The organism is Salinimicrobium profundisediminis (assembly GCF_026241755.1).
Taxonomy (GTDB): Bacteria; Bacteroidota; Bacteroidia; order Flavobacteriales; family Flavobacteriaceae; genus Salinimicrobium; species Salinimicrobium profundisediminis.
In genome coordinates this window covers 103,410-149,806 of the sequence record NZ_JAPJDA010000006.1, presented here as the reverse complement: position 1 = coordinate 149,806, position 46,397 = coordinate 103,410, and the positions used below count along the sequence as shown (strand labels likewise).

The 46,397-nt window shown below is 42.0% G+C and carries 41 protein-coding genes; 18 read left to right on the top strand and 23 right to left on the bottom strand.

The features are described 5' to 3' along the window. Window positions 1-819: 819 nt before the first annotated feature. The 5 genes from OQ279_RS05255 to OQ279_RS05235 all read right to left on the bottom strand — a co-directional run bounded on the left by OQ279_RS05255 (window position 820) and on the right by OQ279_RS05235 (window position 5,249). A complete protein-coding gene (locus tag OQ279_RS05255) occupies window positions 820-2,079 on the bottom strand; it encodes a competence/damage-inducible protein A (protein WP_266068791.1) in 1,260 nt (419 codons plus the stop codon). Continuing rightward, window positions 2,079-2,417 (bottom strand): Hpt domain-containing protein, encoded by a 339-nt coding sequence (locus OQ279_RS05250; protein ID WP_266068790.1) that lies wholly within the window; start codon window positions 2,415-2,417, stop codon window positions 2,079-2,081. The genes OQ279_RS05255 and OQ279_RS05250 overlap by 1 nt, the downstream gene beginning before the upstream one ends. Then, complete coding sequence (locus tag OQ279_RS05245) at window positions 2,414-3,028, bottom strand: fumarylacetoacetate hydrolase family protein (RefSeq protein ID WP_266068789.1); 615 nt, start codon at window positions 3,026-3,028, stop codon at window positions 2,414-2,416. The genes OQ279_RS05250 and OQ279_RS05245 overlap by 4 nt, the downstream gene beginning before the upstream one ends. 12 nt (window positions 3,029-3,040) lie before the next feature. Further along, window positions 3,041-3,820 (bottom strand): 3'-5' exonuclease, encoded by a 780-nt coding sequence (locus tag OQ279_RS05240; RefSeq protein WP_266068788.1) that lies wholly within the window; start codon window positions 3,818-3,820, stop codon window positions 3,041-3,043. 112 nt (window positions 3,821-3,932) lie between these two features. Then, window positions 3,933-5,249 carry a dihydrolipoamide acetyltransferase family protein gene (locus OQ279_RS05235; protein ID WP_266068787.1) on the bottom strand — a complete coding sequence of 439 codons (1,317 nt, stop codon included), beginning with the start codon at window positions 5,247-5,249 and terminating at the stop codon, window positions 3,933-3,935. A gap of 396 nt (window positions 5,250-5,645) precedes the next feature. Between OQ279_RS05235 and OQ279_RS05230 the strand changes: the two genes are divergently transcribed. Beyond that, the gene (locus tag OQ279_RS05230; RefSeq protein WP_266068786.1) at window positions 5,646-6,563 is read left to right on the top strand and encodes an SDR family NAD(P)-dependent oxidoreductase; all 918 of its coding nucleotides are present in this window, start codon (window positions 5,646-5,648) and stop codon (window positions 6,561-6,563) included. Window positions 6,564-6,630: 67 nt separating this feature from the next. On the opposite strand, the gene recR is transcribed toward OQ279_RS05230, so the two are convergent. After that, complete coding sequence (gene recR, locus OQ279_RS05225) at window positions 6,631-7,248, bottom strand: recombination mediator RecR (RefSeq protein ID WP_266068784.1); 618 nt, start codon at window positions 7,246-7,248, stop codon at window positions 6,631-6,633. Between the two features lie 99 nt (window positions 7,249-7,347). On the opposite strand from recR, the gene OQ279_RS05220 reads away from it, so the two are divergent. After that, on the top strand, window positions 7,348-8,805 hold the full coding sequence (locus OQ279_RS05220) for a sodium:solute symporter (RefSeq protein ID WP_266068782.1): 1,458 nt from the start codon (window positions 7,348-7,350) through the stop codon (window positions 8,803-8,805). Here the strand turns inward: OQ279_RS05220 and OQ279_RS05215 are convergent. Then, on the bottom strand, window positions 8,782-9,144 hold the full coding sequence (locus OQ279_RS05215; protein WP_266068781.1) for a CoA-binding protein: 363 nt from the start codon (window positions 9,142-9,144) through the stop codon (window positions 8,782-8,784). The genes OQ279_RS05220 and OQ279_RS05215 overlap by 24 nt on opposite strands. A gap of 324 nt (window positions 9,145-9,468) precedes the next feature. Here OQ279_RS05215 and OQ279_RS05210 point away from each other — a divergent pair, with 324 nt between their 5' ends. After that, complete coding sequence (locus OQ279_RS05210; protein ID WP_266068780.1) at window positions 9,469-11,835, top strand: TonB-dependent receptor; 2,367 nt, start codon at window positions 9,469-9,471, stop codon at window positions 11,833-11,835. Between the two features lie 107 nt (window positions 11,836-11,942). On the opposite strand, the gene OQ279_RS05205 is transcribed toward OQ279_RS05210, so the two are convergent. Then, complete coding sequence (locus OQ279_RS05205; RefSeq protein ID WP_266068779.1) at window positions 11,943-12,953, bottom strand: 3-oxoacyl-ACP synthase III family protein; 1,011 nt, start codon at window positions 12,951-12,953, stop codon at window positions 11,943-11,945. A 130-nt stretch (window positions 12,954-13,083) separates the two neighbouring features. Between OQ279_RS05205 and OQ279_RS05200 the strand changes: the two genes are divergently transcribed. After that, window positions 13,084-13,338, top strand: a complete 255-nt coding sequence (locus tag OQ279_RS05200; RefSeq protein WP_266068778.1) for a hypothetical protein — start codon at window positions 13,084-13,086, stop codon at window positions 13,336-13,338. A gap of 181 nt (window positions 13,339-13,519) precedes the next feature. Here the strand turns inward: OQ279_RS05200 and OQ279_RS05195 are convergent, their stop codons facing one another. From OQ279_RS05195 to OQ279_RS05185, 3 genes are all read right to left on the bottom strand, one after another. Further along, complete coding sequence (locus OQ279_RS05195; protein WP_266068777.1) at window positions 13,520-14,044, bottom strand: EF-hand domain-containing protein; 525 nt, start codon at window positions 14,042-14,044, stop codon at window positions 13,520-13,522. 179 nt (window positions 14,045-14,223) lie between these two features. Beyond that, window positions 14,224-15,531, bottom strand: a complete 1,308-nt coding sequence (locus tag OQ279_RS05190) for an ABC1 kinase family protein (protein ID WP_266068776.1) — start codon at window positions 15,529-15,531, stop codon at window positions 14,224-14,226. A 78-nt stretch (window positions 15,532-15,609) separates the two neighbouring features. Then, on the bottom strand, window positions 15,610-16,284 hold the full coding sequence (locus OQ279_RS05185; protein WP_266068775.1) for a TetR/AcrR family transcriptional regulator: 675 nt from the start codon (window positions 16,282-16,284) through the stop codon (window positions 15,610-15,612). Between the two features lie 222 nt (window positions 16,285-16,506). Here OQ279_RS05185 and htpG point away from each other — a divergent pair, with 222 nt between their 5' ends. Next, on the top strand, window positions 16,507-18,393 hold the full coding sequence (gene htpG, locus OQ279_RS05180) for a molecular chaperone HtpG (RefSeq protein ID WP_266068774.1): 1,887 nt from the start codon (window positions 16,507-16,509) through the stop codon (window positions 18,391-18,393). Between the two features lie 128 nt (window positions 18,394-18,521). Here the strand turns inward: htpG and OQ279_RS05175 are convergent, their stop codons facing one another. Both OQ279_RS05175 and OQ279_RS05170 read right to left on the bottom strand, forming a co-directional pair. After that, window positions 18,522-20,729 carry a response regulator gene (locus OQ279_RS05175; protein WP_266068773.1) on the bottom strand — a complete coding sequence of 736 codons (2,208 nt, stop codon included), beginning with the start codon at window positions 20,727-20,729 and terminating at the stop codon, window positions 18,522-18,524. A 278-nt stretch (window positions 20,730-21,007) separates the two neighbouring features. Then, complete coding sequence (locus OQ279_RS05170; RefSeq protein ID WP_266068772.1) at window positions 21,008-21,787, bottom strand: S1/P1 nuclease; 780 nt, start codon at window positions 21,785-21,787, stop codon at window positions 21,008-21,010. Window positions 21,788-21,962: 175 nt separating this feature from the next. On the opposite strand from OQ279_RS05170, the gene OQ279_RS05165 reads away from it, so the two are divergent. From OQ279_RS05165 to OQ279_RS05155, 3 genes are read left to right on the top strand one after another with little or no spacing between them, the layout of a single operon-like run. Next, a complete protein-coding gene (locus OQ279_RS05165; protein WP_266068771.1) occupies window positions 21,963-22,775 on the top strand; it encodes an HAD family hydrolase in 813 nt (270 codons plus the stop codon). Window positions 22,776-22,826: 51 nt separating this feature from the next. Further along, on the top strand, window positions 22,827-24,092 hold the full coding sequence (locus OQ279_RS05160; protein ID WP_266068770.1) for a DUF819 family protein: 1,266 nt from the start codon (window positions 22,827-22,829) through the stop codon (window positions 24,090-24,092). A 54-nt stretch (window positions 24,093-24,146) separates the two neighbouring features. Beyond that, window positions 24,147-24,884, top strand: coding sequence for a DUF4369 domain-containing protein (locus OQ279_RS05155; protein ID WP_266068769.1), 738 nt, complete (start codon window positions 24,147-24,149; stop codon window positions 24,882-24,884). 407 nt (window positions 24,885-25,291) lie between these two features. On the opposite strand, the gene yajC is transcribed toward OQ279_RS05155, so the two are convergent. The 4 genes from yajC to OQ279_RS05135 form a co-directional block, all read right to left on the bottom strand. Next, a complete protein-coding gene (gene yajC / locus OQ279_RS05150) occupies window positions 25,292-25,585 on the bottom strand; it encodes a preprotein translocase subunit YajC (RefSeq protein WP_266068768.1) in 294 nt (97 codons plus the stop codon). Window positions 25,586-25,613: 28 nt separating this feature from the next. Further along, window positions 25,614-26,066 (bottom strand): DUF1573 domain-containing protein, encoded by a 453-nt coding sequence (locus OQ279_RS05145; protein ID WP_266068767.1) that lies wholly within the window; start codon window positions 26,064-26,066, stop codon window positions 25,614-25,616. 49 nt (window positions 26,067-26,115) lie between these two features. Further along, window positions 26,116-27,054, bottom strand: coding sequence for a transcription antitermination protein NusB (locus OQ279_RS05140; RefSeq protein ID WP_266068766.1), 939 nt, complete (start codon window positions 27,052-27,054; stop codon window positions 26,116-26,118). 87 nt (window positions 27,055-27,141) lie between these two features. Then, complete coding sequence (locus OQ279_RS05135; protein WP_266068765.1) at window positions 27,142-28,239, bottom strand: Glu/Leu/Phe/Val family dehydrogenase; 1,098 nt, start codon at window positions 28,237-28,239, stop codon at window positions 27,142-27,144. 127 nt (window positions 28,240-28,366) lie between these two features. Here OQ279_RS05135 and OQ279_RS05130 point away from each other — a divergent pair, with 127 nt between their 5' ends. The 3 genes from OQ279_RS05130 to OQ279_RS05120 all read left to right on the top strand — a co-directional run bounded on the left by OQ279_RS05130 (window position 28,367) and on the right by OQ279_RS05120 (window position 33,182). Continuing rightward, entirely contained in the window at window positions 28,367-30,124 is a 1,758-nt protein-coding gene (locus tag OQ279_RS05130; protein ID WP_266068764.1) for an ABC transporter ATP-binding protein, read from the top strand. Window positions 30,125-30,199: 75 nt separating this feature from the next. After that, window positions 30,200-30,589, top strand: a complete 390-nt coding sequence (locus tag OQ279_RS05125) for a PUR family DNA/RNA-binding protein (RefSeq protein WP_266068763.1) — start codon at window positions 30,200-30,202, stop codon at window positions 30,587-30,589. Between the two features lie 79 nt (window positions 30,590-30,668). Beyond that, complete coding sequence (locus OQ279_RS05120) at window positions 30,669-33,182, top strand: M14 family zinc carboxypeptidase (protein ID WP_266068762.1); 2,514 nt, start codon at window positions 30,669-30,671, stop codon at window positions 33,180-33,182. A gap of 265 nt (window positions 33,183-33,447) precedes the next feature. On the opposite strand, the gene OQ279_RS05115 is transcribed toward OQ279_RS05120, so the two are convergent. Continuing rightward, window positions 33,448-34,092 (bottom strand): cation efflux transmembrane domain-containing protein, encoded by a 645-nt coding sequence (locus OQ279_RS05115; protein ID WP_266068761.1) that lies wholly within the window; start codon window positions 34,090-34,092, stop codon window positions 33,448-33,450. Between the two features lie 66 nt (window positions 34,093-34,158). Here OQ279_RS05115 and OQ279_RS05110 point away from each other — a divergent pair, with 66 nt between their 5' ends. After that, on the top strand, window positions 34,159-34,347 hold the full coding sequence (locus OQ279_RS05110) for a hypothetical protein (protein ID WP_266068760.1): 189 nt from the start codon (window positions 34,159-34,161) through the stop codon (window positions 34,345-34,347). Here OQ279_RS05110 and OQ279_RS05105 read toward each other — a convergent pair. The 3 genes from OQ279_RS05105 to OQ279_RS05095 form a co-directional block, all read right to left on the bottom strand. Next, window positions 34,337-36,520 (bottom strand): TonB-dependent receptor, encoded by a 2,184-nt coding sequence (locus OQ279_RS05105; protein ID WP_266068759.1) that lies wholly within the window; start codon window positions 36,518-36,520, stop codon window positions 34,337-34,339. The genes OQ279_RS05110 and OQ279_RS05105 overlap by 11 nt on opposite strands. Window positions 36,521-36,902: 382 nt before the next feature. After that, the gene (locus OQ279_RS05100) at window positions 36,903-37,274 is read right to left on the bottom strand and encodes a tRNA-binding protein (protein ID WP_266068758.1); all 372 of its coding nucleotides are present in this window, start codon (window positions 37,272-37,274) and stop codon (window positions 36,903-36,905) included. A gap of 95 nt (window positions 37,275-37,369) precedes the next feature. Continuing rightward, entirely contained in the window at window positions 37,370-37,828 is a 459-nt protein-coding gene (locus OQ279_RS05095; RefSeq protein ID WP_266068757.1) for an Mpo1 family 2-hydroxy fatty acid dioxygenase, read from the bottom strand. A gap of 89 nt (window positions 37,829-37,917) precedes the next feature. On the opposite strand from OQ279_RS05095, the gene OQ279_RS05090 reads away from it, so the two are divergent. Further along, window positions 37,918-38,487 (top strand): thioredoxin family protein, encoded by a 570-nt coding sequence (locus tag OQ279_RS05090; protein WP_266068803.1) that lies wholly within the window; start codon window positions 37,918-37,920, stop codon window positions 38,485-38,487. Window positions 38,488-38,680: 193 nt separating this feature from the next. Then, window positions 38,681-39,316, top strand: coding sequence for a peroxiredoxin (locus OQ279_RS05085; RefSeq protein ID WP_266068755.1), 636 nt, complete (start codon window positions 38,681-38,683; stop codon window positions 39,314-39,316). Between the two features lie 104 nt (window positions 39,317-39,420). On the opposite strand, the gene OQ279_RS05080 is transcribed toward OQ279_RS05085, so the two are convergent. Then, window positions 39,421-40,353, bottom strand: a complete 933-nt coding sequence (locus OQ279_RS05080; protein ID WP_266068754.1) for a peptidylprolyl isomerase — start codon at window positions 40,351-40,353, stop codon at window positions 39,421-39,423. Between the two features lie 230 nt (window positions 40,354-40,583). After that, window positions 40,584-42,785, bottom strand: coding sequence for a RecQ family ATP-dependent DNA helicase (locus OQ279_RS05075; protein WP_266068753.1), 2,202 nt, complete (start codon window positions 42,783-42,785; stop codon window positions 40,584-40,586). A gap of 84 nt (window positions 42,786-42,869) precedes the next feature. Here OQ279_RS05075 and OQ279_RS05070 point away from each other — a divergent pair, with 84 nt between their 5' ends. The 4 genes from OQ279_RS05070 to lptB all read left to right on the top strand — a co-directional run bounded on the left by OQ279_RS05070 (window position 42,870) and on the right by lptB (window position 45,887). Next, on the top strand, window positions 42,870-43,835 hold the full coding sequence (locus OQ279_RS05070) for a KpsF/GutQ family sugar-phosphate isomerase (protein WP_266068752.1): 966 nt from the start codon (window positions 42,870-42,872) through the stop codon (window positions 43,833-43,835). A gap of 1 nt (window position 43,836) precedes the next feature. Further along, the gene (gene tatC, locus OQ279_RS05065; RefSeq protein ID WP_266068751.1) at window positions 43,837-44,670 is read left to right on the top strand and encodes a twin-arginine translocase subunit TatC; all 834 of its coding nucleotides are present in this window, start codon (window positions 43,837-43,839) and stop codon (window positions 44,668-44,670) included. Continuing rightward, window positions 44,667-45,020 (top strand): carboxymuconolactone decarboxylase family protein, encoded by a 354-nt coding sequence (locus OQ279_RS05060; protein ID WP_266068750.1) that lies wholly within the window; start codon window positions 44,667-44,669, stop codon window positions 45,018-45,020. The genes tatC and OQ279_RS05060 overlap by 4 nt, the downstream gene beginning before the upstream one ends. 126 nt (window positions 45,021-45,146) lie before the next feature. Continuing rightward, window positions 45,147-45,887, top strand: a complete 741-nt coding sequence (gene lptB / locus OQ279_RS05055; protein WP_266068749.1) for an LPS export ABC transporter ATP-binding protein — start codon at window positions 45,147-45,149, stop codon at window positions 45,885-45,887. Window positions 45,888-46,397 lie beyond the last annotated feature (510 nt).

Sequence of the window (46,397 nt, the reverse complement as noted above, 5' to 3'; positions counted from 1 at the left end):
AAAAGACCTTGCAGGTTAGCATCGTATTTAATCTAGAAAACAAGAAACTATTTGTGTATTCGTGGCAGTTTTAGAATTATGATGGCGCGGATTTGTAATCCGTGCCGAGCAACTGTGATCAAAATGATCTTTGAACACTAAAGGATATAATTACTTAACACAAAACCTAAAAGGTCAAAAAAAGACCTTGCAGGTTAGCATCGTATTTAATCTAGAAAACAAGAAACTATTTGTGTATTCGTGGCAGTTTTAGAATCATGATGGTACGGATTTGTAATCTGTGACGAGAAAAAGTTCTGCATCTATGGCAGCTTTTTCAATTACCAATGATCAATAAACAGAAAAGGGTTTTGGATGAAAGCAGTAAGAGGATTTAAAAAAACTATTCGTGTATTCGTGGCAGCTTTAGAATCATGATGGCGCGGATTTGTAATCCGTGACTAATCTAAATCAATTATAATCAAAATGATTTTAGAGCACTAAAAGACATTATAGACTGAAACAAAACCTACAAGGTCAAAAAAGACCTTGCAGGTTAGCATCGTATTTAATCCAGAAAAACAAGAAACTATTCGTGTATTCGTGGCAGGTTTAAAATCATGATGGCGCGGATTTGTAATCCGTGACGAGCAACTGTGATCAAAATGATCTTTGAACACTAAAGGATATAATTACTTAAAACAAAACCTACAAGGTCAAAAAAGACCTTGCAGGTTAGCATCGTATTTAATCCAGAAAAACAAGAAAACTATTCGTGAATTCGTGGCGCAAAAAAAGACCATCTGCGATTTTCTAAACCCTACTTCGTAAGTCAACATTCTAATTTCTAACTTCTCCTGTGATTTCCTTCAGGATCATTTCATAGGCTTTCTGTACGGTTTGCTTTACCACCTGGTCTCTACTGTTCCCGAAAATGAACTTCTTGGAATACACTTTTTCGGGGGTTGCGAGCCCTATATAAACAGTGCCGACTTCGGCATCGCTGTCGCCCTTGGTGGGGCCGGCATTTCCGGTGGTAGATATGGCGTAATCGGTTTTGAACATCTTTTTGGCGTTCCTGGCCATAGCCTCAGCCACCTCGGCACTCACTACACTATATTTCTCGATAAGTTCCCCGCGGACGTGTAGCACCTCACTCTTTGCCTGTGTAGCATAAGAGACTATACCGCCTTTAAAACAGGACGACGCGCCGGGATGGGTGGTGAATTCGGCTGCAAGGGCGCCGCCGGTACAACTTTCGGCTGCCGACAGGAATTTCTTTTGAGCTGTAAGCAGTTTGCTTATTTGAACCGCTATCTTTTCATCCTCTTCCTGCTCGTCGGCAATAATATCGCCCAGCAGCTCATAAAGGCCTTCCACTTCTTTTTCTACGGAATAGATCAGCTCTTCTTCATGATCTCCCTTTCCCGAAAGCCTGAGCCGCACACTGCCAAGATCGGGCAGGTAAGCCAGCTTGATATGCTTTGGAAGGCGATCTTCCCAGGCTGCAAGTTTATTTGCTATAGCACTTTCGCCCTCTCCCCTGGTAAGTATGGTTTTGTGATAAATAAAAGGACGGTGAAACTTTTCTCTTAAGCGCGGAATCACCTCAACCTCCATAAGGTTTTTCATCTCATAGGGCACTCCGGGAAGAGAGATATAGACTATTTTATCCTTTTCCATCCACATGCCTGCTGCCGTGCCGTACTTGTTGTGCAGGGCAATACTTTTTGAAGGCAGTAATGCCTGCTCCCGGTTAAGGTCGGAAATAGGAGTTTTCTTGTACTTTGAAAAAAGTTCTTCGATATGGGCAAGTACTTTCTCATTGAGTACCAGCTCATCATCAAAATAATTTGCAAAAGTGTATTTGGTGACATCATCTTTGGTAGGCCCCAGCCCACCGGTAAGGATCACCACATTTGCCCTTTTTGAAGCATCTTGCAGGGCAGCAAGTATATGCTCCTGCTCATCCTGCACAGAGGTGATCTGGCACACCGAAATCCCGATAAGATTGAGTTCCCGGGCTATAAAAGCGGAATTGGAATCCACAATTTGCCCAATAAGGATCTCATCTCCTATAGTGATAATCTCTGCAGTCATTAAAAATCAAAATCTTCCTTGAGTTCTGCTTCGGCTTTTTTGTATTTGGCTGTGATGATACGGGCAGCCTCATGCACCTCCTCCTTGTTCTCACCGGCTTTTGCCCAGCTCTCCAAAATCTTGATCTGCGGCATTAAGCCAAGCCCGAACATCTGGAAGTTTGGTTTCATCTTATGAGCGTACTGATAAGCCTGCTGCGGATTATCTTGCGTCACCGCCTGATTCATCCCTTCAAGATCTGGCGGAATTTCTTCCAGAAAAGTCTGCACAACCACCTTGACGAAATCCTGGTCGCCATCGGCCATTTCTTCTACACTCTCTAAATTGTAGTTCCTCATTTTACCTGTATTGAGAATATTTGTTGGTCTTCAATAAATCCGCTCAACTCATCATTAATTTCTACCCGTCCTACCCCTGCAGGAGTTCCGGTAAAGATCACATCGCCTATCTTGAGCGTAAAATACTGTGAAATATATTCAATTATTTCGTCAATTTTCCACAACATATGGGAAGTTCTTCCCTGTTGTACGATTTCGCCGTTTTTCTGAAGCCCAAAACCTACATCATCAATATTCTCAAAATGGGACTTCGGAATCCATTTCTCCCCTATAACTGCCGATCCGTCAAAGCCTTTGGCCTTTTCCCACGGCAATCCTTTTTCCTTTAATTTCTTCTGAAGATCTCTGGCTGTAAAATCTATACCCAGCCCAACTTCATCATAATATTTGTGGGCAAATTTCTTCTGAATATGCTTTCCGATCTTATTTATTCTCACCAGCAGCTCCACTTCGTAATGGATATCATCTGAAAACGGCGGAATAAAAAATGGCTGCTTTTTAAGAAGCACAGCCGAATCGGGTTTTAGAAAGATTACCGGTTCAGTAGGCCTTTCATTCTGAAGTTCGGCAATATGATCGGTATAATTTCGGCCTATACAGATGATCTTCATAAGACTAAAGAATTACTTAAGCTTGGTATTTAGTTTTCGCAATTTGATTGCAGTAAGTACTTTCTTGGTGTACAACGGGAAATCGGCATTTTGAAACCACCCGAAATAGCCCGGTTCCTGGTCAAGAATATCTTCAACAGACTTTCCTTTGTGCTTTCCGAAGCTAAACACCTCGCGGCCTTTCTTGTCAAAAACAATGAGGCCGGCAATATCTGCACACTCTTTTCTGGAGGTGAACGATGAAAGCCACTTTACATCATTCTGCAATTCATCCTCATATTTATCAAGCTGAGATTTAAGGACTTCATAGGTCGCCATGGTATCAACTTCGGCCCCGTGAGCGCCTTCAAGCTCTTTTCCACAGTAAAATTTATAGGCAGCAGAAAGCGTGCGTTGTTCCATTTTATGAAAGATGGTCTGCACATCTACAGACAGGGCGTTCTTCATATCAAAATCAACCCCGGCCCGCAGCATTTCTTCAGCCAAAAGCGGGATATCGTAACGGTTTGAGTTGTAACCTGCAAGGTCACAGCCTTTAATCATTTCATAAACAACGGGGGCAAGTTCTTTAAAAGTGGGTTCGTTGGCCACTTTCTCATTGGTAATACCGTGCACGGCCACCACATCTTTTGAGATTGGTACAGTGGGGTTTACCAGCCAGGTTTTGCTTTCGCGGTTTCCGTTTGGAAAGATCTTTAAAATTGAAATTTCCACAATCCTGTCTTTGGCAACATTGGTACCCGTGGCTTCAAGATCAAAAAAACACAGAGGCTTATTCAGCTTCAACTCCATAGTTTGTAGTTTTGGTAAAGATAATATTTCCCGAAACTTTAGCGGGAAACAATAAAAAAAAGAAAGCCACAACCCGAAAGGCTATGGCTTTTTATCATTTTAGACACCTGTGTTACAGGTCTCTGTTCTTGTCAAATTTTTCAAGGTACTGGGCCACTCTTTGTACAAACTGGCCACCCAAAGCCCCGTTCACCACGCGGTGGTCGTAACTGTGTGAAAGGAACATCTTGTAACGAATCCCAATAAAATCTCCTTCGGGGGTTTCTATCACTGCCGGTACTTTTCTAATAGCCCCCAGTGCGAGGATAGCCACCTGCGGCTGATTAATAATTGGAGTACCCATTACACTTCCAAAGGTACCCACGTTTGTTACGGTATAAGTACCTCCCTGGATATCATCTGGCTTCAGTTTGTTAAGACGGGCACGGTTAGCAAGGTCATTTACGGTCCTGGCCATTCCCACCAGGTTAAGCTGATCGGCATTTTTGATCACCGGCACAATCAGGTTACCATCGGGAAGTGCTGCTGCCATCCCCAGGTTGATATTTTTGCGTTTAATGATCTTGTCTCCGTCAACAGATATATTGATCAACGGGAAATCTTTAATCGCTTTGGCTACGGCTTCCATAAAAATTGGGGTAAAGGTGAGTTTCTCGCCTTCCCTCTTTTCAAAAGCATCTTTATTTTTCTTTCTCCAGTTCCAGATGTTGGTCACATCTACCTCAATAAAAGACTGCACGTGAGCAGAAGTCTGCACACTTTCTACCATGTGGTGCGCAATCATTTTACCCATACGTGACATCTCGATGATCTCGTCTTCACCATTCACGCTCACCGGAGTTTTGGCCGGTTGCGGCGCAGCTGCCTGCTGTGGTTTTTGCTGCCCTTGCTGCGGTTGTGCAGCGGGTTGGGAAGAACGATTTTCAAGGTAGTCTAAAATGTCATTTTTAGTGACCCTTCCTTCTTTACCGCTTCCTGGAATTTTTTCCAGTTCGTCAAAAGAGATCCCTTCTTCTTTCGCAATATTCTTTACCAGCGGAGAGTAGAACCTGTTACTATCGGCATAATCTGAGGTAGTAATATTTTTTGCCTCTTCCACTCTGCCTTCGGCTTCGGCAACGGCTTCTTCAATCTCGGGTGAAGGCACTTCCTGGTCAGCCACCGGGGTGGTCTCTGCCGCTTCTTCTCCTTCAGTCTCAATAATAGCAATGGTTTGCCCTACCTGTACCACATCATCTTCGTTGAATAACTTTTCAACCAACACGCCGTCTACTTCACTCGGCACCTCACTATCAACCTTATCTGTGGCAATTTCCAGAACCGCCTCATCGGCTTCAATGGTCTCTCCAACTTCTTTTAACCAATTCGTAATGGTTGCTTCCGCAACACTCTCCCCCATCTTGGGTAATTTTAGTTCAAATTTTGCCATATTCTTATCTCGAAGATATTTTACTTAAAATTGACTGCGAAATTACTAAAAATTTACCTCAATTAATAATAATTATTCAGCAGCGAGAATTTACAGGCTTCTTTTTGCTTCTGAAAAATGGCCTGTTTCCTCAGTAAAATTACAATTTTCACTACTTAGTTTCGAAAAAGATACGCTTGTTTTTTAAAGTAGTCTAAACCGGAAGTTTCAGAAGTAAGAAAAAATCTGCCAGGCTGAAGGTTCCAAAAATGGCAAAATCAAACCTCTTTTTTGAAAAAATATCCGCACAGAGTAAGACATAAGCCACGCTACCTTCACTTTTTATTGGGTACATTTTAGGTTTTTCTTATTAACTCCTTCCCTTTCAAATCTCTACTTTAAATAAAAAGTATAGCAATGAGCGTAAACAGAGAAGAATTAAGAGGAAAAACAATAGTGATCACCGGCGTTTCAAGCGGATTTGGTCGCGGTGCAGCCATAGAATTGGCAAAATTAGGCGCCAATGTTGTAGGAGCGGCAAGAAGAACCGAAGTTCTGAAAAGCCTTGAAGAAGAGGTTATGAACGAGGGCGGAAAACTCAAGACCGTTACCTGTGATGTTAGTAATGTAAACGATATTAAGAAGCTACGCGATACTGCCCTCGAGAAATCTGGCAGTATTGATATCTGGATAAATAATGTAGGAGTAGGTGCGCTGGGTTATTTTTGGGACATCCCGATTGAGGATCACGCCCGGCTGATAGATGTGAACCTCAAAGGCCTGGTGTACGGTGCCCATGTGGCCATGGAACATTTTGTGGAACGGGACCGGGGGATTCTCATCAATGTTGGGTCTATAGACAGTGAGGTACCACTGGCACTTCAAAATACCTACGCCGCAACAAAATCGGCTGTGCTAAGCCTTGGTCGCTCCCTTACGGAGGAACTCAATTTGAGCGGCAAAAAAAATATTAAAATTGCCACTATAATGCCCTGGGCTGTAGATACGCCGTGGTGGAAACACGCCGCCAATTACACCGGACACAAACCCCGAATGGCTGCGATGGATGAACCTCAACCTGTGATAGATAAAATTATTGAAGCCTGTGTAAACCCTAAAATAAAAATGCCTGTAGGGCCTATTGCCGGCGCTTCAAATTTCTTTCACCAGATATTTCCTGAATGGACGGAACGGGCTTCGGCTAAAATCGCCGAATACGAAGTTGAAAAAGCTGCCCCTATGCCCTCCACTACAGGAAGTATTTATGAACCTATGAAAGAAGGCACAAGGGTGGAAGGAAACATTAAAGAACGAATGAAAAAAGAAGACAGCTAAATGCCATTTTTGACACTCCTGCAATTTTAGCAGGTCATTCAGAAGCCGATAAATAACTGATCAGGTTTTATTGCTTCAGGGAATTTTCGAACGGAATGCGGTTGGTGATGCTGCGCCCCAGGGTGACCTCATCGGCGTATTCCAGTTCATCTCCCACCGAAATTCCGCGGGCAATAGTGCTCGTTTGGATTTCCAGCCCTTCAAGCTGTTTAAAAATGTAAAAATTGGTAGTATCTCCCTCAAGAGTACTGCTAAGGGCAAAGATCACTTCTTTAATTTCCCCTTTCCTGGCTTTCTCCACTAAAGATTTTATGGTGAGCTGTGAAGGTCCAACTCCTTCCATCGGATTAATTTTACCACCCAAAACATGGTAGAGTCCGCGATACTGGCTGGTGTTCTCAATCGCCATTACATCCCTAATATCTTCTACCACACAAACCACCTCACGCTGGCGGCTCTTGTTTGCACAAATCTCACAGAGTTCGGTATCGCTAATATTATGGCAGTTTGCACAAAATTTTACTTCAGTCTTAAGGTCTACCAGTGCCTTGCTCAATGCAACCGTTTGAGATTCGGGTTGTTTAAGAAGGTGCAATACGAGCCGCAGGGCCGTACGCCTGCCAATGCCGGGAAGCTGAGACATTTCATTCACAGCCCCTTCCAGTAATTTTGAAGAAAATTCCATGTTGCAAAACTACAATTTTTGAGGAGAGAAGTTTAAACAATTTTTATAGTTTAGCAGACATTAATAAGGCTAACATAATTGCTCCGAATCAAATCCTGAATGGAACCTATCACAATCCTATTGATAATCGCCGCATATTTTGGGGTACTGCTTCTTATTTCCTACTTCACCGGAAAAAACGCAACTAACGAAACCTTTTTCAAGGCCAACAAAGAATCCCCCTGGTATATAGTAGCTTTTGGGATGGTGGGTGCGTCACTTTCGGGCGTCACTTTTATTTCGGTGCCGGGCTGGGTGGGCGATTCGCAGTTTAGTTACATGCAGGTGGTGCTGGGATATCTTGCCGGTTACCTTGTCATCACATTTATCCTTTTGCCCATATATTACAGGCTCAATGTTACTTCTATTTATCAATACCTCCAACAGCGTTTTGGAAATGTAAGTTATCGCACAGGAGCTTTTTTCTTCTTTATATCAAGGGTTTTAGGAGCTTCTTTCAGGTTGTTTTTAGTGGCTACAGTACTTCAGTATTTTGTTTTTGATGCCTGGGATGTACCGTTCTTTGTCACGGTTACCCTCTCAATCTTACTGATCTGGCTCTACACCGCACGCGCAGGAATAAAAACCATTGTGTGGACAGACACCCTGCAAACTTTTTTTATGCTTGGCTCTGTAGCTGTAGCTATTTATTTTGTTTCTGAAGAACTCAACTGGCAGTTTGCCGATTTCTTTACTGCCCCCAGACTGGAGCCTTACACCAAAACCTTTTTCTTTGAAAGTATCCTGGACCGGAACTACTTCTGGAAAGCCTTTTTTGGAGGAATGTTCATCACTATTTGTATGACGGGACTTGACCAGGACATGATGCAGAAAAACCTCACCTGCCGGAATTTAAGGGATGCACAAAAGAACATGCTTTCGTACAGTTTTGTGTTCGTTCCGGTTAACCTGTTATTCCTCTTTCTTGGTGCTTTGCTCTTTATCTATGCGGGAGAAAACAATATTGCCGTACCCGTAATGGACGGCAGCGCAAAAACCGACCTGCTTTTTCCTGAAATTGCCCTTAGCGGCAGTATGGGAATGGCCCTGCCCGTGATCTTTATCCTGGGGCTTATTGCCGCGGCATATTCGAGCGCCGACAGTGCCCTTACCTCTCTCACCACAAGTTTTTGCGTAGATTTTCTCGATATTGAAAAGAAAGAACTTTCTAAGCAAAAGGGATTGCGCCAGTGGGTACATGTTGGTATTAGCGCTTTAATGATTGCAGTGATCATTGCCTTTAAATATTTGCTTGACAGCAATGTTATTGACCTGCTGCTTACAGCTGCAACCTATACCTATGGTCCTTTATTAGGACTTTTTACCTTCGGAATTTTTACAAAAATGCAGGTGAAAGACCAATGGGTTTGGCTCGTGTCCATTCTCTCGGTGGTCATCACTTTTATTATTGGCAATCTACCCTCAGAATATTTGGGCGGCTATGTGTTCAACTATGAACTCCTTATTGTGAATGGCGCTTTTACATTCCTTGGGTTAGTACTGCTTCGTAGAAAGTAAAATAAGGGTACAGGCCACTTCTACTTCAATGCCGTTCTTTTGAAGAATTCTGAAGAACTCGGGGTTTTCGGTGCCGGGATTAAAGATCACCCTTTCAGGCTGAAGCGAGACGATATATTCGTAATACTCTTCCTGCCTTGGCGGGCCCAGGTATAAAGTGACAGTATGTATATCTTCAAAAGGTACTTTTTCAGTTTCAATAGGCACTCCGGCCACCGTTCCCTGCCGCAATCCAATGGCTACAGTGGGAACCTGATTCTGCGTGAGCCTGTTAATTGCAATATTGGCATACCTCGCCGGGTTGGTGGTTGCACCAAGTACAAGCGTTTTCTTCTTCATATTTTCATGCTATTTTTTACTGTAACAATACTAAAATTTAGTAGTCTTTAAAGTAAGAAATATTTCCCGCATTGAAGGCATTTATAAAACATTGATGGTTAGTGTCTAAATGCCCCGGTGCCAAGCCCGTGCATTTTTTTATGCACGGGCTTTTTCATTTTCAGCAAAAGCTTCAGAAAAAAAATTCAGCAGTCTTTGTAACAAACCGTTTTTTGAGCAGTCTTTATAATAGAGCCGAATACTTTTTCAGGAAAACATTTGTTTTTACATTATGTTATACAAGGTATTAGGCTAAATAATAACCATCATCAAATCAATCAAACAATGAAACAGTTAATCGCTATTTTAATTTTTAGCTTCGGAAGCCTTTCCGCAGAAGCAAGCTCCGATCCTACAGACCTTGGTACCATCATTGGGCAGGTAATGGACCAGGAATTTAAAGAACCCATCCCCTATGCTACCATTAGTGTGACCACGCCCGAAGGAGAAATGGTTACCGGAGCAGTGACTTCTACCGATGGAACTTTTGAAATTGAAAAGCTGAAAGACGGCACTTATCTCTTCAAGATCCAGTATATGGGTTTTAAAGCCTTTAGCCGCGAGGTGAACGTGAACAGCGGGAAGCGGCAATTTAACCTCGGAACCATTTACCTGGAACCCGAAGTGGCCCAACTCGACTCTGTAGAAGTGGTGGCTGAAAGGTCTACTATTGAACAGCGCATAGACCGCAAGGTGGTAAATGTTGGAAAAGACCTCACCACAGCAGGAGCTTCGGCCAGCGAGATCATGAACAACATTCCCAGTCTTGCTGTAGACCAGGACGGGAATATCTCTATGCGTGGCAACGACAATGTAAAGATACTTGTTGACGGAAAACCCACTAACATTCCCGCCGCGCAGCTTTTAAAACAAATACCAAGTACCTCCATCAAAAGCATTGAGTTGATCACCAACCCTTCAGCAAAATATAATCCTGAAGGCATGAGTGGGATCATCAATATCATTCTGCATAAAAATTCCAATCTCGGATTTAACGGAAACCTCAACACCGGCATCACCCAGGGCGAGTACACCCGCTATACAGGTTCGCTCAACATGAACTACCGCACCGGGAAAGTAAATTTTTTCACCAATCTTGGTACCAATGGCGGCGAAAGCCAGAACAACGGAAGACTGGAAAATTTCACCCAGAATTATACCGAAAATATTAGCTTTTTGAACGACAGGAAATCCTATCTCATCAAATTTGGGATGGATTACTACATGGATGACCGCAATACTTTTTCTGTGTACACCAATCAGAATATCTACAACGGCTCTCCTGTAGGTACCGTGAGGTTAGATTATGGGTTAAACGATGAAAGGAACCTGTTGCAGGAATTTCTTTTTGACGGGGAAAACCACACCCAGACCTACAATTTTGTGTTTAACCATGATTTTAATGCTGAAGGCCATAAGCTCATCCTGGAAGCCGATCACAGCATCACCGATGAAACTGATGTTGCCAAATATATGTACAGTGGTACAGGAGCAGGTGATTTTGACTCTTACCGGGACAACACCGAGGAAGAGCTGTCTAATTCAACTTTTAACCTGGATTATGAGAATCCGTTTTCAGAGACCTCAAAAATTGAACTTGGAGCTGAAGCAAGGTTTAGAAGGACCAGGAATGATTATCGCACTACCAGCCCTAATCTTGAGAACACACTGTACGATTACGACAACAACATACTCTCTACTTACGCCACCTTTGGCCAAACCTTCAAAAAATGGTCTTACCAGTTGGGAGCAAGGCTGGAACAGTATGAAGTAGAAGCGGTACTCAACGGCGATTTGATCTACGAAACCGATTATTTGACCCTGTACCCTTCAGCATTTGCCTCTTATAATTTTGACGAGATGAAAACGCTGCAGCTTAGTTATTCAAGACGTGTAGACAGACCTGGGCTTAATCAGGTAAACCCGGTGAGGGAATTTGCCACACCAAGGCTCTCGCAGGTTGGAAACCCCGAGCTTGACCCGCAGTTCACAAATTCCGTAGAAATGAATTATACCCACAACTTCAAAAAAGGGAGTTTAACTGCAGGAGTTTTTTACCGGCTTATTGAAGATGAGATCAACCAGGCACTGTTAATTGATCCGCAAGACCCCTCGCGATTACTGCTTACCTATGAAAACTGGGAAGACAACACTGCCTACGGTTTTGAACTTAGCGGCAGGTACAAACCCTTTAACTGGTGGAGCATTAACCCCAGCTTTGAACTGTACAGCAGTACCGAAAAAGGCGTTGTGGGAACCGATTACAGGGAGATAAAAAGCAGCATGTACAGCCTGCGCATAAGCCAGAGCTTTGATGTTACCAAAAAGCTGAGCCTGCAAACCTTCGGAATGTACCGCAGCAGCACCGAATTGCTACAAATAAACCCCAAAGAATTCTGGTTTGTAAACGCCGGCGCCCGATATAATGTTTTAAACGATAAAGGCACTATAAGCCTTAACATAAATGACATTTTTGACACCCAGGAATTCGGTTTTCAATCTGATGTGCCTTACTCTCAGGAAGGAACTTTCTGGAATGATTCTCAAACGGTATACTTAGGCTTTTCGTACCGGTTTGGAGGTGGAAAAAACAAAGCCCTTGACAGAAAACAAAGAGACGACAACACCAGCAGTGGTGGTGGAATTTTTTAATGTCTTGTTTAATTAGCCAAAAAAAATCCGCACCTGAAAAGCTGCGGATTTTTGACATTTTTGACACCTGTAAAAAAGTACTGGTTTTGCCTCTTGGTTCTTCAGTCTTACCACTTGATCACTGCACTGGCCCAGGTAAAGCCACTACCAAAAGCGGCAAGCACAACGGTATCACCTTCTTTAATTTTTCCTTCTTCCCAGGCTTCGGTCAAAGCAATAGGTATAGATGCAGCCGTGGTATTTCCGTAGCGTTGAATGTTGTTGTGTACCTGCTCATCGCTAAGCTTAAACTTCTGCTGAACGAATTGCGAAATACGCAAATTAGCCTGGTGCGGAATAAGCATGTCTATATCTTTAACCTCAAGGCCATTTGCCTGCAATCCTTCCTGAATTACTTCAGAAAAACGCACTACAGCATTTTTGAAAACAAACTGCCCATTCATGTAAGGATAGTAAATGATATCATCGCCCTGCGGATTCTCTTCAATGATCTGCGGAACCCAATGCATGGTACTTGGCCCTTTCAAAGAAAGTTCGAGGGCGTGTTTACCTTCAGAATGTAAATGCGTAGACAGCACTCCCTGGCCGTTATGGTCGCTTCGGGTAAGCACTGCGGCTCCTGCCCCATCGCCAAATATCACCGATACGCCACGCCCGCGGGTAGAAAAATCGAGCCCGCCACTGTGGTTCTCACTCCCTATAAGCAGTACATTTTTGTACATCCCGGTTTTGATGTATTGATCGGCTACTGAAAGTCCGTAGATGAATCCGCTACACTGGTTTCTCACATCCAGGGCCGGGCAGGTGTCTATATCCAACATTTCCTGGATTTGCACCCCACCACCTGGAAAATAATAATCTGGACTTAGGGTAGCAAACACGATGAGCTCAATGTCATCTTTTGAGATCCCGGAACGTTCTATGGCAATTTTGGCAGCTTTGGCTCCCATCACGGCAGTAGAATTGCCATCCCCTTTCTTTATATGCCGCCGCTCTTTAATCCCCGTACGCTCCTGTATCCACTCATCATTGGTGTCCATCATTTTGGACAAATCATCGTTAGTTACCACATTTTCGGGCACATAGAATCCAAGACCCGCTATTTTAGACTGATACATGTATATATTTTTAGGCTTTAATAATTTATTTCTATTAAATTTAGCAATTAATAAAAAGTTGCTGCGCAATATAAGAAAGATTAACATTATGACAGTGCAGTGATCTTCAACCTAAATTCAATTTATTACCATGAAAAGATTTATTTTGAACTTCATTGCCATCATTTGCTTTACGGGAGCAACCCTGGCGCAAGAGAACCTCACCTATCAAAAACCGCCACAGGAGATCCTGGAACTTGTAGATGTACCACTGGCTCCTTCTACCCTCATAGACAGTGAGGCTAAAAGAATTGTTTTCCTGTATCGCGATCAATTAAAATCTATAGCCGAGCTTAGTGAAGAAGAAATGCGCCTTAGCAGGATCAATGTCTTGAAAAATACGTAAAGAACAAAGACCAACTGGAAGGGAAGATTGAGCAGCAATCTCCAGTTTTACAGAATTAATTCCCGGGAATTAACACCATAGAAAAGGCTGTCTTGAAATCCTGACTGTCCTCCTGAACAAATTCAGAGGGGTCAAAAAGGGGGTTTTTAGACAGCCTTTTTCTGTTTATTTATTTATAGCATTATCTCCTATTGAAGGCGTCATAATCGTTGAATTCGGTTTCATCTACAAATCCGTCATCATTGACATCCCAATCGTCAAAAGAAGAGATGCTCCACTCATCATTATCTATCAGCTCGTCTTCATTTGTGTCATACCTCTCAAACCAGGTATTATCGTTCATCCCTTCATTCCACTCATCGGCATCCAGCATTCCGTCTCTATTTGTGTCAAAAACCTCATAATCATATTCTCCAAAAGACGCTCCTATTCCGGTATTGAGACTTTCATCCCATTCATTCTCATCAATAAAATCATCGCTATTGAGATCAAAACTCTGGTAAGCCCTTTCAGAAAATTCGGTGTCGTCAATGCTGCCATCCATGTTGGCATCCCAATCATTGTAAGTTTCACTGCTTCGTTCTGTAAATTCGGTTTGATTTATCCTTCCATCGTAATCTGCATCAAAAGAACTAAAATCCTGGGCGTAAACTGCTGTTCCAAAAATGGTGCACATTGCTAAAAGAATTCCTTTTATCGTCTTCATATTCATTGTTTTAAATTAAACTTCTTTTTCTTTTAAAGCTCAATTTAAGGTGCAAACCAACTGATTTAAAGCACTTTAATCTTTTTAACAGAGAAATGAAGGAATTTAAATTAACAATAACAGGAAAAAAAAAGCCGAAAACTTTAGGTTTCCGGCCCAGTAAAAAGAATATTATTTAATCAGGAGTATTTTTTGAAGTTGTTAATGCTAACCGTTGCTCCCAAATCGTGTAATAAATTGTAGAGCCCAAAAAATGTGCGGTTGATATACAGGAAATGCTTGCTCCCTCTATTACCATTCATTTTTCTTAATTCCTGATCTTTACTGTATTTCTCGCTTAGGCTGGTTACTGATGTCCAGAATCCTTCATCGGAAAAATCAAATTCTTCCTTCTGAAAAGGTGCGGTAAAAAGGCTTAACATCTGGTAGAACAATTCTGAAAAGAACTCAATTTCGCGGGAAGAATCTTCTTTCCGAAGAATTTCCAACTCAAAAAGCTTAGCGTTGAAGAATTCAGGATCATTGATCTTCTGCTTATCGGCAAGTTCAAAATACGGTTTGTAGAAATCTTCGGGCACCCGCTTAATGCAACCAAAGTCGATCGCAATGAGGTTATCTTCTTTATCGACCAGGAAATTCCCGGGGTGCGGATCGGCATGTACGGCTTTTAAGATATGCATCTGGTACATATAAAAATCCCAAAGGGCCTGCCCCAGTTTATTTGCTGTTTCCTTATTGGTGTTCTGTTTAGCAAATTCGCTTAAATGCATCCCATTCATCCAGTCCATCGTAATGATCTTCTCACTGGAAAGGTCTTCATAATACTTTGGAAACCTGAGGTGAGGGATGTTCTTACAGGCTTCAGACATTTCGATGCTCTGTTGCACTTCCAAAACATAATCTGTCTCCTCAAGCAGTTTCTCTTCCACCTCTTTAAAATACCTTTCTGAGCCCTTGCCCTGCAGGTTAAACATCTTTGTAGCTATGGGCTTTACCAGTGCCAGGTCTGAACTTATACTCTCGGCCACGCCGGGATACTGGATCTTTACGGCCAGGTCTTTCCCGTCTTTAGTGGCCCTGTGCACCTGCCCAATACTGGCGGCATTTACCGAGTCAAGAGAAAAAGTGTCAAAAAGTTCATCAGGGTACTGCCCGTGATATTTCTTGAAAGTCTTTCTCACCAGTGGCGCCGAAAGTGGCGGCACACTAAACTGGGCAAGGCTAAACTTTTCTACATAGGCATTGGGAAGAAGGCTCTTTTCCATAGAGAGCATCTGGGCTACTTCAAGGGCGCTACCCTTCAGGCTCTTTAGCCCATCGTAAATATCCTCGGCATTGCTTTGGTCGAGCTGGTCTCTGGAAAGATCAGCATTTAATGCCTTTTTTGAGTAGTATTTAAGGTAATTTCCACCCAGCTTAATACCGGTTTGTACCATCTTACCGGTACGACTTATCTTTCCGGTGGGTATTTTATCTATTGTTTTCATATATCTATATTAAAAACCCAACGACAGGCATAGTAGGGTTATCCCTGCCGAGGGTAAACGCCCAATGAACTCTTATGCTCATCGTGACATTTTTTCTTTCCAAAGAAATTTTCCGAAGTCAAGCGCTCTTTCCAGAGGAGTGTTCTCAAACAGGTCAAATGCTGTATTAACCGATTTTTCAATAGCTACATCGGTGCTTTCAAATTGAGGTGAGTTGTCATCCATCCAAAACTTCAGCAGAAATACAAGCTGTACCCAGGCAGCTTCAGAAAAAACAGCTTCCGATCTTTTCAAAATTCCGGAACGCTGTTCCTGGTTGCCTTCGCGAATTAGTTCAGCTGTATAATTTTTCAGCTCCCGCCGCAAACCTTTAAGTTGTCCGGCATTCTTGAGGATTGAATCTTCATGTTTTAAAGTGAAAAGCACGTAGCTGCGGTTGGCAGTGAGCATTTCAAAAAATGTATAATAGAGGGTAAGCATTTTTTCCCTGTTACTAAAGGAGTCATACTCCCTGCTCTTTTGCATCACCTGGAGGGTATGCTCAAAAAAGCGTTCCCAAATTCCCCTTTTTAAGCCCTCAAAGCTTCCGAAGAAATCATAGAATTCTGCTTCAGAGATTTCATGATCTTTAGAGAACTTGTAAACTGTATCAGGCTCTTTTCCATTTTCGAGCACGTAGTTCATATACCATTCAATAATACGGTCTTGAGTTACTGCCTTTTCCTGTTCCTTTATTTGTTTTGTCTTTGCCATCTTGCTCTAATTAACTTATTCAAAAGTAGTTATTCTGTTTAAATTTAATATTATTTTTTTAAACAAAACTCTGTTAAATATATTTTTCTGAATTATACTGACGTAATTTTAGTCGGAAGACAAGCGGAAAAATTACTCTGCTGCCAGTTTGTCAGCGAAGTTGAGTTGGGTACTTTTTTTGACCTCTCTGGGAGAATCTAAAAATTAAATAAACCAAAATATATGGCAACCGGAAACATTAATGTATCTGTAGAAAACATCTTTCCTTTAATTAAGAAGTTTCTATACAGTGATCATGAGATCTTTTTACGCGAATTGATCTCTAACGCCACAGATGCCACTCTCAAGTTAAAGCATCTTACAGCTATTGGAGAGGCTAAGGTTGAATATGGCAACCCTGTTATTGAAGTAAAGATAGACAAGGAAAAAAAGCAACTCATTATTAGCGACCAGGGAGTTGGGATGACCAAAGAAGAGGTCGAAAAATACATCAACCAGGTAGCTTTTTCAGGTGCCGAAGAATTCCTTGAAAAATATAAGGACAGCGCAAAAGACAGTGGCATCATTGGTCACTTTGGGCTTGGGTTCTATTCGGCCTTTATGGTGGCCAATAAGGTAGAGATCGTCACCAAGTCTTACAAAGATGAGCCTGCAGCGCACTGGGTATGCGAAGGTACTACTGAGTTCACCCTCGAAGAAACCGAAAAGAAAGAACACGGTACAGATATTATTCTTCATATTAATGAAGATGACAAAGAGTTTCTTGAGAAGAACAGGATTGAAGAGCTGCTTGTGAAGTACAACAAGTTCATGCCAATCCCAATTAAATTTGGAACCCGCGAAGAAACGCTTGATCTTCCCGAAGATGCGCCTGAAGATGCAAAACCCGAAACCAGGACAGTAGATAATATTATCAATAATACTAATCCTGCCTGGACCAAGCAGCCAACAGATCTTGAGGATAAAGACTACAAAGATTTTTACCGCGAACTGTATCCTATGCAGTTTGAGGAGCCTTTGTTCCATATTCACCTCAATGTTGATTACCCTTTCAACCTTACCGGAATTCTGTATTTCCCAAAAATGTCACAAGACATGAACATACAGAAGGACAAAATTCAGCTTTACCAAAACCAGGTATTTGTAACCGATAATGTTGAAGGTATTGTTCCTGAATTCCTGACAATGCTTCGCGGGGTTATTGATTCTCCTGATATTCCACTGAACGTTTCCCGTTCATACTTACAGGCCGATGGTGCCGTTAAGAAGATCTCCAGCTACATTACCCGTAAGGTTGCAGATAAGCTGAAGTCTCTGTTCAACAACAATAGAGAAGATTTTGAGAAAAAATGGAATGATATCAAGATCGTCATTGAATACGGAATGCTTTCAGAAGATAAATTCTTTGAAAAAGCCAAAGATTTTGCTCTTTACCCAACTGTAGACGACAAATATTTCACTTTTGAAGAATTCATTGAGAAGATCAAAGACAACCAAACCGACAAGGATGGTAACAAGGTAATTCTCTATGCTTCAAACCAGGATGCACAGCACAGTTACATTGAAACAGCCAAAGAGAAAGGTTACGAGGTACTGTTGTTAGATTCTCCAATTGTATCTCACCTGCTACAAAAGCTGGAAATGGGAGATGAAAAAGTATCTTTTGTTCGTGTAGATTCCGATCATATTGACAACCTCATCAAAAAAGATGAAGAGAAGATCTCCAAATTAAACGAAGAAGAAAAAGAAAAGCTAAAAGCCGATTTTGAGAAGGTAGTTCCAAAAGAGAAGTACACGGTACAACTTGAGGCCCTAGACAGCAATGCAGCTCCGCTTATCATCACCCAGCCGGAATTTATGCGACGCATGAAAGAAATGCAGCAAACAGGTGGCGGCGGAATGTTTGGAATGGGAAATATGCCCGAGATGTATAATCTCGTGGTAAACACCAACCACTCTCTTATTGGAGAAATTCTGAACACGAAAACTGAGAAGAAACAAGAGCGATTGATCAAACAATCCCTCGATTTGGCCAGACTTTCACAAAACCTCCTGAAAGGGGAAGAATTGACTTCCTTTATTAAGCGCAGCTTTGATATGATCAAATAAAGCTAATAAGCTTACAAATCAAAAACCGCTTTCCTGGTGACAGGGAAGTGGTTTTTTTATTTAGTACCAGCACCAAAAATGTTACTCAAAAATGACATTTTTGAGACTCCGGGATAATAGATTATTAATTATTCCTCATCAGCGTTTACTGCAACCTTCAGGTTTCTATAGATTGTGCTGAAGAAGGTAGGAATATCATAGGGCTTTACAATAATGTCGCTCATTCCGGAATTCAGGATTTCTTCCCGCATCTCCTGTATTTCTACTGCTGTTAAAGCAATAACAGGAACTTCGGGATTAAATTTCCGAATAAGCCTGGTGGTTTCCATCCCGCTTAGGCCCGGCATATTGACATCCATCAAGACCAATCCAAAATCTTCTTGCTTTAAAAGCGCTATTGCCTCATAACCATCTCCCGCAACTTTACATTCAAAATTCCGTTTTTCAAGAATCCTCCTGGTAACCACCTGATTAATGCGGTTATCATCTACAATAAGTGCCTTTTTTAGCACACTTTCTTCAGATATTTCCAAATCGCCGGGTTGTGTAACAGCTTCCTCTGTTTCAGATTTTTCAAAAAGTATCTCAAAACTAAAGACAGAGCCTTTACCTTCCTCACTTTTAAGATGAATCTCAGAATTGAACAATTTTAGCAGGTTTCTTACAATAGGAAGCCCCAACCCTGTTCCCTGATAGTTATAGTTATTTGCTTTTAATTGAGAGAATTCTTCAAATATTTCCTGTTGTTTATTTTTAGGAATTCCCATTCCCGTATCACCCACTTCAAAATAAATAAGACATTTTCCATTTTCGCAGCTTATACAGTTTGCTTTTATCCAAACCTTACCGCGTTCAGTAAATTTAACTGCATTGCCAACAAGGTTCATGATGATTTGGGAAAGACGCACCGAGTCACCAATTAGCGTACGCGGAATATTATCACTAATCTGTAATTCTACAGTATTGGAATTCTGATGCCGCGTAAACTCAAAGGATTTCACAATCCCCTTCATCAAACCATGAATGTTGAAAGGCGTATTCTCCAGGGAAACCAGGCGGGATTCCATCTTGTTCATCTGCAAGACATCATTAATTAATGCCAGCAGGTAATCGGCAGAAAATTTGAGAGACTTAAGGTCACCCTCGAGTTTTTTATTGTTGTTATCTTCCAGTAAGAGAGATGTTAGGCCCACCACTCCATAAAGTGGCGTTCTAAGTTCATGGCTCACAGTAGAGAAAAACCTGCTTTTTAAATGGGATAAATGTTCAGCCTTTTCTTTTGCTGAAAGCAGTTCTTTATTGTTTTCTTTTAGCTGATGAATCAGCTTCTTCCTTGACTTGTTATTTCTGATAAGGAGTAGAATAAACAGAAGCATTAGGGTAAGGGAAATGAGCATAATTGCAGAAATCTGTTCAGATTTCTCAATTACCTGATCCTTATAGAGCTGTTCTCTTTCAGCAGTTTCCAGGTTCTCGCGGTATTGCTGAGTTTCAAAACGAGCCTGGGAGGCTTCCATTTGCTTCAGTTTTTCCTTTTCGTACAGCAATGCATCATATTCCACATATTTTTCAAGTGCCCTGTAAGCCTCTTCATATTCGCCATTTTTGAAGAGAACTTTGGCGAACCCGTCATAAGCAGTGACAGCATCAAGAATAAGAGAATCTTTCTCGGCTATCTTTATAGCCTCCTCAAAGTACTTCCTGGATTTTTCATAATTATTTTTACCGGAATGGTAAATACCAAAAAGCGAGGCTAATTGTGTATGAATGAAAGGGTCTTTAAAATCTTTAATGATCTTTTCTACCTTCAACAGGTACGGGTATGCCTCATCATACCTCTTAAGGTCGAGATACGTCCAGCCCTTGTTGAGTAAAGGCGTAGCCCTGCTATCGGGGTCATTGAGGTGTGAAGCGGCTTCTATGGCTTTATCATAATAGGCAAACCCCTGCTCGATCGTTTCCTTATTGGAAGTGAAAATATTACCCAGGTTATTATAGGCCCACCATAAAAGAGTATCGTTATTAACGAGCTCGGCATACCCTAAAGCTTTTTCATAGCTCTTGCGGGCCCGAATGGTGTCCAGCAACTCATCATAAGTGATCCCGAGGTTGTTGTAACCGTGATAAAGGTTGTAGTAGTCTTCTTTTTTCTCTGCCAGCTGTATTAAACGAAGAGAGTAATCAATGGCTTTGCTATACTCGTATTCATACATAGCCCCGGTAGACATATCCAGTAATTTCCGGATACTGTCACCCGAAATCTCTTCTTCAGTTTGAGCAAGGCTTAAGGCCGACACCCATACTGCGAAACAAAGAGAAACGAATTTTGAGTTCAATGCTGCGACATGTTAAGTTCTATAAAATGGGGAAAGCCAAATTATTTATTTTTAGCATCTTATGCAATAAATTTTAAAGTTTTATTAAAACTTATAAAAATATTGTTAATGCTTCTCAAAAGTAAATACTGATAATCAAAAAAACTGCCTTAAAAGCCAACTTCTTTCAACGTTTGTAACGTGTTCACATCAGCATTTATCAGAGTTTTTAAACTCAGAATGATCCTGATGCATCGAAATAGCTTTTAAGGCAGTTTCCCTTTTACGGTGGCAAAGTATTATTTATATATCTCGTTCAGGATTGCTGCAAGTCTAATTCCGCCTTTTTGAACCTGATCATGAACTACAGGGAACCACTCATACATATACTTATATCCAAGTTTTTCGCCTACTTCAACCGAGTCGTAAACTCTATTGGCAAGTTGTTTTGATTCATACATCCAGTCAAGCACAGAACCTTTCTGGATCTTTTGGATTTCTTCTTTGGAAAGCTTATCTGTATTGTGGGCAAGTTCGGTATAGCTCATATCAAAGTCGTTGATCATTTCGCTATCCCATACCCGGTGAAGGTTTGAACCGCTTCCAAACCATCTTACCTGTATATCGTTTCCGCCTTTATCTTCACCACGCCCGGCATGCATAGGCTGATGTAAATCACCTAACCAATGTACAAGCAACTTCAGGTGGAATTCCTTTTCTTCCTTAGAGGCATTCTTATCTTTTAAAACTGAAATAGCAGTATTTATTCCATGTACCAGGTCACCATCTGGATTCGCTTTTTCTTCAGAATATGCTGTCTCACCGGGTTCAAGATTTACATAATGCCACGGACTGTATTTGCGGTAAGCCGGATCACTCTTAATATCATCACCAAAAGTAGATACAAAAGCCAGGTTCATACCATCAAGGAGCTCCCGCACCTTAGCCTTCGCTTTTTTGGATAAATGTTGTTCAGCTACTTCACCCGTAGCTCTGTGCCCCGTTCTGCCCCAATCACTATCGGACGCAAAAGTAAAACTGGTAAAAAGAAAGGCTGTAACAAGTAAATAAATTTTCATATAAAGTTGAATTTTTGGGTGCGTAAATATAGAAAAAGGTGGCCCATTATTTGGAGCATCTTCAAAAATCCTGCCTCGATTTGCCATTTTTGAACAGGCTTGTAAAGAAAAGCCCGAAATGCTACCTTTACCGAAGGTACACCTTTGGCTTTATGCCCCTCTTTCAATCTACAAAATGAAGTATAAAATTATATTTTCAGATATTGACGGTACGCTTCTAAATAAAGACCGGCAACTATCACAGCTCACCTTAGAAGTCTTTGGTCAACTCCCTAAAGAGCTGCCCGTAGTGCTTATTTCTTCCAGAATGCCCCAGGCAATGACACACCTTCAGGAAGAGCTAAATATTTCTCACCAACCGCTTATTTGCTATAACGGAGCTTTGATGTATATAGAAGGGCAACCTGTGCAGTCTAAAGAAATTCCGTGGAGCATTATAAATGACCTGCATCACTTCAACAGCAGTTTAAATTGTCATCTCAGCCTCTACAATGACAAAGACTGGTATGTACCGCAAATGGATGAATGGGCCAAAAGAGAAGAAAACAATACCCGCGTAACTCCGCAGGTTAAACCCACACACGAGGTACTTCAAGATTGGAAACCCAGCGAAACAGGGGCTCATAAAATTATGTGTATGGGCACAGCAGAAAAAATAAATGCTGTTGAAAAGCACCTTTTTGAGAGGTATAAGGATCAATTACACCTGTACCGTTCTAAAGACACTTATCTGGAAGTGACAAACAATGAAGTTTCTAAACTTACGGCTGTAAAATATCTGCTGAAGCATCATTTTCATTACGAAATGGAAGAAACCATCGCTTTTGGTGATAATTATAATGATTTTGACATGCTTGAGGCTGCAGGAATGGGAATTGCAGTAGGAAATGCAAGGCCCGAAATTTTAAAAATTGCCAGGCAGGTAACTCACCACAATACTGAAGATGGGGTAGCCAAAAGTTTACAACAGCTCTTTAAGCTTAACTAATTTTTAAGACACTTCTAAATGTCGTATTTTGCCGCTTTTTAAAGGCAATTTATGGACAATCTTCCCCTTTTTACCAATGATGCTATTGTGTTAGGACTACTAATGCTGGCCCTTGGTTTTGTATTCTTCACTTCTTCCAAAAAAGAAGGTTTCTGGTATAAATTCTACAAAGTAGTACCGGCGTTGTTGATGTGTTACCTCATTCCGGCAATCCTAAACTCGCTGAACATAATTTCTGACGAGACTTCAAACCTGTACTTTGTAGCCAGTCGCTATTTGCTACCGGCTTCCCTGGTATTAATGACCTTGAGTATAGATCTTAAAGCCATATTCAACCTGGGGCCAAAAGCGCTCATCATGTTTTTCACAGGAACCATTGGGATCATTATTGGCGGACCTATTGCTATTCTTATCATCTCTACCTTCTCGCCCGAAACTGTGGGAGGTGTGGGCCCCGATGCAGTTTGGAGAGGACTCTCAACCCTTGCAGGAAGCTGGATTGGTGGTGGTGCCAACCAGGCTGCCATGCTCGAGATCTTTGAGTACAACCCCGATCTTTACGGCGGAATGGTGCTGGTAGACATCGTAGTTGCCAATCTATGGATGGCGATTCTCCTCATGGGAATTGGTAAAAGTGACAGGATTGATGAATGGCTTCGTGCAGATAATTCGGCTATACAAGACCTGAAGAAAAAAGTTACCGCTTATGCCGAAAGTGTTACCCGCAACCCATCACTCGCAGATCTTATGATCATGCTCGCCCTCGCTTTTGGTGCTGTTGGGTTTGCTCACTGGAGTGCCGATGGTATTTCGGCTTTTCTTTCTTCTAATTTTGAAGCTTTCCGGGATAATAAATCGGCATTATCTTCTTTTGCATCTTCCTTTTTCTGGATGATCTCTATTGCAACTGCAGTAGGAATCTTTCTTTCTTTTACAAGGGCGAAAGAATATGAAGGTGCCGGGGCCAGTAAGCTGGGAAGTGTTTTTATATATTTTCTCGTAGCTACCATTGGTATGAAAATGGACCTCACCATGGTCTTTGATAACCCAGGACTTATTGGGATAGGACTTATCTGGATGGGGATTCATGCCGGTTTACTTATTCTTGTGGCCAAACTCATTAAAGCCCCCTACTTCTTCCTTGCTGTGGGAAGCCAGGCAAACGTGGGCGGGGCGGCATCTGCACCGGTTGTTGCTGCAGCCTTTCATCCTTCACTGGCCACTGTTGGGGTATTGCTGGCTGTGTTTGGATATGTAGTGGGAACTTACGGCGCTATATTGAGTACAATTTTAATGCAGATTGCTGCCGGAAGCTAAGATTAAAAAGATTTTTTTAGGATATTTACGCACACTTTTTTACACATAATTTAAATGAAAAAAACGGCATTATTAGTGCTCGCCACCCTTCTATTGGCGGCCTGTTCTTCTGAAGAAAAAAACCTTAAGATTACAGGAAAAGTTCAGGGACTTAAGAAAGGAACCCTCTATTTGCAAAAAGTTGAAGACACCAGTCTTGTAAACATTGACTCTGTAGTTGTAAAGGGAAATGAGACTTTCTCTTTTGAAGCCTCTATTGAAAGTCCGCAAATCCTGTACCTCTACCTCAATAAAAAAGATAACAATATTTATGATGACCGGGTGATGTTTTTTGCTGAACCGGGAGAAATGATCATCAATACCACGCTTAAGCAGTTTGAAAAGGATGCTATAGTGGAAGGATCTGAGAATCAAAAGAAACTTATGGAGTACCAATCTATGATGAACAGGTTCAACACGCGCAACCTTGAACTTATCCAGCAAAGTATAACAGCCCAACAGGAAGAGAACGCCCAGTCACTCGACTCGGCCAACGCTGAATATGATAAGCTGCTAAGAAGGAGATATCTTTTTACCGTGAACTTTGCCCTAAACAATAAAGACCTTGAAATAGCACCTTATCTTGCTATTTCTGAAGTCTATGATGCCAACATAAAATACCTGGACACTATTTATAAATCTCTTACTCCTGAAGTAAAAGGATCTCTCTACGGAAAAAGCCTGGAGGAATTTCTGGAAGAACGTAAAGCACAGGAAAAAGCTACCAGTGAAGACACGGCCTCGCAGGCATAGTACTTTTTAATCAATATATAAGGCTGTCTTAAAACACTATTTTTCGTTAAGCTGAATTTCATTCACAATAACGTTGCGTAGTTTTTAAGACAGCCTTTTTTGTTCCTGCCACTTTCGGAATATTTTATCTTCAGCACCTCCTGAAGGCTCCTGTTTATCCTGAAAATGTTACCCGCCATCTATTTCCAAAATAACCAGTGAGAATGGCATTTTTGGAAGGTGAGATCTATCCGGTATAAACTACAACACAGTTCTTTTCTCCACCCTGGCTCCACGCGTTCTCTTAAGTAAGCTCTTCGAGACCAGCTATTTGAGGACGAAGGACAAGGTTCAATTGATGAGTTTGTTCCAACAAAAAGGTCCTGCGCAGCTGCGCAGGACCTTTTTTAATTAATTCCTTAAAGGAACTATTTTGTTTCCTTCACCGGTTCGTTTAACTTCTGGCTCATTTCCATTGAAATGGAAGATCTGTCAAAAGTGATTTTTCCGGCTCCGGTTTCTATAATTACTGCATTGAGTTTATCGCTAAAATCAACTATTTTACCGTGCATTCCGCTTTTGGTAACAATCCTGTCCCCTCTTTTAATTTCGGAGGAGAATTGTTTTTCTTTCTTGGCACGGTTCATTTGAGGGCGTATCATAAAAAAATACACCACGATAAACATTAAAATAATTGGGGCAAACTGGGCTAATTGATCCATAGGGTGGTATTGTTGCTCTTATTTTTGCTTAAGACTGGGCCTTAGGCTCTACAAAAGCTTTAATTTTAATTTGCTCTTTCCCGGTTTCGGTATTAGCTGTAATATTTACTGTTTTGGTAACCTGGTTTTGTCCGCTACCGTTAAACTTCACTACCATTTCTCCTGTTTCTCCCGGAGCAATAGGTTCTTTTGTCCAGGTAGGCACTGTACATCCACAAGAGCTGGAAGCATTAGTGATAACAAGTGGGGCTTTCCCGGTGTTGGTAAATGTAAAGGTATGCTCAACATTAGTACCCTGTGCAATAGTTCCAAAATCGTGTTCTGTATTTTCGAAACTAAGTTTAGGATAGACTACATCCTGTGAATCACGTAGTGCTGCTTCTTCTACGTTCTCTGCCTGTACCTTTTCGGCTGCATTGTCTTTACAGGAAGTAAAATTAAACGCAGCAATCAATGCCAGTAATAAAATTCCTTTTTTCATGATTTACAATTTATGGTTAAAGTGGATAAAATTAAGAAAATTTGAAAGACTACATAAGGCCTCTCCCCATTTTATTAAGCTTGTTATTATCACTGTACTCTTTAGAGAGTTTGTCAAGTACCCCGTTAATAAAAATACTGCTTTTAGGGGTACTGTATTCTTTAGCTACTTCTAAATATTCGTTAATAGTAACCTTAACAGGAATAGATGGAAATTTCAGAAATTCACAGATCGCCATTTTGATGAGAATGGTATCTAAATCTGCAATCCTTTCCTTGTCCCAGTTGGGGGTTTTTCCCTCCATTTCCTGAGCCAGGCTGCTATCATTAAGCAAAGTTTTTCTAAAAAGCTCTACGGCATAGTCCTTATCATCTGAACTTTTAAAAAGTCTCGTTAAGGCCTGGTCTTTACCTTCTGATGCCTTCTGTAACATCTTTACAATGGCTGTGTTCACCAGTGGTAAATCATCTACCCACGTGATCTTCTTATCTTCGAGGTAATCGTAAAGTTTTTCGTTGGGAGCAATGATCTCTCTAAAGATGGCAATTACAAATTCTTTGTCTTCCCTGAAACTTGAAGTACGGGTAGTCATGTACTCTCTGTAGCGATCACTGTTTCTAATCTCGGCCCACAGAATTTCTACGTACTCATCATCATTCTTCCAGTTATTGAGTTTGCGGGTTTCCAGCTCTATGTTCAGCGACCTGTTTTGCTTAAGCTGCGCGATCAACTCATTGTTGACAAACTTGCGGTTGGGATCTACATCTTCTTCAGAAGGCAAATGTTTTTGCTGGGATTTTTCAAGGTAATCCTCAGCATGATCTTTAATTTCAACGATTAAATCTAGTAGTAAAAGATATAGATCATACATCTCATCCATACTCTTGAGCAGGAATTTCTCCTCTGCCTTCAGGTTATCATTTTCACTCTGGGAATAGGCGTACAGAGACTGCATTACTTTAACCCTGATATGTCTTCTGGTCAACATAGCTGTAAAAGAACTTTAAAAAATTAGGGCGAAAGGTTTTTCCCTTTCGCCCGGCAAAAATACTATTAAATTAAAAAATCCCGTGGCTTATTTGCGATTTTTTCTGTCGGTGATTCTTTGTTGTGCCACCTTAAGGGCAGCTTCATGGGTAGATATTCCTTCAGCTTCAGCCGCATTAAGGATCTCAAGCGTGGTATTGTAGATGTTCTGCGTCTTCTCCATGATCTCTTTTCTTCCGTAGCCTTCCAGTTCAGCATAAACATTGATGATCCCACCGGCATTGATAAGAAAATCGGGCGCATATACAATCCCTTTTTCCCTAAGAATATGCCCGTGCTTTACATCACTAGCCAATTGGTTATTAGCAGCTCCTGCAATAATTGAGGCTTTGAACCTGTCAATAGTCTGGTCATTTATTGTAGCTCCCAGGGCACAGGGGGCGTAGATATCAACGTCTGCACCATACACATCATCACCACCATAGATGGTTGCATTATAGCGATCCCGAACTTCAGTTAATTTTTGCTGATTAATATCACTTATAACCACATTTGCACCTTCTTTAGCCAGATAATCAACCAAGGCTTCACCTACATGGCCTATCCCCTGTACAAGAACAGATCTTCCCTGTAAATCATCGCTTCCATATCTAAATTTTGCCGCGGCTTTCATCCCCATGTAAACGCCATAAGCTGTTACAGGAGAAGGATTACCTGCACCACCTTTAGCTTCAGAAATACCTGTAACATAAGGGGTCACCTCGCGTACGGTATCCATGTCGGCAGTTTCCATACCCACATCTTCGGCAGTGATGTATTTTCCGCCTAAAGAATTTACAAATTCTCCAAACTTCCGCATCAACTCGGGAGTTTTCTCTGTTTTAGCATCTCCAATAATTACAGCTTTACCGCCACCAAGGTTTAACCCGGTAACCGCACTTTTAAAGGTCATGCCTCGTGAAAGACGAAGTACATCATTAAGAGCTTCCCATTCACTGCTGTAATTCCACATACGGGTACCACCAAGAGCAGGGCCCAAAACTGTATTGTGAATTCCAATTATTGCCTTTAAACCTGTATCTTTGTCGTTGCAAAAAACCACTTGTTCATGGTCATCAAAGGAAAGCTGCCCAAAGACCGGAGCGGCTTTTTTAAGTTCATTTGCCTTTAGAACATCCACTTTCATTAGTTTAGTAATTTAGAATGAATTTCATTATTCGAAATATTTCGCAGCAAAAATAAATAATATTTCATTTTAGCAACCTTGTTCTTCAACAAAAATGTAAAAATGAAAATTCAGCCGGTGCAACCCTATGAAAGAACTGAAACATTTAAATAAATACTTTTACAAATACAAATGGCACCTCATCGTTGGGATCTTTATTACCATCCTGGCGCGCGTCTTTGCTATTCTCACCCCCCGCTTTATTGGGGAATCTACTACTGCCATTGAAGAATATGTGAATGGCGATATTACTTCGGAAGCTGTATTGCGTACCGAGCTCATGAACAACATTCTTCTTATTCTGGGGGCAACCTTAATGGCAGCGCTGTTCACTTTTCTTATGAGGCAGGCCATTATTGTGGTTTCCAGGCATATTGAATACGACCTGAAGAATGAGGTGTACAGAAAGTACCAGGACCTTTCCCTTAATTTTTACAAAAAGAATCGCACAGGAGACCTAATGAACAGGATAAGTGAAGACGTCTCCAAGGTGAGAATGTATGCCGGCCCTGCATTTATGTACAGCGTGCAAACCGGGATCCTTTTTATTGTGGTGATCCCGTACATGTTCCTACAGGCCCCAGAGCTTACCCTTTACGTGATCACTCCCCTGCCCATACTTTCTTTTGCCATCTATAAGCTAAGTGTTGCCATTAACAAACGCAGCACCATTGTACAGCAGTATTTATCAAAGCTCAACACCTTTACGCAGGAAAGTTTCAGCGGAATTTCAGTAATAAAATCCTACGGACTCGAACCTCAAACCAACAGCTCATTTGTCACCCTCTCAAATGAGAATAAAGAAAAGAATATTGACCTGGTAAAAGTGCAGGCCTTCTTCTTTCCCCTCATGGTTCTTCTTATAGGCGCCAGTAATATCCTGGTGATCTATATAGGTGGGAAAAAATTCATCAATGGTGAAATTGAAGAGCTGGGAGTGATCGTAGAATTTCTGCTTTACGTGAATATGCTTACCTGGCCCGTTGCCACCGTAGGGTGGGTCACCTCTATTGTGCAACAGGCCGCAGCTTCTCAAAAAAGGATCAACGAGTTCTTGAACGAGGAACCACAAATACAAAACCCGTCTCATGAACCCGAAGACGTGCAGGGTGCCATTGCCTTTAAAAATGTCACTTTCACCTATGAAGACACCAACATCACAGCCCTCAAAAATGTCACTTTTGAGGTGGAAAGTGGAGAAACCCTGGCCATTATAGGAAAAACAGGATCGGGTAAATCTACCATCCTGGAGCTTATTGGTCGGCTTTATGACGTAGAGAAAGGGGAGATCACCATAGACGGAAAAAACATACAGAACATGAACCTCAGGGAGCTGCGAAAAAGCATTGGTTATGTGCCGCAGGATGCCTTTTTGTTCAGTGATTCGATAAGGAGCAACATCAAATTTGGTAAGGCCGATGCTACTGAAGAAGAGATCATAGCAGCTGCTAAAAATGCCGCGGTTCACAAGAATATTGAAGGCTTCAGCAAAGGCTACGACACCGTATTGGGAGAACGCGGAATCACCCTTTCTGGAGGACAAAAGCAGCGCGTTTCTATCGCCCGGGCTATTGTTCACGATCCAAAAATCCTTCTTTTTGACGATTCCCTTTCCGCAGTAGACACAGAGACAGAAGAAGAAATTCTCAATAACCTTTTTAAAATCAGTAAAAACAAGACCACTATAATCGTAAGCCATAGAATCTCCTCGGTCAAAAATGCCGATAAGATCATCATCCTCGAAGACGGCGAGATCACCCAACGCGGTTCTCACCAGCAACTCATTGAGGCTGAAGGTTATTATCGTGAGCTCTATTTAAAACAACTGAGTGAAAAAGAAATGTAAAAATTTGTTGCGGAATGTTAATTTTTTTTAGATTTTTGAACCTATGATTTACAAACCGTAAAAGATATTTTGATTATGAGCGACAATGGAACGATTGAAAAAGAAGAGATTTTTTCCAAGGTCTTGAGAGCCGGAAGACGCACCTATTTCTTTGATGTTAGGGCGACTAAGGCAAACGATTACTACCTGACGATTACCGAGAGCAAAAAATTCACCAATGAAGACGGATCTTTCCACTACAAAAAGCACAAGATCTACCTTTACAAAGAAGATTTCGCCGGTTTTAATGAGATCCTGCAGGAGATGACCGACTTTATTCTTGATGAAAAAGGGGAAGAAGTGATTAGCGAACGCCATCAAAAGAACTTTAAGAAAGAATACGAAGAAGATGAGCAAAAGAAGGTTGAAACAGCCGGTGCTCCATCTGCCGCTGCTTTTACTGATATAAGTTTCGACGATATTTAGTTAAAAATACACGCATTTTAAAACCGTCCAGGCAAACCCTGGGCGGTTTTTTTATATTGTAGTGTCAAAAATGTCATTTATGAGAACCTTTATTGTTGCCCTTTTATTTTTATTGAATTTACAGCTCTCTGCACAGGAAGAACTGGATCTCTCATACTACCTGCCACAAGATGTCACTTATAACCCCGCTATTCCCACACCACAGGACGTGCTAGATTTCGTTCCCGGCGAGTGGCATGCCAGCCATGACCAGGTTTTGATCTACATGCATTTTCTGGCACAAACTTCACCCCGAATTAGTATTGAAAACAGGGGTTTTACCTATGAAAAAAGGCCTTTGGTGCTGCTTACAATTACTTCGGAAGAAAATCATGACAAGCTCGAGGAAATTCGTAAACAACATGTGGCGTTGACAGAACCTGGTTCAGAAAATATCAATACTTCTGAAATGCCCGTGATCGTGAATCAGGGGTTTTCCATCCACGGAAATGAAGCCAGTGGTGCAAACGCCGCAATTTTGGCCGCATATTACCTGGCCGCTGCCGAAGGACCCGAAATTGAAGAATTACTGAAGAATACCGTCATCCTTTTCGATCCGGTATTTAACCCAGATGGGCTGCAAAGATTTGCGTCGTGGGTAAATACCAATAAAAGTGCAAACATCAACCCCGATCCGCAAGACAGGGAATACGATGAAACCTGGCCCGGCGGCCGCACCAACCACTACTGGTTTGACATGAACCGCGACTGGCTGCCGGTGCAACTCCCCGAAAGCAGGGCGAGAATAGAAACCTTCCACAACTGGTACCCCAACGTTCTTACAGATCATCACGAAATGGGATCAAATTCTTCTTTCTTTTTCCAGCCGGGAATTCCTTCCAGAACCCATCCGCTTACGCCAAACCTCAACCAGGAACTCACAAAAGAAATTGGCACCTACCACGCTGCAGCCCTTGACAATATTGGTTCCCTTTATTATACCGAAGAGAATTACGACGATTTCTACTATGGTAAAGGCTCTACTTTCCCGGATATCCAGGGAAGCGTCGGGATCCTTTTTGAACAGGGAAGTTCGCGCGGACATGCGCAGGAAACCGATAACGGGATCCTTACTTTTCCCTTTACCATCCGCAACCAGTTCACTGCTGCGCTTTCCACATTAAAAGCTGCCAAAGAGATGCGGGTAAAGCTACTTGATTACCAACGCGACTTTTACCAGAACGCACGCAGGGAAGCCGAAAAAGGAGCGTATGTCTTCGGAAACAGCAAAGATGCCTCTTCAGCCTATCATTTAGCCGAAATCCTGAAGCGCCACAAAGTAGAAGTGCATAAACTGCAGGAAGAATTCAGCAAAGACGGGAACATTTTCAACCCCCAGAGCAGTTATGTGGTGCCAAAAAAGCAGAAACAGCAAAGGCTTTTAAAAGCCATGTTTGAACGAAGAACTACATTTGAAGACAGCCTTTTCTATGATATATCGGCCTGGTCTTTCCCGCTGGCATTCAATCTCGACTTCACAGATGAAGCCAAAATCAATGTTGCAGGCTCAAAAATAGACAGCCTTACAAGACCTTCAGTAGACCTTCCTGAGAAAAGTGACTACGCTTACCTCATGGAATGGCACGCTTATGAAGCTCCAAAAGCCCTCAATCAAATATTGAATAAAGGATTACGCGCAAAAGTGGCCATGCAGCCTTTTCAGCTGGGCACCAAAAATTATGATTACGGCACTATCATGGTTCCGGCTCAAAACCAGGAAATGGATGCCAATGAGATCTACGATTTCCTGGTAAAAGTAGCTAAAGATGCTCATGTTGACATTTCTGCGGCCAATACCGGCCTCACTGGAGGAATAAACCTTGGGAGCAACCAGTTTAGAGCCCTTGAGCCACAAAAGGTTGCTTTATTAGTTGGCGAAGGAATTACCCCATACGATGCAGGGGAGGTCTGGCACCTTTTTGACCAGCGGTATGACATGAAGATCACCAAACTCGATCTTAAAAATTTCTCACGCACCAACCTCAGCCGCTATACCGATATCATACTTTCCAACTCCTGGGGCAGTGCCCTAGATCAGGAAGATGCTGAAAAGCTGAAAGAATGGGTCCGTAATGGCGGGACTTTGATAGGTTACAAAAATGCAGCTACCTGGTTCGATAAAAATGAATTCCTTGATCTGGAATTCAAAGAGAATGAAGTGCAGGCCAAAAATGTCACTTTTGAGCAGCGACAGGATTTTAGAGGCGCGCAAGGTATTGGCGGCGCTATTTTTGAAGCAAAACAGGATCGCTCCCACCCAATCAACTTTGGTTATAAAGATGATAAAATCGCACTTTTTAGAGATACCACCCTGTTTGTAGAAGCCGATTCCACTTCTTACAAAAATCCGATCATCTACACCCAAAAGCCCCTGTTAAGCGGATATATTAGTGAGGAAAACCTGGAACTTCTACCGGGAACTGTTCCCTTTAAGCATAAGTCACTGGGAAGAGGAAATGTTATTTTGTTTACAGACAACACTAACTTCCGGGCCTTTTGGTATGGAACCAATAAACTGTTGATGAATGCGGTGTTCTTTGGGGATGAAATGTAAATTAGTATTGAGTAGTTAGTACTGAGTATTGAGATAATAAATAAACACAGGGTTGCAAAAATGCCATTTTTGCAACCCTGTGTTTTTGGGCTAAAGCCCTTAGCGGCCTCAATTTTTACCTCCGGCTAAAGCCGGAGGCTATTTATGGATAGACTATCTTAATCAAAATTTGGAATTGCCACTGAGTTTATAAAATTCCAATGAGCAAGGGCTTTAGCCCAAGATTGCCAGAGACTAACTACTCAATTCTCTGTACTCAATACTACTAACAACAATCACTACTACAACTCAAACTCTTCGATTTTGCATTTTCAAAGGCTTCCTTTCCTTCTTTCCAGGCATACCAGGCAATACCAAGACTTCCCAGGGCATCGACATAGGGAATCTGCCACAGCTCGTAAAGAAGGCTAGAGGCAAGCAGAATGAAAGAAAGGTAAAAACAGGTTTTTGTGCATTTAGCGTCTGAAATGATTGGCTGACTCTCCAGCTCCTCTCCTACTTTTATTTTTTCACGGTACAAAAAATACATAGTAAGTATAGAAAGCACGGCAACAATGATCCCTGCAAGAGTAGTTTCGGGTTCAGACTTGTTGATGATGGCCAGTACAGCGCCCACTACGAGTCCGGCGGCAAGAATGTACAAGGCAGTGCCGGTAATTTTTAATGCTGTCACTTCAAAACCGTCACGTTCTGTCACAGGATTCCTTTTCATTCTGTAGATCATGTGGGCGATTCCCACTCCCGAAAGTACCTCTACAAAGCTGTCCAGACCAAATCCGAACAGTGCGAGGGTTTCATCACTGGCTCCAAAAAAGGTAGACACCCCACCTTCGACTAAATTATAGCCGATGGTGATCATGCTTAAAGTATAAGCGTAATGCAGTCTTTTTTCGAATTTATCGTTTTCCATAACAGCAAAATTAAAAGTACGATTTTAGAAGGGCGAAGATAATCCTGAAAATATTCAATTTTAGATTTGAACACACTATCCACCCCGGCCTGTGGCCACCCTTCGGTTGAGGGGATGTTACGAAGGAATTTTGGTGGAAATAAGGATCAAAGTTTAAAGTTCAAAAATTCAAAGTCTACACTTAAACAAAAACCCGTACCCCGACTCCATAACCTCGCAACCCGCAACCCGCAACCTGCAACAATTAGAGATTAATTTTTATCCCACCGTTGATCACGAACCCGTCTACAGGAGCATAGATGTCCCGAAACTGTGGGTCGGAAATTGATCCGGTGTAGATGTCATCAAACTGGGTTTGCCGTGTATCGGTGAAATTCTCAAAATTGAGGAACAGAGAGAAGTTCTCCCATTTCTTTTCGGTCATTAACCCAAAAATCCAGTAGTCCTGACCTGTCATTCCGCCTTCCAGCTTTTGTCTTCCGAAGTAATATCCTTCCAGACCTATTACCAGTTTCTCATGGATTTCATAAACAAGAACATTGTTCAGCCGGTGTTGTGCAACGAGTGGCGCCTCATAGGTCTCTCCAAAATAATGCTCATTCACATCGGCAAGGGTGTAACCTGTGAAGAGCTTAAAATTCCCATATTTGAATCTAAAATTCGCTTCCATTCCCTGGGTGTCGAGGTAACCATCAGGCTGTGTATAAACATAATGCTGATTAATTCCGTTAGAAAATGCAGCCGATAACATAATTGGATCATTAACACGGGTATAGAAGAACAATGTGTTAAGGCTGAAATCTATTACTTCGAAAAGTTTTGTGCGATAGTTGATATCAAAATTTGCCCCAATGGAACGTTCGGCTTCAGTTTCAGAAACATTTATAGGCCTTACATTTCGAAACTGGATCCTTTCAGCATCTTCAGTAAAGATGGTGGGGGTTTTATAACCGAGTCCGCCGCCCAGCCTCATGGTCCAGGCATCCGAAAATTCGAGGAGGGCCGAAAGTCGTGGCAGCACAAACCAGCCATACTCGTTCTGGTAATCTGTCCGCAATCCGCTTTCGAGGCTGAATATATTCGAGATGCGCCAGTTATTCTGAAGAAATGCGCCGTAGGTGATGTGGTTGTAATCTACTACTTCGGAAGTCTCTAAAGGATCCTGAGTGAATTTATCTGAAACTAAATTTAATCCTGCTACCCATTCAAGATGGGTGCTTCCGAAGTTATAAGCCACTTCACTGAAAGAGGCCAGCTGGTCTCCCGAAAAAGTAAAATCGGGTATTTCTATCTTCCGCTCAAAAAAGCTGAAGCTGTTTTTTATCATCAGGGAATTTCCGTTGTCATATAGTTGTGTATAGCCGGCGCGGGTGGTGATCCTTTCGGTGTTGTTCCTTTCAAAATAAGGATCTGCAACATCGTCACCTTCCAAAAATGCCATATTCCCACCTGTTCTTTCCTCGATAACCGTGTTCACTCCCAACTCTAAAGTGGCATTTTTGGAAGGATAGTAAAACAGCTTGGGGTTTATGGTCACACGATTCACTTCAGGAATTGCAGTAAGGCCAATATCGGCAGGATCGTAAGGGTCGCTGTAGTTGTAAGAAGCAAATACGGTAGTTCCAAATTTTCCGAAGGTATCGGAGTAAAATCCGCTAACATCTAGGCCGAGGGCAGAAGTTCCGTTAAGCAGGAAGTTGATCTCCCGCTCCTCTCCCGGCGTTTTGGACACCAGGTTTACAAGCCCCGAAATCGCTCCCCCTCCATATAAAGTGGAAGAAGCACCTTTCACCACTTCCACCTGTTGCAGGTCTAGCGGCACGATTTGGAGCAGACTTAATCCGCCGGAAAAGCCGGAATATAAAGGATAGCCATCTTTTAGCAACTGCGTGTACTTTCCGTCGAGCCCCTGGATGCGAATACTGGAATTATAGGAAGTAGCCGATGTTTGCTGCGTTTGTATCCCGGTGGTTTCATTCAGCAGCATTCTAATATCCCCCGGTTTCATATTTCCTTTTTCACCGAGTTCCTCGCCCGAGATCACCTCAACACGGGTTGGAAGATCGGCAATGGTGCGGCGGGAGCGGGTGGCAGAGATAATCACCTCTTCCATGTGTTCGCCTTCAGGAGCAAGCTCAATGCGAATAAATTTTTCTTCAGCAAGAGGAAATTCCAAACTGAGTTCCTGAGTGGCAAAACCAACGTAACTGATTTTTATTATCTGGATACCATTAGGGATATTCTCTAAAGTGATGACCCCTTCTTCATTTGCCGTGGCACCAATAGTAGTACCAGCTATCGAAGCATTGGCGCCATAGAGCGGCTGATCGGTTTCGGCATCAATAACTTTTATTTTGAGCACGTTCTGTGCGTTTGCTGTAAGGCCAATAAAAACGAGGCCCAACAGCAGAAAAATCTTTTGAATCATTGTGAAATTTTAATATTGAAAAATAGCTTTGGGAAGAATTCCCTGAGAAGTTGTTCAGCTATTCTTTGGGGGCTGCCAGATGCGGAAAGTAATTTCTGAAATCAATGCTTCTTCTGCCTCAACATACGCTCTCCCTAACACAGGTTCCAAAAAAGGTATTTTTGAGGGCTCTTCCTGAAGTATTACTACTGCATTACAGGCACCGCAACTCAAAAAGGGAGAACAAAGTTCATTGCTGTGCGAATCACGCTCCTCTTGTTCATGAGCAATATCGTCCCGGCAATCATCTGCACAACACGGTATGCCGTTTAAGACGAGTACTACGAGAGAAAAGAAGACAGCTAAGGTTTTCACGCTGCAAAGTTAAAAAACCAGAATGAAATCAGCCTACTCTTAGCCCGTTTTCAACTTTGGCTCCGGGCTGTAGCAGGACAATGTCATTTTTGGCACCTACAGACCCCAGCACCAGGCATTCACTCATGAAGTTGGCGATCTGTTTCTTCGGAAAATTGACTACGGCAATGATCTGTCTATCCTGCAACTCTTCTTTAGAATAGCGTTTGGTGATTTGGGCTGAAGATTTCCTGATCCCAATTTCAGGTCCAAAATCGATCTTGAGTTGGTACGCCGGATTTCGGGCTTCAGGAAAATCTGAAACTTCAATAATAGTTCCAACCCGCATTTCTACTTTTTCAAAATCCTTCCAGGAGAGGTGGTTCATTGTTTGTGGTTTGTGGTTCATTTCTGCTTTCATCCGCATCGCGGATTTTAAATACGCGCCATCGGGGGCAAGATTCAAAATTCCGGTTCAGAAACTTCTAACGTCGTACTTCTAAATTTTAACTTCAATTACCCAAATATTTTCCTGATCACCCATGCGGGGCCTATGAGCAAAAACTGAAGGTCTTTCAAAAAAGAAGGTTTTTTGCCCTCCACTTTATGTCCATAGAACTGCCCTATCCAGGCCACTACAAAAATAATTAACGAGACCAGCCATAAGGACGCCACAAGAGATATGTAGTAGTTGCCTGCAATGCACAATGCCGCGAAGGCAAGGACTTTAAACCCCATACTTAGTGACAACCTAAAGTAGAATATCAGGACCAGGATCAAAATCACCACTGCCCAGTTTTCTAAGAATGGAATATACATAGGGAATATTCCAGTAAGAGGTCCCGGTGGAATACTCATCACCAGGCCCACTATTGAAAAGAAAATTGCGGGCACACAAACATAATGGATAAGCTGATTTGTCTTATTCTGGTGGCTTACGGCATATTCGTCAAACCATTGATCTAAAGTGCGCATATAAACTTATTGAAGTAGAACCAAGATAGGAATTTTAAGAATATGTAGCCAAAAATTTGTATTTTCAGCAGATAAATGCACCTGAACAAATGGCCGAAACTGCTTCAAATATTTTACCACTGGGCACACAACTCATAGATTTTGAACTGCCCGATGCTGTCACGGCAAACCTGTATTCTCTTGTTGATGTGGAGGGAGAAAGAGGCACTGTGATCATGTTTTTATGCAACCACTGCCCTTACGTGAAGCATGTGGTAGACGAAATAGTGAGGGTGGCGAATGATTACAGGGTTCTTGGCTTCGGGTTTGTAGCCATAAACAGCAACGACGTAGACCAATATCCTGAAGATCACCCCGACCTTATGTGGCAGTTCGCCCGAAAACACAATTTCACTTTCCCTTACCTCTACGACCGCACACAGGAGGTAGCGCGGAATTACAAAGCAGAATGCACTCCCGATTTTTACCTTTTTGACGGGGAACAAAAACTGGTCTATCACGGGCAACTGGACAGCTCCCGACCCGGCAACGGACATTCTTTAAACGGCAGGGAACTACGGGAAGCTCTGGATGCACTTTTAGGCAGCCGCCCCATACCCGGACCTCAGAAACCCAGTGTTGGCTGCTCCATCAAGTGGAAATACGCTCCAAAGGAATAAAGAATTTATTATTGAAATATTGAATATTGAATATTGAATATTCAATATTTGTTGAGAAAATTCTCAGGTCTCAAATCTAAGATCTGATATCTAAGAGCTAAAAGATTAACTCAGTTTTAACGGCGATAGAATAATAGAAGATCAATATTCCTTAATTTTACTCTTCTTTTATTCACATAAAATTCAGTTGAAAATGAGCACATTAAGACTTGGTGACAAAGCCCCTAACTTCGATGCCGAAACTTCGGAAGGCAAGATCAACTTTTATGATTTTCTTGGTGACAGCTGGGGAATTCTGTTTTCTCATCCTGCCGATTATACGCCTGTTTGTACTACCGAACTGGGAGCAGCCGCAAAATATAAAGACGAATTTGAAAAGCGGAATGTAAAGGTGATGGCCCTTAGTGTAGACGGTGTGGAGTCTCACAAAGATTGGATCAAAGATATCAATGAGACCCAAAACACCTCTGTGAACTTCCCGATTATTGCTGATGAAGACCGAAAGGTGGCCGATCTTTATGATATGATCCATCCCAACGCCGATAATACGCTTACCGTACGGTCAGTCTATGTCATCGCACCAGACAAGACCATAAAGTTGATGATCACTTACCCTGCCAGCACCGGAAGGAATTTTGAGGAACTACTACGGGTAATTGATTCGCTACAGCTAACGGCTTATAAAAAAGTTGCTACCCCGGCCAACTGGAAGTCGGGTGAAGATGTGGTTATTAGTCCGTCTGTAACCAACGAGGAAGCTGAAAAGTTATTCCCTAAAGGTTTTAAAGAAGTGAAACCTTACCTGAGGATGACACCGCAACCGGAATAATAAAATTGTATATTGAATAATCTGCTAACGTCTAACGTCTAAAATTAAAAAACCTCAGCTTCCATAGGGATACTGAGGTTTCTTTATTATATAATTGTAAATATTTACTTCACTTTTACAAGCTCTACATCAAAGATTAGGGTAGCGTTTGGAGGAATTACTCCGCCGGCACCACGTGAACCGTAAGCCAGGTTTGAAGGGATTACAAATCTCGCCTGGTCGCCTTCTTTCAGTAATTGGATTCCTTCGTCCCAACCTTCAATAACATGTCCTTTTCCTAATGGAAATTCGATAGGTTGTTTTCTTTTGTATGAGGAATCGAAAACTGTTCCGTCAGGTAACATTCCTTTATAATGAACTGAAACTGTTTTTCCTTTTTCAGCATGTTTACCGTTACCTGTGGCAATCATCTTGTAACGTAATCCGCTACCGGTTTTTTCGAATCCCTGAGCCAACTCTCCCATTAGTTCTTCCTGCTGCTTTTTAGCTGCCGCTTCTCTTTCGGCTTTTGCACCGTTGAACAAACGGAAAGATTCTACTGCATTAAAATTCTCAGCCGATTCCCCTTCCCTGACGATCTCTACCTTATCTATAATGTCACCTTGTTTAATAGCATCAACAACATCCTGCCCTTCAACTACATGACCAAAAACAGTATGTTTCCCGTCAAGCCACGGAGTTGGAACGTGAGTAATAAAAAACTGGCTGCCGTTAGTACCGGGACCTGCATTGGCCATGGAAAGTATTCCGGGGCGGTCATGTTTTAGATCGGGATGGATCTCATCTTCAAACTGATAACCCGGCCCACCAGATCCTGTACCTTTTGGGTCACCACCCTGCACCATAAAATCGGGGATTACACGGTGAAATTTAAGTCCGTCGTAATAAGGTGTTCCCTGTGGTTTAGCTTCATTTTCAAGTTTTCCCTCAGCCAGGGCTACAAAGTTCCCAACCGTTCCCGGTGTTTTCTCGTGCTCCAGCTTTATAGTTATTTCTCCTCTTGTGGTGTAGAGTTTTGCATATAATCCGTCGTTCATGTCTTGGTTTTAAGTTAAAGTGCAAAGATAAAGAAATGAATAAGGTTTAATGATTAATGAATAACAAAAGGAAGGAAAATTGGGAGAATGTTAAGGAATGGAATATAATGTCTCCCGGGGATTTTTGCAGATGATTAAAAAAATTGTGGATTCGCGGCTCATATAGAGGAACAAAAAAAGCCGGAACTTTCGCTCCGGCTGTTATTCATTATTCCTTAGACCTTTATCCTTTAATTGGCTACTTCGCTGATAAATTTAATCCTGTAGAGACGCAATTCTTCTTCATCGTAATCTCCATCAAATTCATCAAGTGCTTCTTCAATTTTATCGGTTTGAGCATCTAGGAAATATTCGTGTATTTCTTCCTGCTGGTCTTCGTCAAGGATCTCATCGATCCAGTAATTGATATTCAGTTTGGTACCGCTATAGACTATCGCCTCCATTTCTTTAATGAAATCGTTCATCTCCATGCCTTTTGCTGCTGCAATGTCATCAAGAGGAAGCTTACGGTCTACGTTTTGAATAATGTATAATTTTAATCCGCTGTTTTGCCCTGTGGTTTTTACCACCAGGTCATCGGGGCGGGTAATGTCGTTTTCTTCAACGTAACGGGCAATAAGGTCTACAAACTTTTTACTGTATGGTTTGGATTTTTTCCCTTCTCCTACTCCGTGAATATTCCCCAGCTCTTCAACCGATACCGGATATTTTAAAGCCATATCTTCCAAAGAAGGATCCTGGAAAATTAAATGTGTAGCAAGCCCCAGGTCTTTGGCAATCTTCTTCCTTAAATCTTTAAGTATTTTGAGCAGCTCTTCATCTGTTCCTCCGCCCGATTTTGCTGCGGAAACTATTCCGTCATTACCGGCCACTTCATAGATGTGGTCTTCGGTCATCATAAAGGAATCGGGGGTTTTCAGGAATTTCTCCCCTTTTTTAGTCAGTTTTACAACTCCGTAGGTTTCGATATCCTTCCGAAGAAATCCGCCAACAAGAACCTGGCGTAACAAAGCCATCCAGTATTTATCGTCTTTCCCGGCACCTTTTCCGAAGAGTTCGTGTTCATCGGTGCGATGTGACTTGATAACGGCATTAGATTTTCCCACCAGGGTATTTACAACCTCTTTAGATTTGTACAGCTGTTTTGTCTCCTTCACCGTACGCAAAAGAAGTTCTACTTCATTCTTTGCTTCATGCTGCTTTTTGGGATTGCGAACGTTGTCATCCATATCGGCTCCCTCGCCGGTCTTTTCATCAAAATCTTCTCCAAAGTAGTGAAGGATAAATTTTCTTCTGGAAACAGAGGTTTCAGCAAATGCGACAACTTCCTGTAAAAGGGCCTGTCCTATTTCCTGCTCGGCAACCGGTTTCCCGCTCATAAACTTCTCCAGCTTCTCTATATCTTTATAGGAGTAGAAAGCAAGACAGTGACCTTCTCCTCCATCTCTTCCGGCACGGCCAGTTTCCTGATAGTAACTTTCTATACTTTTTGGTATGTCATGGTGGATAACGAAACGAACATCGGGCTTATCAATCCCCATTCCGAAGGCAATGGTAGCCACCACAACATCTACTTCTTCCATTAAAAACATATCCTGGTGCCTTGACCGGGTCTTGGCATCGAGACCTGCATGGTATGGAACAGCCGATATGCCGTTCACCTGCAGGGTTTGTGCCAGCTCTTCTACCCGTTTACGGCTAAGACAATAAATGATCCCCGATTTTCCCTGGTTCTGTTTTATAAACCTGATGATATCGGCATCTACATTCTTTGTTTTAGGGCGTATCTCGTAATAAAGATTAGGACGGTTAAAAGAAGCCTTAAAAGTATTGGCATCTGTAATGGCCAGGTTCTTTAGAATATCTTCCTGCACCTTAGGCGTAGCTGTAGCCGTTAGACCTATAATAGGAATATCGTCTCCAATTCGCTTTACAATATGTCTTAAATTTCTATACTCGGGTCTAAAATCATGCCCCCACTCACTAATACAATGCGCTTCATCAATAGCCAAAAATGAGATTTGCACGCTGCGTAGAAATTCGACATTTTCTTCTTTGGTGAGAGATTCGGGTGCGACATAAAGTAACTTGGTAACACCGTTAGTAATATCCTCTTTCACCTGCTTAACTTCGGTTTTGTTAAGGCTCGAATTTAGAACGTGGGCAATTCCATTTTCCGAAGAAATTCCGCGAATGGCATCTACCTGGTTCTTCATCAAAGCAATAAGGGGAGAAACAACAATTGCAGTCCCTTCCTTAATAAGTGCCGGCAACTGGTAACATAAAGATTTACCACCTCCGGTAGGCATCACCACAAAGGTGTTATGGTCATGGACTATACTTTTTATAACCTCCTCCTGGAGGCCCTTAAACTGGCTAAAACCAAAGTATTTCTTAAGTTGTTCGTGTAAATTGATTTCCTGCGAAGTCATTCAATTGTGTTACAATTTTACATACATTTGCATCAAATAAAGATACGTTTTTCTTTACTCCATACAATTTCTAACTCTACAAATTTGACACCTCAAGAAAAAATACTCTCTGTTGCCAGAGAAACCATTTTAACTGAAGCCAAAGCTATAGCAAATTTAGAGCAATTATTAGACCAAAATTTTGCTAAAGCTGTACAGGCAGTATATAAATCAAAAGGAAGGGTAGTAATTACCGGAATAGGAAAAAGTGCCGCTATTGCCACAAAGATCGTTGCTACCTTAAATTCTACCGGCACACCGGCAGTTTTTATGCATGCTGCCGATGCCATTCACGGCGATTTAGGGTCTATACTTCAGGATGATGTGGTTATTTGCATCTCAAAAAGTGGAAACACGCCCGAAATAAAAGTACTCGTCCCGCTCATAAAAAACTTCGGAAATACCCTGATAGCAATAACAGGGAGTATCGACTCATTTTTGGGAAAACAGGCAGATTACATTCTCAATTCTTTTGTTGAAAAGGAAGCCTGCCCCAACAATCTTGCACCTACAACCAGCACCACTGCTCAACTTGTAATTGGCGATGCCCTTGCCGTTTGCCTGCTGAACCTCAGAGGGTTCTCCAGTCAGGATTTCGCCAAATACCACCCGGGAGGTTCTTTAGGAAAACGCCTTTACCTAAGGGTGAGCGATATTGCCGACCAGAACCAAAAGCCGGCAGTTACTCCCAACACGCCCGTGCCGCAGGTGATCATAGAAATTTCTGAAAAAATGCTTGGTGTCACTGCTGTTCTTCAGGATGACAAAATTACCGGAATAGTAACTGACGGTGACATAAGACGTATGCTCCAAAAGAGTACAGACATCTCAAAACTAACCGCAGGGGACATTATGAGCGCCAATCCAAAGACCATTGAGAGTGATTCTATGGCTGTAGATGCGCTAGACGTGCTCGAGGACAACAAAATATCCCAGCTCCTGGCTGTAAAAGACGGAAAATATTACGGGGTTGTGCACTTGCACAACTTAATAAGGGAAGGAATTATTTAAAATGGCAAAAGTAAAAAAACCTGCCGATGAAATGTCATTTTTGGATCACCTGGAGGACCTGCGCTGGCACCTCATCAGGGCGTCTTTGGCAGTAGTGATCGCCGGCACGACAGCTTTCCTTGCCAAAGGATTCATTTTTGACACCTTGCTCTTTGGCCCTACCAGTGCCGACTTCTTTACTTATGACATTCTTTGCCGCCTCTCTACATTTGTAGGACTCGAAGGTGGATTTTGTTTTGAAGACATGCCCTTCACTATACAATCGAGAACCATGGGCGGACAGTTCTCTGCCCACGTCTGGACCTCGATCACTGCGGGATTTATTATCGCTTTTCCATACATTATATATGAGTTCTGGAAATTTATCTCCCCGGCCATGTATGCCAATGAAAGAAATACAGCAAGAGGCTTTATTTTCATCTCTTCGGTATTGTTCTTTATGGGAGTACTTTTTGGCTATTACCTTGTTACGCCGCTTTCCATCAATTTCCTCGGAAAATACCAGGTAAGTGAGGTAGTACTCAATGAGTTTGATATTGGAAGTTATATAAGCCTGGTGCGCTCTTCGGTGGTAGCCTGTGGAATCATTTTTGAACTCCCCATAATCATCTACTTCCTCACAAAAATAGGATTGGTTACCCCCCAATTTCTTCGGAAGTACCGCAAGTTTGCACTGGTAATTGTATTGATCCTTTCAGCAATAATTACCCCGCCCGATATTTTGAGTCAGATCATTGTTGCAATTCCGGTGTTGGTACTGTATGAAGTAAGTATTTTTATTTCCCGGATTGTAACCCGAAATGAAGCACGAAAATTAAAAAAACAACAGCCATGAAAAATCAGGTAGAAGAATTCAATGAATATCGCCAAAAAATGAATGACAAAATTCTTGGCGACAACAATAAAATAATTAAGCGTATTTTTAATCTTGACACCAACGCCTATGCCCCGGGTGCTTTAGATGTAAAGACTAAAGAACTCCTGGGTTTGGTGGCATCGGCCGTTTTACGTTGTGATGATTGTATCAAATACCACCTTGAAACCAGCTATAAAGAAGGTTTGTCAAAAGAAGAAGTAATGGAAGCCCTTAGCATTGCCACCCTTGTGGGAGGAACCATCGTGATCCCACACTTGAGAAGAGCGTATGAGTTTTGGGAGGAGTTAGAAGCCCCGAAGGGGGAGTGATTTCTGCCCCCCAACCTCCAAAGGGGGAGTGAATTCCGGACAATTTTTATCTTTATGAAAAATTGCACGGTATTTGAAAGTCTCAATACTCAATACTCAATACTCAATACTCAATTCTAACATCTAATGAAGTTATACGCCGAAAGTCTTGTAAAATCCTATAAGGGTCGTGAAGTTGTGAAAGGAATTTCCCTGGAAGTGAACCAAGGGGAGATTGTTGGGCTTTTGGGCCCAAATGGAGCGGGTAAAACCACCTCTTTCTATATGATCGTAGGATTGATAAAGCCAAATGGCGGAAGGATCTTTCTGGACCGGGAGAACATCACCAAATTTCCCATGTATAAACGGGCCCAATACGGGATTGGTTACCTGGCACAAGAAGCCTCGGTATTTCGCAAACTGAGTATTGAAGATAATATCATGAGTGTTCTTGAGCTTACCAAGCTTTCTAAAAAGGAGCGGCAAATGAAAATGGAGTCTTTGATCGAGGAGTTTGGATTAGGACATATCCGCAAGAGCCGCGGAGATCTATTGAGTGGAGGGGAAAGACGGCGTACCGAAATAGCCCGCGCCCTGGCTACAGATCCCAATTTTATTCTCCTGGATGAACCATTTGCCGGAGTAGATCCGGTAGCTGTAGAAGACATTCAGCGTATTGTAGCCCAATTGAAAAATAAAAACATAGGCATTCTTATTACCGACCATAACGTGCAGGAAACCCTGGCGATTACAGATCGTACTTATCTTATGTTTGAAGGACGTATCCTTAAAGCAGGAATACCCGAAGAACTTGCCGAAGATGAAATGGTGCGCAAGGTATATCTGGGACAGAACTTCGAACTCCGGAAAAAGAAAATTTTTCAATAATCGTCGGTTACTAGGAGTTGAGGATGATTATAATAGGTACGGATTGCAAATCCGCGCCAGCTGCATTTACGATTATTACCGATTCTCCATTTAATTCTTCCTATCTCTAAATTATAAGCAGGTGTCAAAAAGGGCATTCTTGAGAGGAAATATTATGAGAGTTTTAATCAGCATTCCCCGGAACGGATTGCAAATCAGCGCCAGCTTTCAATTCATAATCTTAGATTCAAGAATCAGAGGTTCGAAATCCGCGCTAATTTTTCCCTCTATGCACTTTCTTTAATGAAGTGTCTAAAATGGCATTTTGGAAAGGAAATATTTTGAGGGTTTCAATCAGGATTTCCCGGCACGGATTACAAATCCGCGCAAGCTTTCAATTCATAATTTTAGATTCAAGAATCAGAAGTTCGAAATCCGCGCTAATTTTTCCCTATATGCACTTTCTTTAATGAAGTGTCTAAAATGGCATTTTGGAAAGGAAATATTTTGAGGGTTTCAATCAGGATTTCC

Excerpts from the sequence above, each read along its gene's own strand:
- OQ279_RS05105 (WP_266068759.1), bottom strand. The coding sequence starts at position 36,520 with ATGATTCAAAAGATTTTTCTGCTGTTGGGCCTCGTTTTTATTGGCCTT.
- OQ279_RS05215 (WP_266068781.1), bottom strand. The coding sequence starts at position 9,144 with ATGAAGAAGAAAACGCTTGTACTTGGTGCAACCACCAACCCGGCGAGG.
- OQ279_RS05095 (WP_266068757.1), bottom strand. The coding sequence starts at position 37,828 with ATGCGCACTTTAGATCAATGGTTTGACGAATATGCCGTAAGCCACCAG.
- OQ279_RS05185 (WP_266068775.1), bottom strand. The coding sequence starts at position 16,284 with ATGGCAAAGACAAAACAAATAAAGGAACAGGAAAAGGCAGTAACTCAA.
- htpG (WP_266068774.1), top strand. The coding sequence starts at position 16,507 with ATGGCAACCGGAAACATTAATGTATCTGTAGAAAACATCTTTCCTTTA.
- OQ279_RS05210 (WP_266068780.1), top strand. The coding sequence starts at position 9,469 with ATGAAACAGTTAATCGCTATTTTAATTTTTAGCTTCGGAAGCCTTTCC.
- OQ279_RS05240 (WP_266068788.1), bottom strand. The coding sequence starts at position 3,820 with ATGGAGTTGAAGCTGAATAAGCCTCTGTGTTTTTTTGATCTTGAAGCC.
- OQ279_RS05080 (WP_266068754.1), bottom strand. The coding sequence starts at position 40,353 with ATGAACGACGGATTATATGCAAAACTCTACACCACAAGAGGAGAAATA.
- OQ279_RS05060 (WP_266068750.1), top strand. The coding sequence starts at position 44,667 with ATGAAAAATCAGGTAGAAGAATTCAATGAATATCGCCAAAAAATGAAT.
- OQ279_RS05100 (WP_266068758.1), bottom strand. The coding sequence starts at position 37,274 with ATGAAAGCAGAAATGAACCACAAACCACAAACAATGAACCACCTCTCC.
- OQ279_RS05125 (WP_266068763.1), top strand. The coding sequence starts at position 30,200 with ATGAGCGACAATGGAACGATTGAAAAAGAAGAGATTTTTTCCAAGGTC.
- OQ279_RS05085 (WP_266068755.1), top strand. The coding sequence starts at position 38,681 with ATGAGCACATTAAGACTTGGTGACAAAGCCCCTAACTTCGATGCCGAA.
- tatC (WP_266068751.1), top strand. The coding sequence starts at position 43,837 with ATGGCAAAAGTAAAAAAACCTGCCGATGAAATGTCATTTTTGGATCAC.
- OQ279_RS05075 (WP_266068753.1), bottom strand. The coding sequence starts at position 42,785 with ATGACTTCGCAGGAAATCAATTTACACGAACAACTTAAGAAATACTTT.
- OQ279_RS05230 (WP_266068786.1), top strand. The coding sequence starts at position 5,646 with ATGAGCGTAAACAGAGAAGAATTAAGAGGAAAAACAATAGTGATCACC.
- OQ279_RS05205 (WP_266068779.1), bottom strand. The coding sequence starts at position 12,953 with ATGTATCAGTCTAAAATAGCGGGTCTTGGATTCTATGTGCCCGAAAAT.
- OQ279_RS05090 (WP_266068803.1), top strand. The coding sequence starts at position 37,918 with ATGGCCGAAACTGCTTCAAATATTTTACCACTGGGCACACAACTCATA.
- OQ279_RS05135 (WP_266068765.1), bottom strand. The coding sequence starts at position 28,239 with ATGAAAGTGGATGTTCTAAAGGCAAATGAACTTAAAAAAGCCGCTCCG.
- OQ279_RS05255 (WP_266068791.1), bottom strand. The coding sequence starts at position 2,079 with ATGACTGCAGAGATTATCACTATAGGAGATGAGATCCTTATTGGGCAA.
- OQ279_RS05145 (WP_266068767.1), bottom strand. The coding sequence starts at position 26,066 with ATGAAAAAAGGAATTTTATTACTGGCATTGATTGCTGCGTTTAATTTT.
- OQ279_RS05165 (WP_266068771.1), top strand. The coding sequence starts at position 21,963 with ATGAAGTATAAAATTATATTTTCAGATATTGACGGTACGCTTCTAAAT.
- OQ279_RS05140 (WP_266068766.1), bottom strand. The coding sequence starts at position 27,054 with ATGTTGACCAGAAGACATATCAGGGTTAAAGTAATGCAGTCTCTGTAC.
- OQ279_RS05190 (WP_266068776.1), bottom strand. The coding sequence starts at position 15,531 with ATGAAAACAATAGATAAAATACCCACCGGAAAGATAAGTCGTACCGGT.
- OQ279_RS05235 (WP_266068787.1), bottom strand. The coding sequence starts at position 5,249 with ATGGCAAAATTTGAACTAAAATTACCCAAGATGGGGGAGAGTGTTGCG.
- OQ279_RS05220 (WP_266068782.1), top strand. The coding sequence starts at position 7,348 with ATGGAACCTATCACAATCCTATTGATAATCGCCGCATATTTTGGGGTA.
- OQ279_RS05195 (WP_266068777.1), bottom strand. The coding sequence starts at position 14,044 with ATGAAGACGATAAAAGGAATTCTTTTAGCAATGTGCACCATTTTTGGA.
- OQ279_RS05170 (WP_266068772.1), bottom strand. The coding sequence starts at position 21,787 with ATGAAAATTTATTTACTTGTTACAGCCTTTCTTTTTACCAGTTTTACT.
- OQ279_RS05250 (WP_266068790.1), bottom strand. The coding sequence starts at position 2,417 with ATGAGGAACTACAATTTAGAGAGTGTAGAAGAAATGGCCGATGGCGAC.
- yajC (WP_266068768.1), bottom strand. The coding sequence starts at position 25,585 with ATGGATCAATTAGCCCAGTTTGCCCCAATTATTTTAATGTTTATCGTG.
- recR (WP_266068784.1), bottom strand. The coding sequence starts at position 7,248 with ATGGAATTTTCTTCAAAATTACTGGAAGGGGCTGTGAATGAAATGTCT.
- OQ279_RS05115 (WP_266068761.1), bottom strand. The coding sequence starts at position 34,092 with ATGGAAAACGATAAATTCGAAAAAAGACTGCATTACGCTTATACTTTA.
- OQ279_RS05200 (WP_266068778.1), top strand. The coding sequence starts at position 13,084 with ATGAAAAGATTTATTTTGAACTTCATTGCCATCATTTGCTTTACGGGA.
- OQ279_RS05160 (WP_266068770.1), top strand. The coding sequence starts at position 22,827 with ATGGACAATCTTCCCCTTTTTACCAATGATGCTATTGTGTTAGGACTA.
- OQ279_RS05245 (WP_266068789.1), bottom strand. The coding sequence starts at position 3,028 with ATGAAGATCATCTGTATAGGCCGAAATTATACCGATCATATTGCCGAA.
- OQ279_RS05130 (WP_266068764.1), top strand. The coding sequence starts at position 28,367 with ATGAAAGAACTGAAACATTTAAATAAATACTTTTACAAATACAAATGG.
- OQ279_RS05155 (WP_266068769.1), top strand. The coding sequence starts at position 24,147 with ATGAAAAAAACGGCATTATTAGTGCTCGCCACCCTTCTATTGGCGGCC.
- OQ279_RS05120 (WP_266068762.1), top strand. The coding sequence starts at position 30,669 with ATGAGAACCTTTATTGTTGCCCTTTTATTTTTATTGAATTTACAGCTC.
- lptB (WP_266068749.1), top strand. The coding sequence starts at position 45,147 with ATGAAGTTATACGCCGAAAGTCTTGTAAAATCCTATAAGGGTCGTGAA.